This is a genomic window from Hippea jasoniae (assembly GCF_000744435.1).
In the GTDB taxonomy this organism is placed as follows: domain Bacteria; phylum Campylobacterota_A; class Desulfurellia; order Desulfurellales; family Hippeaceae; genus Hippea; species Hippea jasoniae.
On sequence record NZ_JQLX01000001.1, the window covers coordinates 1 to 55,102 of the forward strand.

The 55,102-nt window shown below is 36.5% G+C and carries 53 protein-coding genes and 1 other RNA gene; 25 read left to right on the forward strand and 29 right to left on the reverse strand.

Going from position 1 to position 55,102, the window contains the following annotated elements:
* The 3 genes from EK17_RS00005 to EK17_RS00015 form a co-directional block, all read left to right on the forward strand.
* Positions 1 to 496, forward strand: a 496-nt coding sequence (locus EK17_RS00005; RefSeq protein ID WP_035586287.1) for an acyl-CoA dehydrogenase family protein, incomplete at its 5' end; no start/stop codon positions are given.
* A 9-nt stretch (positions 497 to 505) separates the two neighbouring features.
* The gene (locus EK17_RS00010; protein WP_035586289.1) at positions 506 to 1,024 is read left to right on the forward strand and encodes a DUF6125 family protein; all 519 of its coding nucleotides are present in this window, start codon (positions 506 to 508) and stop codon (positions 1,022 to 1,024) included.
* Positions 1,025 to 1,034: 10 nt separating this feature from the next.
* On the forward strand, positions 1,035 to 4,409 hold the full coding sequence (locus tag EK17_RS00015) for a methylmalonyl-CoA mutase family protein (RefSeq protein WP_035586291.1): 3,375 nt from the start codon (positions 1,035 to 1,037) through the stop codon (positions 4,407 to 4,409).
* A gap of 1 nt (position 4,410) precedes the next feature.
* Here EK17_RS00015 and EK17_RS00020 read toward each other — a convergent pair whose 3' ends face one another.
* Both EK17_RS00020 and ssrA read right to left on the reverse strand, forming a co-directional pair.
* The gene (locus EK17_RS00020; RefSeq protein ID WP_035586293.1) at positions 4,411 to 5,310 is read right to left on the reverse strand and encodes a glucosaminidase domain-containing protein; all 900 of its coding nucleotides are present in this window, start codon (positions 5,308 to 5,310) and stop codon (positions 4,411 to 4,413) included.
* Between the two features lie 125 nt (positions 5,311 to 5,435).
* Positions 5,436 to 5,794, reverse strand: a transfer-messenger RNA (tmRNA) gene (gene ssrA / locus EK17_RS09195).
* 89 nt (positions 5,795 to 5,883) lie between these two features.
* Here ssrA and EK17_RS00025 point away from each other — a divergent pair.
* From EK17_RS00025 to EK17_RS00030, 3 genes are read left to right on the forward strand one after another with little or no spacing between them, the layout of a single operon-like run.
* Entirely contained in the window at positions 5,884 to 6,375 is a 492-nt protein-coding gene (locus EK17_RS00025; RefSeq protein ID WP_084675021.1) for a DUF2726 domain-containing protein, read from the forward strand.
* Positions 6,365 to 6,541 (forward strand): Trm112 family protein, encoded by a 177-nt coding sequence (locus EK17_RS09200; RefSeq protein ID WP_084675022.1) that lies wholly within the window; start codon positions 6,365 to 6,367, stop codon positions 6,539 to 6,541. The genes EK17_RS00025 and EK17_RS09200 overlap by 11 nt, the downstream gene beginning before the upstream one ends.
* On the forward strand, positions 6,534 to 7,400 hold the full coding sequence (locus EK17_RS00030) for a DMT family transporter (RefSeq protein ID WP_035586297.1): 867 nt from the start codon (positions 6,534 to 6,536) through the stop codon (positions 7,398 to 7,400). Before EK17_RS09200 ends, EK17_RS00030 begins: the two co-directional genes overlap by 8 nt.
* Here EK17_RS00030 and minE read toward each other — a convergent pair.
* Genes minE through EK17_RS08815 form a run of 3 tightly spaced genes read right to left on the reverse strand, consistent with a single transcriptional unit; the run spans position 7,393 to position 9,102 of the window.
* Positions 7,393 to 7,632, reverse strand: coding sequence for a cell division topological specificity factor MinE (gene minE / locus EK17_RS00035; RefSeq protein ID WP_035586298.1), 240 nt, complete (start codon positions 7,630 to 7,632; stop codon positions 7,393 to 7,395). The two genes, EK17_RS00030 and minE, sit on opposite strands and share 8 nt — an antisense overlap.
* 3 nt (positions 7,633 to 7,635) lie before the next feature.
* A complete protein-coding gene (gene minD, locus EK17_RS00040; RefSeq protein ID WP_035586300.1) occupies positions 7,636 to 8,433 on the reverse strand; it encodes a septum site-determining protein MinD in 798 nt (265 codons plus the stop codon).
* A gap of 3 nt (positions 8,434 to 8,436) precedes the next feature.
* Entirely contained in the window at positions 8,437 to 9,102 is a 666-nt protein-coding gene (locus tag EK17_RS08815; RefSeq protein ID WP_051904306.1) for a septum site-determining protein MinC, read from the reverse strand.
* A 91-nt stretch (positions 9,103 to 9,193) separates the two neighbouring features.
* Here EK17_RS08815 and EK17_RS00050 point away from each other — a divergent pair, with 91 nt between their 5' ends.
* From EK17_RS00050 to EK17_RS00060, 3 genes are read left to right on the forward strand one after another with little or no spacing between them, the layout of a single operon-like run.
* Positions 9,194 to 9,583 carry a secondary thiamine-phosphate synthase enzyme YjbQ gene (locus tag EK17_RS00050; protein WP_035586302.1) on the forward strand — a complete coding sequence of 130 codons (390 nt, stop codon included), beginning with the start codon at positions 9,194 to 9,196 and terminating at the stop codon, positions 9,581 to 9,583.
* 1 nt (position 9,584) lies between these two features.
* Positions 9,585 to 10,739, forward strand: coding sequence for a cofactor-independent phosphoglycerate mutase (locus tag EK17_RS00055; protein ID WP_035586303.1), 1,155 nt, complete (start codon positions 9,585 to 9,587; stop codon positions 10,737 to 10,739).
* Positions 10,740 to 10,741: 2 nt separating this feature from the next.
* Positions 10,742 to 10,993, forward strand: a complete 252-nt coding sequence (locus EK17_RS00060) for a hypothetical protein (protein ID WP_035586304.1) — start codon at positions 10,742 to 10,744, stop codon at positions 10,991 to 10,993.
* On the opposite strand, the gene EK17_RS00065 is transcribed toward EK17_RS00060, so the two are convergent.
* Positions 10,982 to 12,256: an ArnT family glycosyltransferase gene (locus EK17_RS00065; RefSeq protein WP_035586305.1), complete on the reverse strand. Its 1,275-nt coding sequence runs from the start codon at positions 12,254 to 12,256 to the stop codon at positions 10,982 to 10,984. The genes EK17_RS00060 and EK17_RS00065 overlap by 12 nt on opposite strands.
* Positions 12,257 to 12,341: 85 nt before the next feature.
* Between EK17_RS00065 and ruvX the strand changes: the two genes are divergently transcribed.
* Genes ruvX through cysE form a run of 10 tightly spaced genes read left to right on the forward strand, consistent with a single transcriptional unit; the run spans position 12,342 to position 22,677 of the window.
* Positions 12,342 to 12,746 carry a Holliday junction resolvase RuvX gene (gene ruvX / locus EK17_RS00070; RefSeq protein ID WP_035586306.1) on the forward strand — a complete coding sequence of 135 codons (405 nt, stop codon included), beginning with the start codon at positions 12,342 to 12,344 and terminating at the stop codon, positions 12,744 to 12,746.
* Entirely contained in the window at positions 12,743 to 13,702 is a 960-nt protein-coding gene (gene mltG / locus EK17_RS08820; protein WP_051904307.1) for an endolytic transglycosylase MltG, read from the forward strand. Before ruvX ends, mltG begins: the two co-directional genes overlap by 4 nt.
* Positions 13,699 to 14,973 carry a tRNA (N6-isopentenyl adenosine(37)-C2)-methylthiotransferase MiaB gene (miaB, locus tag EK17_RS00080; RefSeq protein WP_035586307.1) on the forward strand — a complete coding sequence of 425 codons (1,275 nt, stop codon included), beginning with the start codon at positions 13,699 to 13,701 and terminating at the stop codon, positions 14,971 to 14,973. Before mltG ends, miaB begins: the two co-directional genes overlap by 4 nt.
* 1 nt (position 14,974) lies before the next feature.
* Positions 14,975 to 15,403 (forward strand): DUF151 domain-containing protein, encoded by a 429-nt coding sequence (locus EK17_RS00085; protein WP_035586309.1) that lies wholly within the window; start codon positions 14,975 to 14,977, stop codon positions 15,401 to 15,403.
* Positions 15,397 to 16,428: a deoxyguanosinetriphosphate triphosphohydrolase gene (locus EK17_RS00090; protein WP_035586311.1), complete on the forward strand. Its 1,032-nt coding sequence runs from the start codon at positions 15,397 to 15,399 to the stop codon at positions 16,426 to 16,428. The genes EK17_RS00085 and EK17_RS00090 overlap by 7 nt, the downstream gene beginning before the upstream one ends.
* Positions 16,418 to 17,719, forward strand: a complete 1,302-nt coding sequence (locus EK17_RS00095; RefSeq protein ID WP_198018111.1) for a TldD/PmbA family protein — start codon at positions 16,418 to 16,420, stop codon at positions 17,717 to 17,719. Before EK17_RS00090 ends, EK17_RS00095 begins: the two co-directional genes overlap by 11 nt.
* A gap of 5 nt (positions 17,720 to 17,724) precedes the next feature.
* Complete coding sequence (gene guaA, locus EK17_RS00100; RefSeq protein WP_035586316.1) at positions 17,725 to 19,242, forward strand: glutamine-hydrolyzing GMP synthase; 1,518 nt, start codon at positions 17,725 to 17,727, stop codon at positions 19,240 to 19,242.
* Positions 19,243 to 21,465: an HD family phosphohydrolase gene (locus EK17_RS00105; protein WP_035586319.1), complete on the forward strand. Its 2,223-nt coding sequence runs from the start codon at positions 19,243 to 19,245 to the stop codon at positions 21,463 to 21,465.
* Positions 21,443 to 21,871, forward strand: a complete 429-nt coding sequence (gene ybeY, locus EK17_RS00110; RefSeq protein ID WP_051904308.1) for an rRNA maturation RNase YbeY — start codon at positions 21,443 to 21,445, stop codon at positions 21,869 to 21,871. Before EK17_RS00105 ends, ybeY begins: the two co-directional genes overlap by 23 nt.
* Positions 21,868 to 22,677, forward strand: a complete 810-nt coding sequence (gene cysE / locus EK17_RS00115) for a serine O-acetyltransferase (protein WP_084675024.1) — start codon at positions 21,868 to 21,870, stop codon at positions 22,675 to 22,677. The genes ybeY and cysE overlap by 4 nt, the downstream gene beginning before the upstream one ends.
* Here the strand turns inward: cysE and tsaD are convergent.
* From tsaD to dnaA, 18 genes are read right to left on the reverse strand one after another with little or no spacing between them, the layout of a single operon-like run.
* The gene (gene tsaD / locus EK17_RS00120; RefSeq protein WP_035586321.1) at positions 22,669 to 23,658 is read right to left on the reverse strand and encodes a tRNA (adenosine(37)-N6)-threonylcarbamoyltransferase complex transferase subunit TsaD; all 990 of its coding nucleotides are present in this window, start codon (positions 23,656 to 23,658) and stop codon (positions 22,669 to 22,671) included. The two genes, cysE and tsaD, sit on opposite strands and share 9 nt — an antisense overlap.
* Entirely contained in the window at positions 23,655 to 24,392 is a 738-nt protein-coding gene (locus EK17_RS00125) for a divergent polysaccharide deacetylase family protein (protein WP_035586324.1), read from the reverse strand. Before EK17_RS00125 ends, tsaD begins: the two co-directional genes overlap by 4 nt.
* Positions 24,371 to 25,618, reverse strand: coding sequence for a S41 family peptidase (locus EK17_RS00130; protein ID WP_035586327.1), 1,248 nt, complete (start codon positions 25,616 to 25,618; stop codon positions 24,371 to 24,373). The genes EK17_RS00125 and EK17_RS00130 overlap by 22 nt, the downstream gene beginning before the upstream one ends.
* The gene (locus EK17_RS00135) at positions 25,615 to 26,754 is read right to left on the reverse strand and encodes a murein hydrolase activator EnvC family protein (protein WP_035586330.1); all 1,140 of its coding nucleotides are present in this window, start codon (positions 26,752 to 26,754) and stop codon (positions 25,615 to 25,617) included. The genes EK17_RS00130 and EK17_RS00135 overlap by 4 nt, the downstream gene beginning before the upstream one ends.
* Positions 26,741 to 27,571: a cell division protein FtsX gene (locus EK17_RS00140; RefSeq protein WP_035586332.1), complete on the reverse strand. Its 831-nt coding sequence runs from the start codon at positions 27,569 to 27,571 to the stop codon at positions 26,741 to 26,743. Before EK17_RS00140 ends, EK17_RS00135 begins: the two co-directional genes overlap by 14 nt.
* Positions 27,561 to 28,184 (reverse strand): cell division ATP-binding protein FtsE, encoded by a 624-nt coding sequence (locus EK17_RS00145; protein ID WP_035586334.1) that lies wholly within the window; start codon positions 28,182 to 28,184, stop codon positions 27,561 to 27,563. The genes EK17_RS00140 and EK17_RS00145 overlap by 11 nt, the downstream gene beginning before the upstream one ends.
* Complete coding sequence (locus tag EK17_RS00150) at positions 28,177 to 29,106, reverse strand: transketolase family protein (protein WP_035586336.1); 930 nt, start codon at positions 29,104 to 29,106, stop codon at positions 28,177 to 28,179. The genes EK17_RS00145 and EK17_RS00150 overlap by 8 nt, the downstream gene beginning before the upstream one ends.
* Positions 29,096 to 29,920, reverse strand: a complete 825-nt coding sequence (locus EK17_RS00155; protein WP_035586340.1) for a transketolase — start codon at positions 29,918 to 29,920, stop codon at positions 29,096 to 29,098. The genes EK17_RS00150 and EK17_RS00155 overlap by 11 nt, the downstream gene beginning before the upstream one ends.
* A complete protein-coding gene (locus tag EK17_RS00160; protein ID WP_035586343.1) occupies positions 29,920 to 30,780 on the reverse strand; it encodes a uroporphyrinogen-III synthase in 861 nt (286 codons plus the stop codon). The genes EK17_RS00155 and EK17_RS00160 overlap by 1 nt, the downstream gene beginning before the upstream one ends.
* Complete coding sequence (gene hemC / locus EK17_RS00165; protein ID WP_051904309.1) at positions 30,777 to 31,664, reverse strand: hydroxymethylbilane synthase; 888 nt, start codon at positions 31,662 to 31,664, stop codon at positions 30,777 to 30,779. Before hemC ends, EK17_RS00160 begins: the two co-directional genes overlap by 4 nt.
* On the reverse strand, positions 31,640 to 32,914 hold the full coding sequence (hemA, locus tag EK17_RS00170; RefSeq protein ID WP_035586346.1) for a glutamyl-tRNA reductase: 1,275 nt from the start codon (positions 32,912 to 32,914) through the stop codon (positions 31,640 to 31,642). Before hemA ends, hemC begins: the two co-directional genes overlap by 25 nt.
* Positions 32,911 to 33,861 carry a polyprenyl synthetase family protein gene (locus EK17_RS00175; RefSeq protein WP_035586348.1) on the reverse strand — a complete coding sequence of 317 codons (951 nt, stop codon included), beginning with the start codon at positions 33,859 to 33,861 and terminating at the stop codon, positions 32,911 to 32,913. The genes hemA and EK17_RS00175 overlap by 4 nt, the downstream gene beginning before the upstream one ends.
* Positions 33,845 to 36,280, reverse strand: coding sequence for a DNA gyrase subunit A (gyrA, locus tag EK17_RS00180; RefSeq protein WP_035586350.1), 2,436 nt, complete (start codon positions 36,278 to 36,280; stop codon positions 33,845 to 33,847). The genes EK17_RS00175 and gyrA overlap by 17 nt, the downstream gene beginning before the upstream one ends.
* 11 nt (positions 36,281 to 36,291) lie before the next feature.
* On the reverse strand, positions 36,292 to 38,661 hold the full coding sequence (gene gyrB, locus EK17_RS00185; RefSeq protein ID WP_035586352.1) for a DNA topoisomerase (ATP-hydrolyzing) subunit B: 2,370 nt from the start codon (positions 38,659 to 38,661) through the stop codon (positions 36,292 to 36,294).
* A gap of 3 nt (positions 38,662 to 38,664) precedes the next feature.
* A complete protein-coding gene (locus EK17_RS00190) occupies positions 38,665 to 39,636 on the reverse strand; it encodes an AAA family ATPase (RefSeq protein ID WP_035586354.1) in 972 nt (323 codons plus the stop codon).
* Positions 39,637 to 40,725: a DNA polymerase III subunit beta gene (locus EK17_RS00195; protein WP_035586356.1), complete on the reverse strand. Its 1,089-nt coding sequence runs from the start codon at positions 40,723 to 40,725 to the stop codon at positions 39,637 to 39,639.
* A 12-nt stretch (positions 40,726 to 40,737) separates the two neighbouring features.
* Positions 40,738 to 40,944: a hypothetical protein gene (locus tag EK17_RS00200; protein WP_035586358.1), complete on the reverse strand. Its 207-nt coding sequence runs from the start codon at positions 40,942 to 40,944 to the stop codon at positions 40,738 to 40,740.
* Positions 40,937 to 42,190: a chromosomal replication initiator protein DnaA gene (dnaA, locus tag EK17_RS00205; protein WP_035586361.1), complete on the reverse strand. Its 1,254-nt coding sequence runs from the start codon at positions 42,188 to 42,190 to the stop codon at positions 40,937 to 40,939. Before dnaA ends, EK17_RS00200 begins: the two co-directional genes overlap by 8 nt.
* 81 nt (positions 42,191 to 42,271) lie before the next feature.
* On the opposite strand from dnaA, the gene EK17_RS00210 reads away from it, so the two are divergent.
* Genes EK17_RS00210 through cbiB form a run of 6 tightly spaced genes read left to right on the forward strand, consistent with a single transcriptional unit; the run spans position 42,272 to position 48,006 of the window.
* On the forward strand, positions 42,272 to 42,850 hold the full coding sequence (locus EK17_RS00210) for a hypothetical protein (protein WP_035586363.1): 579 nt from the start codon (positions 42,272 to 42,274) through the stop codon (positions 42,848 to 42,850).
* Positions 42,843 to 43,907: a nicotinate-nucleotide--dimethylbenzimidazole phosphoribosyltransferase gene (cobT, locus tag EK17_RS00215; RefSeq protein WP_232229294.1), complete on the forward strand. Its 1,065-nt coding sequence runs from the start codon at positions 42,843 to 42,845 to the stop codon at positions 43,905 to 43,907. The genes EK17_RS00210 and cobT overlap by 8 nt, the downstream gene beginning before the upstream one ends.
* The gene (locus EK17_RS00220) at positions 43,908 to 44,609 is read left to right on the forward strand and encodes an adenosylcobinamide-GDP ribazoletransferase (protein ID WP_035586368.1); all 702 of its coding nucleotides are present in this window, start codon (positions 43,908 to 43,910) and stop codon (positions 44,607 to 44,609) included.
* Complete coding sequence (locus tag EK17_RS00225; RefSeq protein ID WP_198018112.1) at positions 44,602 to 45,630, forward strand: pyridoxal phosphate-dependent aminotransferase; 1,029 nt, start codon at positions 44,602 to 44,604, stop codon at positions 45,628 to 45,630. The genes EK17_RS00220 and EK17_RS00225 overlap by 8 nt, the downstream gene beginning before the upstream one ends.
* Complete coding sequence (locus tag EK17_RS00230) at positions 45,627 to 47,015, forward strand: cobyric acid synthase (protein WP_035586372.1); 1,389 nt, start codon at positions 45,627 to 45,629, stop codon at positions 47,013 to 47,015. Before EK17_RS00225 ends, EK17_RS00230 begins: the two co-directional genes overlap by 4 nt.
* Positions 47,008 to 48,006, forward strand: coding sequence for an adenosylcobinamide-phosphate synthase CbiB (gene cbiB / locus EK17_RS00235; protein ID WP_051904311.1), 999 nt, complete (start codon positions 47,008 to 47,010; stop codon positions 48,004 to 48,006). The genes EK17_RS00230 and cbiB overlap by 8 nt, the downstream gene beginning before the upstream one ends.
* 784 nt (positions 48,007 to 48,790) lie before the next feature.
* Here the strand turns inward: cbiB and EK17_RS00240 are convergent.
* The 5 genes from EK17_RS00240 to EK17_RS00260 form a co-directional block, all read right to left on the reverse strand.
* Entirely contained in the window at positions 48,791 to 49,246 is a 456-nt protein-coding gene (locus tag EK17_RS00240) for a hypothetical protein (RefSeq protein WP_035586375.1), read from the reverse strand.
* A gap of 35 nt (positions 49,247 to 49,281) precedes the next feature.
* The gene (locus EK17_RS00245; RefSeq protein ID WP_035586378.1) at positions 49,282 to 50,142 is read right to left on the reverse strand and encodes a Card1-like endonuclease domain-containing protein; all 861 of its coding nucleotides are present in this window, start codon (positions 50,140 to 50,142) and stop codon (positions 49,282 to 49,284) included.
* A gap of 32 nt (positions 50,143 to 50,174) precedes the next feature.
* The gene (locus tag EK17_RS00250) at positions 50,175 to 50,357 is read right to left on the reverse strand and encodes a hypothetical protein (protein WP_035586380.1); all 183 of its coding nucleotides are present in this window, start codon (positions 50,355 to 50,357) and stop codon (positions 50,175 to 50,177) included.
* Between the two features lie 61 nt (positions 50,358 to 50,418).
* Positions 50,419 to 53,892: an Ig-like domain-containing protein gene (locus EK17_RS00255; RefSeq protein WP_035586382.1), complete on the reverse strand. Its 3,474-nt coding sequence runs from the start codon at positions 53,890 to 53,892 to the stop codon at positions 50,419 to 50,421.
* Between the two features lie 153 nt (positions 53,893 to 54,045).
* A complete protein-coding gene (locus EK17_RS00260; RefSeq protein ID WP_035586385.1) occupies positions 54,046 to 54,888 on the reverse strand; it encodes a methyl-accepting chemotaxis protein in 843 nt (280 codons plus the stop codon).
* Between the last annotated feature and the right edge of the window lie 214 nt (positions 54,889 to 55,102).

Here is a 55,102-nt window from a genome sequence, read left to right on the forward strand (position 1 = left end):
TAATGTAAAAATACCAAAGGAAAACCTACTTGGTAAAAAAGGAGAAGGCTTCAAGATTGCAATGGATACCTTGGATGGTGGCAGGGTTGGTATAGCTGCCCAGGCTTTAGGTATTGCAGAGGGAGCCTTTGAAAGAGCCATAGAATACTCTCAGGAGAGAAAACAGTTTGGTAAACCCATCTCTGCATTTCAGGCAATACAGTTAAAGCTTGCAGATATGAAGATGAGAATAGAACAGGCAAGATGGGTAACCTACTATGCAGGCTGGCTAAAAGATGCAAAGAGAAACTTTATCCTTGAATCCTCCATAGCAAAGGCAGCAGCATCAGAGGCTGCAACCTTTGTAACAAAGGAAGCCCTTCAGGTCTATGGAGGCTACGGCTACATTACAGAGTATGAGATGGAGCGCTACTACAGGGATGCAAAGATAACAGAGATCTATGAAGGAACAAATGAAATTCAGAGGATAGTAATAAGCAAGATGCTGATGAAGTAGGGAGGGGAGATGAAGTATCCTGAGTTAGAAAATCTATCAAAAGAAGAGCTCATAGCAATTATTGAGGATGAAGCAAAAAACTGGCTTGCACATGACGGGTTGTGGTTTCAGGCTGTTGAAAGACATTACGGAATAGACAAAGCAATAGAACTTGATATTGAGGCATGGAAAGATTTTACCGTCATCGAAGCAAAAAGGATTATGAAAAGGCTTAACTTACCTACCAACAGCGGTCTTGATGGATTAGAAAAAGCATTGAATTTCAGAATGTACAGACGCATCAATGAGCAAAAAATAGAAAGACCCGATGAAAACACACTAATTTTAAAAATGATTACATGCAGGGTGCAGGCTGCAAGGCAGAGGAAAAAACTTCCGTTTTTCCCATGCAAACCGGTGGGCATTGTAGAATACTCATATTTTGCAAAAACAATTGATGAAAGAATAAAAACAGAGGTTATAGCCTGTCCTCCTGATGAGTTAACAGGGGAATATCACTGTGCATGGAAATTTACTTTAGAAAAATAAGGAGGAAGGTATGTCTTATAAACCAAAAAATAAAATAAGAATTGTAACAGCAACGAGCCTGTTCGATGGTCATGACGCGGCAATAAATATTTTCAGGCGTATCATGCAGGATAAGGGCGCTGAAGTTATCCACCTTGGGCATAACAGAAGTGCCTATGAAATAGTTAACGCTGCTTTGGAAGAAGATGTTCAGGCAATTGCAATAACCTCCTACCAGGGCGGTCATATGGAGTTTTTTAAATACATTCATGATCTGCTTAAACAAAATAATGCCTCCCACATCAGAATCTTTGGCGGGGGTGGAGGCGTTATCATCCCTTCAGAAATAAAAGAGCTGGAGGCTTACGGTATAGAAAAAATATTCTCACCAGAAGATGGTATAAAGATGGGTCTTGAGGGAATGGTTGATTATCTGCTTGAAAAAAGCGATTTTATCACATACGAAGAGGATAAATTTGAATACTATCTTGAGAATATAGATAAATATCTGCCAAAAGCCATAAGTTTAATTGAAGATTTAATGTGGAAGGAAAAATGGAGCAACAAACACCAGGAAATCTTAGATAGCTATGCCAGAAATGCAACCAGGGATAATATTGTGATTGGATTTACAGGCTCAGGTGGTGCAGGCAAATCAACCCTCGTTGACGAAATACTTAGAAGAGCAGTTACAACAATTAAAGATAAAAAATTTGGAGTAATAGGCGTTGATCCAACAAGGAGAAGTGGAGGGGCTTTGCTTGCAGATAGAATCAGGTTAAACACTTTGCCGCATGAGAAACTTTATATGAGATCTATCGCAACACGCTCACCCAATACATCTATATCAAAAGCCGTCAAAAATATTGTTAAACTGTATAAAATCGCAGGATTTGATGCCACAATTATTGAAACAGCAGGAAGTGGTCAAAACGATATAGAAATTGTGGGAATTGCCGATATAGATGTTTATGTAACAACGCCAGAATATGGAGCAGCTCTCCAGCTTGAAAAGATCAATATGCTTGAATATGCAGATATGGTTGTATTAAACAAATTCGACAAAGATAAAGCAGAGGATGCGCTGTATGAAATCAGAAAACAGTACAGGAGAAATTTTAAGCTGTTTGATAAACCATTAGAAGAGATGCCCGTCTATGGCACTGTAGCCTCAAGATTCAATGATCAGGCAACAACCTATTTCTTTTACAAGCTATTCGAAAAAGCAAAACTTATTGACAAAATCCCTGAAGATTTATCCATCGATGTAACATCAAAAAGCCTCTCTATGATTCCTTTGAACAGGACAAATTATCTTGGTGATATAGCAAGAACAGTCAGAGAATATCACAGATTTGTAAAAGATCAGCAGCAAAAGGCAACCAAACTCTTTGCTTTAGAAAAAACAAAAGAGCAACTTCAGGGAAAAAAGGATACTGACAACATTCTAAAAACACTGGACAAAGAAATCGAAAAGACAAAAAACGAACTATCTCCTGAAACTATAAACCTTTTAAAAAGCTGGCCTGAGGTGAAAAAAATATACCAGCAGGATAAGCTTATTACAAAAATTAGAGACCACGAGATTGTTTATGAATTAACAACAAAAACCTTATCAGGTAACAAAATCCCAAAGGTTATCTTGCCCGATCATGAAGATTACGGTGAAATTGTTAAATTCAGACTAAAGGAAAATGTGCCAGGCGAATTTCCTTACACAGCAGGCATTTATCCTGTAAAAAGACAGGATGAGCTCCCCACAAGGATGTTTGCAGGAGAAGGAACGCCAGAAAGAACCAACAAAAGATTCCATTACCTATCAGAAGGTCAGCCATTTAGCAGGCTTTCAACTGCATTTGACTCCATCACCCTATACGGAGAAGATCCTGACAAAAGACCCGATATATACGGTAAAATTGGCAATGCCGGAGTATCAGTGCCAACAATCGATGATGCAAAAAAACTATACAGCGGGTTTGATTTATGCGACAAAAACACCTCTGTCTCTATGACAATAAACGGCCCTGCCCCCATGATGCTGGCAATGTTTTTCAATACCGCCATAGATCAACAGGTAGAAAAATACTTAAAAGAAAACGGCCAGCTTGGCAAAGCAATAGACAAAATAAATGACTACTATAAAAAATTAGGAATGGAAAAACCTTTTTATAACACAAGCTTTGGAGTTAAAGATGCTGATATTGAAAGCCACCTGGGCTTGGCATTACTGGGTGTACCTGGCGATTTTGTGGTGGAAAAGGATATATATGAAGAAATCAAAAAACACACACTTAATGTTGTAAGGGGAACCGTTCAGGCTGATATCTTAAAGGAGGATCAGGCTCAAAATACATGTCTATTCTCTACAGATTTCTCCCTGAAGCTTATGGGGGATATTCAGGAATATTTCATAGAGCATAATGTTAGAAATTACTATTCTGTCTCAATTTCTGGTTATCATATTGCAGAAGCAGGTGCAAACCCCATAACACAGCTGGCCTTTACACTGGCAAATGGCTTTACCTATGTTGAATACTATCTTGGAAGAGGCATGGAGTTCAATAAATTTGCACGTAATTTATCTTTCTTTTTCTCCAACGGAATGGACATAGAGTATGCCGTTATAGGCCGGGTTGCTCGTAGAATCTGGGCAATTGCAGCAAAAAAACTCTACAATGCAGACGAGAGAAGTCAGAAACTTAAATATCACATCCAGACTTCAGGCAGATCTCTACATGCAATGGAAATTCAGTTTAACGATATTAGAACAACGCTTCAGGCTTTAATGGCTATTTATGATAACTGTAACTCTCTCCATACAAACGCCTATGATGAAGCCATAACAACACCCACCGAGGAATCTGTAAGAAGGGCTTTAGCCATCCAGCTAATCATAAATAAAGAATTTGGAATGGCCAAAAATGAAAATCCTCTTCAGGGCTCTTATATAATCGAATGGCTCACAGATCTGGTCGAAGAGGAGGTTTTAAAGGAATTTGACAGTATTTCAAGAAGGGGTGGCGTACTTGGGGCAATGGAATCAAGGTATCAACGAAATAAGATCCAGGAGGAATCTTTATACTACGAGACCCTTAAAAACAGCGGAGAACTACCGATCATTGGAGTAAACACATTCCTAAAAGAGGGCGAAGAGATTCAAGAAGACAAACCATTACAGCTGAGCCGATCAACAGAAGAAGAAAAACAGCAGCAGATCAAGAATCTATACCAGTTTAAACTAAGAAATAAAGACAAAGCTCCTGTTTATTTAGAAAGACTAAAAGAGGCGGCAAGAAATAACAAGAACATCTTTGCAGAATTAATGGAGGCGGTCAAATACTGCACTTTAGGTCAAATCACTCATGCGTTATTTGAGGTTGGCGGTAAATACAGAAGAAACATGTAAACTAATCTAAATCACCAGCAACCTTGCCGCTCTCAGCCACTATGCTACCCAGAAAATAATCATCGTGAGCGGTGAGGTTGTTGGCAGTTATAACTCTTTGAATAAGCCTTACATATTGATAACGCTTGATGGAATAGAGGCTTAAATATTCTGCAAGCTTATATGGATTGGCTTTTAAACCCATGCGAGCCCTTGCCTCTCTAAAACGCCTGTAGGCGGGGCTTATGTTAAGGTTCATTATGTATGCCTCTGTCGCCTGATAGAGATTTTTATAAACCTGAACGATTGGCTTGCCCTTAACGATCTTTTTTCTATGAATACCATAAATATTGTTAAAATCTATAGCAAAACGAGAACTACCCCAGCCTGATTCTATACCAGCCTGAGCAATCAACAGGCTTATAGGAACACCGTTGCAGCGTTTAATAAGCTCTGAAATCGTATTGCATTTAAACTTTTCATAACCGTAATTAAGAAGTTTTATTTCGGTTTCCGTTAACTTCTCACCATCCAAAATCTTCTTTTCTATATTCACAAAAATACTATGAAGCCTGTAAAATTTAAGATTTGCAGCAGCAGCAATCGGTAGCATAACCTTTATGAAAAGCTCTTTTCTTGTTTTGGGTGGAAGTTTTTTAAAATCCTCAGGCAGGGACTTTAAAAGATGAGGCCTGAATGATAAAGTATAATCGTTAATTACACTGTAGATATAAAGTTTCTGCTTAAGTTGCTTAACATTTCCCGCGGTGTAGAATTCTATGTTGGGTTTTATTAACTCTTTAGCCAAAACCTGCTTTGCAAGCAACAATATACCGGCCAAAAAAGCCAGCGCAAATAAAATCAAAAGAACAACGCCGATCCTGTTTGAGGATGGCCTTACAACCAATCTCTTCTTACTCATACCGCCCTAAATATAAGCCTTTATTTCATAAAGTCAAGAAAAACCGCATAAAAAAGCCAAAAATAAAAAATCACTTAATTTTAACCAACTATATATTGAAAAATAGGTAAATAAGGTTGATTTTTTGGTGGAGACGGCGGGATTTGAACCCGCGTCCGGGCGTGCGTCACATTTAGAGGCTTTTACATGCTTAGCACCCCTTTTATTCTTTGGTTGATAGGGGAAAAGGATGCAAACCCCTTATCAACCGCAGCCGGCTAAATACCTCAAACAGACCCGGCAAACTGCTTGAGGACCTGCTTTGGTATAAAGGCTAATGGCGGGTTAAAGCAGGAAACACCCACCCAGCCTGCCGCCTTTAATTAGGCAGCTAAAGCGTAACTTTCGTCTGCGTTTCTTTTTTGGTAGCTGTTTTACGAGGAGCTACCACCTCGGCATGACCTCTAAATGCTAAAACACCCCGTCGAACCCAATATTCGTCCCCTTTAAAGATCCATTTAAATTATACACCCAAAAACCGTCTGGTCAACCTTGCTCATTGATTAAAAACGAAAACTACTGTATTATTCTGACATGTGGTTGCTAGTTGTGCTTCTATCTATCCTGCTTATAGTCATCTACTATCTTTATTTAAAAAATAAAAAAATTAAAGTGGATGAAAATGCCATTGAGTTTTACAAAAAAAAGGAGTTTTTTCTAAATAAAACCGAAAAAACAGCCTACGATTTTATGGTGAACTTTTTTAAAAACAGCCAGTTAAACCTAACGGTTTTTCCTAAAGTAAAGCTAACAGATTTTTTATGGGCACCAAAGCAAAATAGAAACGCCTATTTAAAAATTCAGAATCGCTTTGTTGACTTTTTGGTTGTGGATTATCCCATGCTGCATCCAGTTTGTGCAATATTCATAGTAAACAAAGAAAACAAGTCAAAAATGGACTCCCTGCCGATTATAGAAGATGCATTAAAAAAAGCTCAGATTAAACTTGTAAAAATCGATACGCACGAGATATTTAACGGTTCATTCCTGCAAAAAATAAAACAGGAGGTAAAAAATGGCGGTTGATGAAAGACTTTTGGAGATTCTTGCATGCCCCAAATGCAGGGGAGACCTTAAGCTTTCGGATGATAAAAACTGGCTGATCTGTGAAAGCTGCAAAGTTAAATACCCCATAGAGGATGACATACCAATATTGCTTATCGATAAAGCAGAAAAATTGGAGAATGATTAAAACCCTGATCTATGTTTTTCTATGCATTATACTGTGGGCATTGATCCCTGTTGCATCAAAACATGTATTAAAAGGTATGAACAACTTTGCCATGCTGTTTTTTTCAAATATTATATCTACAGCTGTGATGTTCATTTATTTAGCCTTCTCAAAAAAATTAAACGAACTTAAATCTCTAAACCTACACAGTCTTTTTTATCTTTCGTTCGTAGGTTTTTTGGGCGGTTTTATTTTTTACATATTTTTATACAAAGCCTTCAGTCTTTCAAGCGCTCAGGAGGTGTTTATTATAAACTATACCTGGCCTGTATTGATTGTTTTATTCAGCGTGCCTATTTTGCATGAAAAATTAACAGCAAAAGAGCTGTTTTCTCTTTTTTTAAGCTTTATAGGCATCATCATAATTGCCACCAAAGGCAATATCTTAAATCTAAAAATCACAAACTTAGCAGGTGATATACTGGCATTTTTTGCAGCTGTTAGTTTTGCCTTATTCAGCGTGCTTGGTAAAAAAACAGATGTGGATGAGTCTGTGGCTGTATTTGTATATTTTTTATCATCCACTATTTTTGACATTCTGACTTACAATTTTATCAAAATCAACTTTATAGATAAGTCTGTTTTGTTCTGGCTGATTTTAAACGGATTGTTTATAAACGGCATATCTTACATCTTCTGGTTTAAGGCCTTAAAGGGCGCAAAAGCTGCTCTAATCTCAAACCTTGTATATTTAACACCGTTTGTATCGTTAATTTTTATTAGTTTATTTTTACAAGAAAAGATAGAGATCTACAGCATTATTGCGCTTTTGTTTATATCAGTTGGCATCACCCTTGAGGTGTTAAAAAAACCTACTTAATAGGTATATTTATCTCCAAAACCTCAACAGAGTCGTTTCTTTGAAGACTAACCTCGATCTGCTTGGGGTCTATATCCACATATTTTGCAACAACCGCAATTAAGTCTTTTCTTAAATCCTCAAGAAACGGGGCTTTGTTGGATACCCTTTCGTGGGCTAAAATGATCTGAAGCCTCTCTTTTGCTTGTTGAGCAGAACTTTTTTTTCTTTTTTTAAAAATATCCAGCCACATAACCTATTCCTTAAAAAATCCAATTATTGCTTCTATTAAACCCTTTTTCTTTTCAACAATCTCCATAAACGGCACATCTTTGCCCAGAAGCCTCTGAGTGATATTTTTATACGCTTTTCCTGAAGGCGACTCCGTGTGCAGAATCGAAGGCTCACCAAGGTTTGTATAACTTACAATATTTTCATCTTCAGGCACAACGCCAATCAAAGGAATACTCAACACCTGAAGCACATCATCCTTGCTCATCATATCACCCTTTTTTACAAGGGTTGGGTTGATCCTGTTTATTATCAAACTCATCTCTTTTTTATCGTTTGCCTCCAGAATACCTATAACCCTATCGGCATCTCTAACAGCAGAAATCTCTGGCGTTGTAACTATAATAACCTCGTCAGCAGGCAACATGGCGTTTCTAAATCCACCCTCAATACCGGCTGGTGAATCCAGTATGATAAAATCGAATTGTTTCCTTAATTCGTTTGTCAGCTCAATAATCTGCTCTGGTTTTACGGCGGATTTATCACGTGTCTGGGCAGCCGCTATGAGAAACAGGTTTTCTGTTCTCTTATCCTTTATCAACGCCTGATTAACCTTACACACCTTCTCCACAACATTTACAACATCATACACAATCCTGTTTTCAAGACCTAAAATCATATCGAGATTTCTCAAACCGATATCCAGATCTATTGCCACAACCTTTTTGCCAGACAGTGCAAGACCCAATGCAAGGTTGGCTGTGGTGGTGGACTTTCCTACTCCACCCTTACCCGATGTTATTGTTAAAACTTTAGAACCCATAATCTACTCCCATTTTATTTTTCTCCACTCCTCATAAGGAGAAATAACAATAGCCCCTTCATCAACATAGGCAACCTCAGGCACAACATTTTTGCGTTTCATAAACAGGTTCTCCTCTGGCGAACGCGTGATAAAATCACCGATACGAATCTGAGGAGGATTTAAATCGAATGCAAAGATAATAGCCTCGTTGTTGCCTCCATATCCTGCATGTGGCACACCGTAGAGTTTGCCAAGCACAAAAATATTACCCGTTGCATAGATATATGAATTTGAATTGACATTGCCAACAACAACAAGATCGCCATTTGTTTTGATACTCTGACCACTCCTTAAATTGCCTCTAAAAGTAGAAACCTCTTTTTCTGCCTGCTGATTCAATAGTTGAAGGTCTTTGATCTCTATAATCGGCAGATCTATATTCAAATTCTCTTTTGATTCAACAACAACGGCATTAACCGCAACCTCTCTATCTTTTAAAAACGATACAATCCTTGGAGCTATGGATTTTGATTTATCATCCAGCCTTATCGTAACAATGGAATTCGAGATATAGTGCTTTGATACAGCTAACGCCTTTTCAAGCTCATTAAATACAGGCTCATCGTTCCCATAAACCTCTATCTCAAATCCCAAAAAATTTTTTCCCTTAATTGCTACTCTACCCATTGCCTTAGTTAAATAACATATAAGCTAAGTTTATGCAAGATGTTATTTGACTTTTGACTATTTTTACAATAAATTTTAGTGGGAGGTAGTTATGATAAGGATTTCGATAAAAACAAATCTAAGAAAAGAGGCTATTGATATTACAGGAATTGTTAAAAAACATGTCAAAAATATCAAAAACGGTATAGCTGTTGTTTATGTGCCACACACAACGGCCGGTATTGCAATCAATGAAGCATACGATCCATCCGTTGCAGAAGACATCATAGAAACACTTTCAAAATTGATTCCCTATTCAGGCAACTACAAACATTTAGAGGGCAACGCAGATGCCCACATACAGGCTACAATCACAGGCAATTCTATTCAGATTATTATTCAAAACGGCCAGCTTCAACTTGGCCGATGGCAGGGGATATTCTTTTTAGAGTTTGACGGACCAAGACACAGAGAAATCTATATCAAAACAATAGAGGGCTGATATGAAGTATTTAATCTTATTGGGCGATGGAATGGCAGATTGGCCTATTGAATCACTGGATAACAAAACACCCCTTGAATATGCAAACACACCTGCAATGGATATTATCGCATCAGGCATAAAAGGCATGGTAAAAACCGTGCCCGAAAGCATGCATCCAGGCAGCGATGTGGCAAATATGAGCGTTCTGGGCTACTCACCTAAAAAATACTACTCAGGTAGAGCACCACTTGAGGCAATAAGCAAGAATATAGCTATGAAAGATAACGATGTAGCGTATCGCTGCAACTTTGTATTTATAGAAAATGGCATTATGAAAGACTTTTCAGCATCACACATACCAACAGATAAGGCAGCTAAGCTTATAGAACTATTGAACAAAAATATAGATGATGATATAGAATTTTTCAGCGGCGTAAGCTACAGAAACATCATGATCTACAGAAACGGCAAAACCGACAAAACAACACCACCACACGACATATCGGATAAGGAGATAAAAGACTACTTACCATCAGGTGAAGCAAGCAACAAGCTCATATCAATTATGGAAAAGGCAAACAAGATTTTAAGCAACAATGCAATCTGGGAGAAGGCCAATGCAATCTGGTTATGGGGCGAGGGCAAAAAACCATCGATGCCTCTATTTGAAGATAAATTTAAAAAAAGCGGCTGTATGATCAGTGCTGTGGATTTAATGGTGGGATTGGGCAAACTAACAGGTTTATATATTCCCGAAATCAAAGGTTTAACAGGTTTTCTTGACACAAACTTTGAGGGTAAAATAAATGCAGCATTTGAGTTTTTAAATAATGGTGGTGATTTTGTATATCTGCATGTTGAGGCTACCGATGAGACAGGACATATGGGTGATGTAGAGAAAAAAATCGAGGCAATAGAGCTATTTGATAAAAAAATCGTATCAGAAGCCATAAAAATGGCTGATTCCCTAAAGGAGCCGTTAAAAATAGCCGTGCTACCCGATCATCCAACGCCAATAAAGATCAAAACACATACATCAGAACCTGTGCCGTTTGCCGTATGGAGTTCAGATATGGCAAAAAGATCCGATATATATAGTGAAAACAGCTGCAAAAACGGAATCTATGTAGAAGAGGGGCATAGATTCTTAGAAAGTGTATTTTTTAAGGAGTAGGGATGGTTGGACCTATCGAGATCCAGAATGTGATACTGAATGCAACCGCTCAGGCTCAGCTTAATCAAAGCCCCATAGCCCAAGCTCAGGCAGCAGAGGCTTTTAAAGGGCTTGTTGAGAAAAAAGAAAAAGAGGAAAAATCCAAAAAGGTAGAAGAATCACAAAACACACCCCACAATACGATCGACAAAGACAAACATTCTCAGAAAAAGAAAGCTGCTCACAAAGAGGGTCATATCGACCTAAGGGCTTAAAAATTTAAGCCTCAGCGAGCGGTTGGTTTTAAAAATAACACATCGCTTGGATGCATAGGGGTTTTTTAGGCAGAAAAAGAGAAAGTAGTGTTTTTCCTCTGCTGATATTCCTTTAAAAAAACAGCTACCACTGAAATGTGAAAGCCTATCGCAGATTTTTGCATAGACATCATGCTTTATGGAATCATAATGAAACGGTTTGTGAAACCAGCCTTTATAAAATATTGCAACAATCAGAAACGCAAATGAGATAAAAATAAAAAACTGATGAGCAATTCTTTGTAATTTCAGGTTTCTAACCCCCTCTGATGCAAACAGAACAAACGATGGATAGCAATAGTAAAGATATCGTGTAAACTTTTCTTTAGGTATATTGATTACTATAAAGGTTAGAACGGCATAAATAGCAAACAACTGCCACACTCTGTCCCTGTATAGCTTTTCTTTAAAAAAGCTATACAAACCAATTACAAAAAATAACAACCCCGGCCAGAAACGAGACAGAAGTCTTTTAAAATAAAAGAGGTAATTTCTATGACTTCCCTCATTTAACTCCCCGTTGATTCTGTCGATTATCTGTCTTTTAAAAAACTCATCAAAAAAACCCGTATGATGAACATACTGATAAACATACCACCAGCCACCAACAACTGCTGCAATAAACAAACCACCGATAAATCTAAAATCAAAAAGCTCTTTAGCCCCACCTGTTATAATTTTCCATATAGCAAAAGTGGCTACACCCAAAAACGCAACCGGGCCTTTCGTTAAAATACCAAACCCCAAGGCAACGCCTGCAAGCAGGTATCGCCTCTTTAAAAGCAAAAACAGATTCAATAAAATAAAAAAGGTGATAATGCTTTCCATTCTTACAATACTCGTAAGCCTGATAACATGAAAGTTTACAATAAAAAACATTGCAGCAATAAAACTATCAAGAGAATTTTTAAACAACTCCTTGGCAAGCAGGTAAATCAAAACACCATCCAGGATACCAAATAAAACAACAGGAATCCTTGCCGAAAGCGCACTTATGCCAAAAACCTTAAACGAAAAAGCTATCAGCCAGAAATAAAGGGGTGGTTTTTTAAGGTATGGATGGTCATAAAGGTATAGATTAAGCCAATCTCCCCTTAAAACCATGCTTTTAGCAACAAGCGCATGCTTTAGGGAATCACCAGACAGTGTCGGTTCATAAATTCTTGCAGCAAAAAATATTAAACCTGCAACAACTATAAGAAAAATGTAGCGGCTTTCCTTCATGCTTTTTCTTTAACAATAAAAACAACCCCTGTCAACTTGCAATTTTATCAAAAAACCGTAGAATATTTTATTTGCAGGAGGATGCATGAGGATTCTTGGGATTGATTACGGAACAAAGCAGATAGGTCTTGCAATAAGTGACGAAACAAACACAATAGCCATGCCGCTTAAGGTTATAAACGCCCAAAACAATCCGATAGCAGCAATTAAAGATATTATCGAGGCCAACGATATCAAAAAGGTTGTTGTGGGCATCCCCATCACATTAAGTGGCCAAAAAGGCAAAAAAGCTATAGAGACAGAGCAGTTCATAGAAAAGCTAAAAAACGCCATTGACATCGAAGTGGTGGAGTGGGATGAAAGACTATCCACAAGGTTTTCTGAAAGAATCCTCAATAATGCAAAAGTAAAGGGTAGAAAAAACAAAAAGAGGGTGATAGACAAAATCGCCGCCACATTTATCCTTCAGGGGTATCTTGACTGGTTATGAGCAAGCTAAAAACACTCCTTATTGCAAATTTAATTTTATCTTTCATAGTTTTTGCATTTATTATATTTACAATCTTTAAATTCAACAGTTTTTTAAACTCAAAAGCGTCAAATGTACACAAACGCATCGTTATAAGAATCAAAAAAAACCAGTCACCAAGAAGCATTATCAAAACATTAAAAGAAAAAGGCGTAATCTCAAGAAGTGATTGGTTTTATTACTATCTCAAATTTACGGGACTTGCACCAAAAATCAAAGCAGGATTGCACATGTTCTACACCGATCTTACACCCAAAGAGGTTGCTAAAGAACTTATAAGCAGTAATGTATATGCAACAAAAATCACCATTATTCCGGGTCTTACAGCAAAAAAGATAGCCTTGATTTTAAAGAAAAAAGGTTTCAACAGCGATGCCTTTTTAGATATTGTAGACAACAAAACAATTGCAAAAAAACTCACAGGCCTGAATATAACATCGCTTGAGGGTTTTTTATTCCCCGATACATACCTTATAGCAAAGGATGAAAAGATGGAGCAGGTTGTGTGTATTCTCTTTTCAAATTATTTAAAACACCTAACAAAAATAAAAAACTCTCAAAAAATTACAAAAGATGATTACAAAAAACTCATCATTGCCTCCATTATACAAAAAGAGGCAACAGATAAAAACGATATGGCTGTCGTGGCAAGCGTTATATACAATAGACTCAAAAAAAACATGCCGCTTCAGATGGATTCAACAAAAATCTATCCGGATAACTCCTCTTTTAACACATATACACACAAAGGCCTGCCCCCTCAGCCTATATGCAATCCCGGCTTTGATGCAATTTTTGCAGCATACAACCCAAAAAAAACAAACTATCTTTATTTTATCTCCAAAAAGGACGGCTCCATGGTGTTCAGTAAAACATTCAGACAACACAACATAAACATAAGGAAGTATCTAAAATGAGGTTTTATATAAAAACATTCGGCTGCCAGATGAACGAAAGGGATTCAGAAAAGGTTGAAGCCATTTTGTTTGAAAATAACTGGCAACAGGTAGAAAACCCAGAGGATGCCGATTTAATCATAGTAAATTCCTGTGCTGTTAGAGAAAAAGCAGAAAATAAGCTATACAGCGAGCTTGGCAGGCTAAAGTTTATAAACCCAAAAGCAAAAATCGTTGCAATGGGCTGTGTTGCACAGATAAATTACGAAAAGCTCAAGCATATTGCCGATATTGTTATAGGCACAAACACGATAGATAGATTCTATGATATCGCCAGAGATAAAAGCAAAAACGGTGTTTTTATACTGGATAAAATGACAGACCCGGATCATATTTTTCCTCATACCTCAAGGATTTCCGCCTTTGTGGATATTATGTATGGCTGCAACAATTTCTGCAGCTACTGTATCGTTCCTTACACAAGGGGGCGTGAGATTTCAAGAAACAAAGATGCGATTATAGAGGAGATAAAACAACTTATCGATAAAGGCACAAAAGAGGTAATGCTGCTTGGTCAGAATGTAAACTCTTTTGAAAACAGCAAAAATTACAGATTCGTTGATTTGCTTTATGATATAAACAAACTTGATGGTTTAAAGCGGATTCGTTTTACCACCTCTCACCCAAAGGATTTTTCCAAAGAGTTAGCTTTAGCTATAAGGGATTTAGATAAACTATGTGAGCATCTACATCTGCCGTTTCAGTCTGGATCGGATAGAATTCTAAAGCTGATGAAAAGGGGATATACAAAAGAGCAGTATTTATCAAAAGCCCTGATGTATAGAGAAATTGTCAAAGAGGGCTCCATTACAACAGACATTATCGTGGGTTTCCCTTCTGAAACACAACAGGATTTTTTGCAAACCGTTGAAGTGCTTAAAACAGTAGAGTTTGAAACATCATTTTCTTTCAAATATTCAAAAAGACCCCTCACCAGGGCAGCCAATATGGATAATCAGGTAGATGAGGAGGAAAAACTCAAAAGACTTAACTATCTGCAAAAACTACAGGCAGATATTACGCAAAAAAAATTAAAGGCGTATGAAGGTAAAACCATTGAGGTGCTCGTTGAGGGTCAATCAAAGAAACACAACGGCTTTAGCGGTAGATGTAGACAAAATATAGTTGTCAATTTAGAGTTTAGGGATAATATTACAGAAGGCAAAATTGCCAATGTTGTAATTACAAAAGCCCTAAAGCATTCGCTTGTGGGTAAAGTTCAGGGGCAGTAAAATGGTAAAATTAGAAATTGTTGATGTTGATGTGGGCGACGACTACACAGAAATACTCTGCAGAGACGAAGCAGGCTACTACTATAAATTCTCAACAGACCCATCAAAAGGCAAACTGCTATCGTTACTTGTTAACGATGTTTATCTGCCTTCAAACACGATCTATGAGCTATTTATCAATCTGGTTGGGGCGTTTAATGCCTATATCCATTCGATAATAATAATTGATGGATATAAAGACCAGGCTGTGGTGAATATAGCTACAGGCAATGAAATTCAATCTATTCCTATCTCAATCAGCGACGCCTTGATTCTGGCACTTTTATCTAACACCGATATATACATAAAAAAACAGGCCTGCCTGCTTGAGTTTGAAAATTTAGAGCAGTATGTCTGGTATAGGCTTTTAAAAGAACTGGATCTATGCTAATTAGAGAAATCCTTGAAAAAATCGAAGAAGATACCCTCTCTCCTTTTGCCTTTTTAAGCAAAAACTCAACCCGCCCAAAAGGCGATGAAAAGGATGATGTAAGAACAGATTTTATGAGAGACAGGGATAGAATCATCCACAGCAAGGCATTTAGAAGGCTAAAACACAAAACACAGGTGTTTTTTTCGCCAAACGGAGACCATTACAGAACACGCCTTACACATACACTTGAAGTTTCTCAGATTGCCCGCACGATAGCAAAAGCCCTGCTTCTAAACGAAACACTAACAGAGGCAATTGCGCTTGGTCATGATTTAGGCCATACACCATTTGGTCATGCAGGCGAAAGAGTGTTAAATAAAAAATCCTCCAGGGGTTTTAAGCACTGGGTGCAAAGTTTAAGGGTTGTTGATATAATAGAAAAGGATGGTGAGGGTTTAAACCTCACAGACCAGGTTAGAGACGGCATTGTTAAACATTCAAAGGGCAGGGGGGATATTATTCCTGAAGATAAAAATACCCTATCCAGAACACTTGAGGGGCAAATCGTAAGGATTGCAGATATCATAGCCTATGTAAACCACGATATTGATGATGCCATCAGGGCGGGCATTATCACGCAAAACGATCTACCAGAAGATATTATCGATACATTAGGCAAAACGCATGCAAAACGGATTGCAACAATGGTCAAAAGCGTTATAAAAGCCACGCAGGATAGAAACTACGAATTTATATCCATGGAAAAAGACAAACTTGAGGCGCTTAATAGTTTAAGGGACTATCTGTTTGAGAATGTTTATTTAAGCGAAAGGGTATCAAAAGAGGTGGCAAAAGCAGAAAAGGTTTTAAGTGATCTATTTGATTATTTCTTGGAGCATGTGGATTTAATTGAGAAAAAGTTTTCAAACGATAAAGAAACCGTTGTCGTTGACTATATATCCGGCATGACGGATAGATATGCATTGAATCTATATAATAAAATATTTATGCCTAAACCGTGGGAGGGTGATGGTGTTAGCTGAAGAAATTCTTAATAAAATTACAGGATTCGACCAATGCGAGGTTTATGTTGAAAAAACAACATCTCAGAGTTTTGAGCTAAAAAATGCAACAGAATATTCAAAAGGCTTTGAGGAAAGCTACGGTTGCTCGGTCAGACTTCAAAAAGACAACAAGCTTGCCTTTGTATATTTCGATATATCATCAAAAGACAAAATTGACGATATAATGTTAAAAATAAAAGATGCAATCGGTTATACAAAAACAAACAGCGGCGATATTATTCCAGAACACTCTTTCAAATACACAGAGGATGAAAAAATTCTTAAGGTAGATGAAGAATCAACAAAAGAGTTGCTGATGCAGACAGCATTAACAGCTGAAAAAACCGACAGGCGTATCAAACAAACAAAAGAGGTTGCAATAGATTTTTTTTCAAAAACCATTCAGATTGCAAACAGCAACGGTTTAGGTGTGCAATACTCAAGGCAATCTGTCTCGGCAGCCATTGAGGTGCTTGCTGAGGATAAAATATCAGATTTAGCATACTACGCCCTTGATGGTGAAAAGATAGAGGATATAGATTTAAATTTTATGGCAAACAAGGCTGCAAATCTTGCCGTCAACAAACTCTATCCCAATCCCATCCAGACAAAAAAATACAGCGTGATCATAGCAAACAATACTTTCAGGGATATACTTGCCCATTTTCTGCCCATTTTTAACGGATATTCCGTTGTTAACCATACAACACAACTTGAAGGCAAAATAGGCAAAAAAGTCTTCTCTGATGCAATTACAATAATAGATGCAAAACAGATGCCAAACAGACCAAACAACATACCCTTCGATGAAGAGGGCAGTCCTGCTAAGGATACAGTCGTCGTAGAAAACGGTTATCTAAAAAGCTTTCTGCATAATACATACACCGCATCGCTACTGAAAATGGAAAACACCTCAAACGCAAAAAGAGGCAATTACAAAAATCAACCCAAAGTTGGACCATTCAATCTATATGTAAAACCCAATGAAGATGTTAACAGAGACAAGCTTTTGAATATGATCGACGGCATCTATATAATAGATGTTATGGGGCTTCATATGGCAAATGTTGTAAGCGGCGATTTTTCATTTGGTATAAACGGATTTTTAATCCACAATGGAGAACCTGTAAGCTACTTTAAAGCAGCCACATTTGCAGGTAATTTTTTTGATATAGCAAAAAAGGTTATTGCCGTATCAAACAACCTCTATTTTTTAGGCAGCGTTGGTAGCCCCGATGTAGCAGTTGCAGACTGCATCATAGGAGGATAGGCTTAATGGATAAAATTGTTATTCTTGATTTTGGTTCTCAATACACACAGCTTATATCAAGGAAAATAAGGGAATTGGGCGTTTATACTGAAATTCTACCATACAATAAACCGGTTTTTGATGAAAATACAAAAGGCTTAATCTTATCTGGCTCACCCTACAGTGTTTACGAAAACGATGCCCCAATAGTGGATCAATCGATTTTTTCTAAGGGATTGCCTGTTCTTGGCATCTGCTACGGTATGCAGTTGATAGCCCATTTCTTTGGTGGAAAGGTATCAAAAGCACATAAATCTGAATACGGATTTGCCACCCTTGAGGTTGTAAAACCAAGTAAACTTTTAGAGGGTATGGATAAAACAGTTGTATGGATGAGCCACGGTGATAGATTAGAAAAACTGCCCGAAGGATTTGAGGCTATAGCCAGAACATCAAATTCACCTTTTGCAGCCATTGAAAATCTATCAAAAAAAATCTGGGCGGTGCAGTTTCACCCTGAGGTTTACCATACACAGAAAGGCAAGCAGCTTTTATCAAACTTCGTGCTTGACATCTGCAAAGCTAAAGCCAACTGGAATATGGAAAACTTCCTTGCCCAGCAGATAGAAACAATAAGAAAAACCGTGAAGGATAAAAGGGTTATTGGTGCAATAAGCGGCGGGGTGGATTCAACCGTTACAGCAGCAATACTTTCAAAAGCTATTGGTGATCAATTTGTAGGTGTTTTTGTAAATAACGGCCTGTTGAGAAAAAATGAAATAGAATATGTATTAAATGCCCTGAATAAACTCAAAATCAATGTAAGATACGAAGATGCTGAAAATCTGTTTTTAGACAGGCTCAAAGGCGTTATTGATCCCGAGCAAAAAAGAAAAATCATAGGTCATACCTTTATCGATGTATTTAAAAGGATCGCAGAGGATTATAAAGATGCTGAGTTTTTAGCTCAGGGTACACTGTATCCCGATGTGATTGAAAGTACCTCTGTCAAAGGTCCATCGGCTACAATCAAAAGCCATCACAATGTGGGAGGACTACCCAAAGACCTTAAGTTTAAACTCATAGAACCCTTAAGGTTTCTTTTTAAAGACGAAGTCAGAAAATTGGGCAAAACTCTTGGCATCGACGATGAGTTTATCAACAGACACCCGTTTCCAGGTCCCGGGCTTGCCATTCGCATCATAGGCGAAATCACAAAAGAAAAGCTCGATATCTTAAGAGAGGCTGATGCAATTGTTGTTGAAGAGATCAAAAAAGCCAATCTATACAACGATCTATGGCAGGCATTTGCAGTACTTCTGCCTGTCAGTAGCGTGGGTGTAATGGGAGATAAAAGAACCTACGAAAATGTGGTGGCAATAAGAATTATTGAAAGTGTCGATGGTATGACTGCGGATTGGGCAAAAATACCCTACGAAGTATTAAACAACATCTCAACCCGTATTATAAACGAGGTTAAATCGATCAACAGGGTGGTTTATGATATATCCTCAAAGCCACCATCAACAATAGAGTGGGAGTAGATGGAGAAAATTAAAAAAACAAAAGAAAAAATAGCCACACAAACAACATCTATACTGCAAAAGATTTTTAATGAATATACAATAACACTGATATTCTTTGCCATTATTATATTCATAAACTTCCCTAAATCATCCTCAACCTTTTACAACCTTGAGGTGGGCAGCATCGCACCAAAAACGATACGCTCAACGGTTTCTTTGCTTGTTGAAGATAAAGAAGCAACCAAAAAGAAAATGGAAGAGGCGATGAACAATACACCGCCTGTGTATGATTTCAACCCCGATGTAATATCAAATACTGTAAACAACTTAAAAAAGGCGTTGAGTATTCTAAAGGACAAAAATCAAAAAAACGCCATGGAACAATTTTTCAAAATCCTTAAAATTAAACCGAGTAAAACACTGTTTTCAAGGGTTAGTAGATACGATCCAAATGATATTTTAGCTTTTTCAACACAGGCTCTCAATGAGCTTAAAAATATGTATATCGTTATATCCCTAAGACAGTTATATAAATTCAACCCGGATAAAATAATAATAAGAAACATCAAAAATCCCAAAAAGGAGATTTTAATAAGCAAAGATAGCGTCGTAGATATTACAAAGGCAAAGATTATCGTATACAACAAACTGAGATTGCTGGTGGATGATGCTGCATTGCGCAATACAATCTGGGATTTAATCTCAAATCTCATAGCACCAAACCTTACTTTCAACTCACTTGCTACACAGCAGAAAAAACAGGAAGCTGCAAAAAAGGTAAATAAGGTGTTTTTCAAAATATCCAAAGGGGAGATTATCGTAAGGAGTGGTGATGTAATAACAAAAGCAGATTATGTTAAGCTGATGGCTCTTAATTCTTTAAAACAGAAGCAAAACGCCTACCTAAAATTCATAGCTTCAATGTTAATATTTATCATCATAGCCATAGTTCTTTTCAGAGTTTATTACATCACCAAAGCCAAGAAAAACAAATGGCTGAGCAGGGTAAAAATGCTCGCCATCACAGAAACCCTGATCGTTATACAGGTATTGATTTTCAAGCTTTTTGCATACCTTGGCGGTGTTGTAAGTTTTTCGGCTGCAGATTTTCCGCAGTCGGCAATCCTGATGGGCATGCCCTATACGATAGCATCGATGATGCTTGCCATTATGGTGGACTTTGAGCTTGCCTTTCTTGTCTCGATATTGCTTGGCATAACATCCTCATTTATTGCTTCAGCAGAGATCACACCGATGATAGGCATATATGTATTTTTAGGCAACATCATAGCGGCCTTTGGTATTATCAGAGAAAAAACCCGCACAGGCATTATAAAATCCGGCCTGCTTGTGTCTTTAGCGAGCATATTTATGATTTTACTGTTTTATTTGTTTAGAAACAACGAACTGGGCAAATCCACGCTGATCGAGGTAGGATTTGCCTTCTCTGGCGGCATCCTTTCGGCAATAATTGTAAGCGGCCTTCTGCCCGTATTTGAGTTTTTATTCAACATGACAACAGATATAAAACTGCTTGAGTTAGGAAACCTTAACAATCCTCTCTTAAAGGAGCTTGCAATCAAAGCCCCAGGTACATACCATCACAGCATCGTTGTATCATCACTTGCTGAGGCTGCTGCAAGTCAGATCGGAGCAAACCCATTGATAGCAAAAGTAGGTTCTTATTATCATGATATAGGCAAAATCAAAAAACCGATATACTTTGTAGAAAATCAAACAGATGGCTACAATCCTCACGATAACCTAAAACCCTCAATCAGCGCCCTTATAATAAAAAACCATGTCAAATACGGTGTTGAAATAGCAAAGAAACACAGATTGGGCAATTACATCATTGATATAATCCAGCAACATCACGGCACAAGCCTGATAAAGTACTTCTACAATAAGGCAAAAGAGAATGGACTAAATCCAAAAGAGGAGGATTTTAGATATCCCGGCCCAAAACCACAGACAAAAGAGGCGGGTATAGTAATGATAGCCGATGAGGTTGAGGCTGCAAGCAAAACACTATCAAACCCCACCGTTGCTCATTTAAACGAATTTGTAAGGGAAATTACAAACAATATCTTTTTAGATGGGCAGTTAGATGAGTGTGAGCTGACGCTTAAGGATTTAAACACAATTGTAGAAAGCTTTGTCAAGGTGCTTGTGGGTATCTTTCATCATAGAATAGAATATCCTGAAGAGCAAAAGAATGAACCTAACAGTAATCAGTAGATTTGATAATTTTGAGTATACCCGATTGGTTGAGCAGTTTGGGAATTTTTTATACAAAAAACTGGATATACCTATAGAAAAAGAGGTTAATATTGTTTTGTGTGATGATAAAGAGATAGAAAAACTCAACAGGGAGTTTAAAAACAGGCAGGGTCCAACCGATGTGCTGAGTTTTTACGGCTATGATGAGCCAATCCTTGGTGATATTGTAATTTCTATTGAAACGGTTGAAAAAGATGCTAAGGAAAACAATAAAGACTTTTTAAAACATCTATTGTTTATAATAGCCCATGGTTTTTTACATTTACTTGGCTATACGCACGAAACAACAGAGAAGTTCAATGATATGATAAAAATCCAGAATCAATTGATAGAAGAATACTTTAATTTGGAGGAAAAACGATGAAAAATATTAAAAAGTTAGCCGTTGTAGCAACAATAGGCACAACAGCTTATGTTTTATCAAAAAAAACAGGGGTTTTTGATACGATTAAAGAAGATATAGAGGTTGTCTTTGAAAGAGACCCTGCCGCAAGAAGCATCCCTGAGGTGATATTCTGTTATCCCGGTCTTCATGCGCTATGGTTTCACAGGGTTGCACATTTTCTTTGGGAGCACAATTTCAAATTCGCAGGCAGATTTCTATCCCATATAAGCCGCTTTCTTACGGGCATTGAAATCCATCCCGGTGCAAAAATCGGCAGAAGATTCTTTATAGATCACGGCATGGGTGTTGTTATAGGGGAAACAGCAGAAATAGACGACGATGTTACGCTATATCAGGGCGTCACACTGGGCGGCACAAGCCTTAAAAAGGTAAAAAGGCATCCAACGGTGGGTAAAAATGTCGTTGTTGGTAGCGGTGCAAAAGTTTTGGGAGCCTTAAAAATAGGTGATAATTCAAAAATCGGTTCAGGAAGCGTTGTCATTAGGGATGTTCCAGAAAACTCAACCGTGGTGGGTATTCCTGCAAAGGTTGTTCAAAAGGAAAAAACCCAGAAAAAGATTGACCTTGAACACACAAAACTACCCGATGTCGAAGGAAAGGTTATCAGATATCTTTTACATAGAATAGAGGAGCTTGAAAAAGAGATCACGGCTTTAAAAGAGGGTAAAACAGAAGAAATAGAAAAGGAGCGTAAAAAGGAAGCAGAAGAGCTCAAAAAGATAGAAAAGTATATAAAGAGCTACGAAATAGAGGGTTTAGACTAACTTCAACGAAGGATATGCCTCAACGGACGAATAATCATGGGTAGCTCTACCTAAATCAAGCGATGCAGCATAGGCTATCATCAGTGCATTATCGGTTGTCATTGAAAGTTGAGGTAAAACGAGTTTAATGTTGTTTTTTTGGGCTGTTTCTTCAAATACCGCCCTCAAATAGGAGTTTGCAGAAACACCGCCAGAAATTGACAGGATTTTGACACCAAAGGTTCTGGAAGCCTCTATACAGCGCTTAAGCAAAATTTCAATAGATGCCCTTTGAAACGAGGCTGCTATGTTGTTTATATCAGTTTTTGACAGCTTATCCATCTTTTTGACAAGATTTTTAACATGTGTCTTAACCCCGCTAAAGCTGAAATTAAAGGTTTTTTTGTCTTTCAACCCCTGAGGAATATTGAAACGATAAGGATCTGCTGTTTTTGACAACCTGTCTATAACAGGTCCACCAGGATACGACAAACCCAGAATTCTTGCCACTTTATCAAACGCCTCACCCACAGCATCATCCAATGTTTTACCTAAAAGCTTGTATTTTCCAAAACCCTCAACCAAAAACAGATGTGTGTGACCTCCAGAGATAATCAAGGACAGAAAAGGATATTCGATCTTTCTACCAAAAAACGGAGCAAACATATGCCCCTCGATGTGATTTACGGGTATAATGGGTTTTTTTATGCTGTAGGCTAAAGCCTTTGCAAAACTAACACCAACAAGCAAAGAGGGTGCAAGACCGGGTCCTATTGTGACGGCTATGTAGTCTATATCATCCAAAGTTGCATCAATATCCTTCAAGGCTTTTTTTGTTAAATGCCCTATAACCTCTGCATGTTTTCTTGCTGCAATCTCTGGTATTACACCGCCAAATTCAGCATGGATGTCTATTTGTGATGAGATAAGATTGGAAAATTTATCTCCTTTTAAACAGGCAACAGATGTATCGTCGCAGGATGTATCAAAAGCTAATATCATTGTAGAACAAACAATACATTAACAAGGTATTTTTTTAGTTGCGGTTTCATTTCGTTTAACGCCTCAAGTGTTTTAACATTGCAATGCCCGATAGCAACGACATTGTTGTATTTATCAAGCAACTTAATCGCCCTTTCTATCTCTTTTTTTATATACCCAACCTGCTTTATATCATCCAAAAAAACCCTTCTTCTCTGACAGGGCACACCAAATCGATCAGCCTCAATACAACCCAAAGAACCCACAATAGTAGCAGAGTCTATAAAAAACATTTTGTTTTCTTTCAAAAAATCCATAATATAGTCAAGGTGTCTTCTATCCTTTAAAATTTTAGAGCCCATATGGTTGTTTAAACCTACAGCATCAGGGATCCTTTTTTTTGCTCTGTTTAATAAATAAAATGTTTGACTCCTCGTTGTCCAGGTGTAGATAGCATCTTTGCCTGGATTTTCTTTTGGATAACTCATAGGCTGACTGGGCATATGAATCATAACTACAAATCCGTTTTTTGCAAATTCACTGGACAGAGCAGTGCTGTAAGGTGCATCGGGTAAAAAAGAAAACGCAAGGGGTAAATTCAGCCTCTCAAAACCCCTTGCAAGGTTTACATCATAACCCATATCGTCAATCACGATGGCAAGTCTTTTCTTTTTTAGGAAAAACAGAGAACTTGCCGCAAATGAAGATATAGAAAACAGCAAAACAATAACAATTAATGCGATCTTCTTGAGCAAACTATATCCTCCGCTTTCAATAGCTCAACAGCCCTTAACAGCTGATAATCGTTCTTTAGCTCTTTTGTCAAGTTATCTTTACCCTTTACATTTTTATTGCTGTTATTGGCATTTGGATTGTTTAGATGATGAATCAGATTGCTTTCTCTCAATGTGTATTGAGGATTGATCGGCACAATCTTTGCCTGTCTTACAACAATATCCGGCTCAATACCCACAGCCTGAATACTTCTGCCAGATGGTGTATAATACCGTGCTGTTGTAAGCCTTAAAGCGGAACCATCACTTAAAGGAATAATCGATTGAACAGAACCCTTACCAAAACTTTTTGTACCCATAATAATCGCCCTTTTGTGATCTTTAAGGCATCCTGAAACAATCTCTGCTGCACTGGCTGTTCCTGAATTTATCAAAACAACTATTGGATATGCAGGCTCTGTGCCGTCGTTATGGGCATAGAAATATTGAACATCACTTTTTCTCCTGCCCCTGATAGAAACTATAACGCCTTTTTTTATAAAAATATCACTTACAGCAACAGCTTCTCTTAACAATCCACCCGGATCGTTTCTTAAATCTATAACAAGACCATCGATATTACCCAGCTTTTTTAAAGCCTTTTTAAGTTCCTTTGCCGTTCCATCCTGAAATTGTGCAATCTTTACATATCCGATGTTGCCGTATTTTTTATACTTAACACTTTTTACATGGATAATGGCCCTTGTTATAGTAACATCAAACGGCTTGTTTTTGCCTTCCCTTAGAATTGTGATTGTAACCTTCGTGCCGGGTTTGCCTCTTAGAAGCTTAACAGCCTGATTCAGCGTCATACCGAAAGTGCTTTCACCGTTGATCTTGATAATCTTATCGCCTGCTTTAATACCCGCTTTATATGCAGGCGTATCATCGATAGGTGAAACAACGGTTACAATCCCATCCTTCATCGTTACAACCATACCAAGGCCGCCAAACTTTCCGGTCGTTTGAATTTTAAGCTCCTTATACTCATCTTTGGTCATATAGGAAGAGTGTGGATCAAGCGAGCTTACCATTCCCTTTATGGCATCGTTTATTAGCTGAACCTCACTAACATTATCCACATAGTTTTGCTGTATAATGGCCATTACCTTGGCAAAAATCATCAGTTTTTGATATTTGTCAACAGCAAAAGCCTGACAGTAGGATAACAATATAAAGGCTACTGCAACAAAAAAAGCCTTCTTCATCTTAAAAACCTCCTATCAAGAAATGTTAAAGGATCAATCGGCTGCGAATGCCTTCTTATCTCAAAATGCAATACATTCTTAGAAAGCCTGCCTATACAGCTATATCGCCTGACCACCTCGCCTTTTTTAACAATAGGATTCAATCCTCCATATACGGTATAATAGCCATTTAGATGATTAACTATAACAACACCCCCATATCCTGGCAAAACACCAACAAAATCCACTCTACCGTATGCGATCACCCTGACGCAGCTGTGTTGCTTTGATTTTATATCAATTCCATCGTTTCTTGTATAGACTTTAAATAAAGGATCGTATTTTCTCCCAAATCGGCTTATAACCCTGCCTTCAACAGGAGGCTTTATTTTACTTCTTAGCAGGCTAAACTCCCTTTCAATCAACGCCTTATTAATTTTTTTGCCTGCTATGGCCTTTTGTTTTCTTTTCTTTTCTTCCTCTATAATTCTTTTAAGCAAAGCTTTTAGATTTTGCTGTTTTTTTGTAAGCTCTTTGATCTGAGCAAGGTATAGCTGTTTTTGTTTTTCTGCTTTTTTGGCAAGCAGGGCCAAAGCCTGCTTTTGAAGATTAAGGTTATTCTGCTGTGTTTTAATACCCGCAATAAGGTTCTGTTTCTTTTTAAGTAAACTATTTAAAGCTACAATCCTCTTTTTTAGGTATTCCCTTTTGTCGATATAGTTGTTAATCCTTTTTTGCATGTAATCTGTAACATAGCCGTTCATATAACCATACCACACGCCTTTTGAATAGTATGGTCCCACTTTTGAATACATATAATACTCTTTTAGCTCATCAAACAACTGCTCTTTCTTCTGATTCAAATCAACACTCACAGTAGCAATCTCTTTTTTTAGTTTTGATATTCTTCTGTTTAGCAAAATCAGGTCCTTCTGCATCGTTTCTATCTTTTTCTTTAAGTAGGATATCCTTCTATCTGTTGATTTTATCTGGTTCAGAATCGATGCATATCTGTTTCTTATCTTTTCGTAGTCTACCTTTTTTCTGTTAAGTTCTGCATTAATATTTTGAAGTTTTTTCTGGATGGAGATCTTTTTAAAGGCAAAAGATGGAAAGGCAATCAAAAGGATAAGCAAAGCTATACTAAATTTTTTCATCGCTGAAAACAAACACGATTAGACAGGAAAGAAATGTAAAAAACATACCAATCAGGGCATTCAACACAAACATATTGTTGCGATTTAGCTCAAACAGCTTTGTGCCTAAATAGGGCAGGTATCCATATTTTGTATACAACACATAAAACACAACCACAGAAAATATTAGAAAAACAACACCGCTTAAAACCGGTTTAAAAACATCCTTTAAAAACAATTTAAAGATCACAAATCGCTTTATACCAAAAAACTTCAATGTATCGTAATCGTTTTTTCTGCTTGAGTAAAAAATAGTCATTATTGAAACAAATACGATAAACTCCACGCTGTAGAGCACGCTTAAAACGACCCTTGAAAAGTAGATAAACCTGTTATGCAGGGTCTCTATCTCTTTTAGGACATCGACAGGGTATTTAATAGCGATAATTGAAGCGTTGTTTAGTTTGTCTTTAAACACCTTAAACTGCTTTAGTGTTGTAAAAGACGGCTCAAAGAAAATCTCTATAGAGTAGGGAAAGGGATTATAGCCAAACAGCTTTTTGTCTATTGAAAACTTTTTAAGCATGGCATCCATCGCCTCTTTCTTATCTATAAGCTTTACCTTTCTTACGCCTTTGTACTGCAGAATATTATTTGCGATTGTCTGGGCTAAAGATTTTGAGACATTATCGGATAGAAAAACATACATCGGCGTGGAGCTTTTTTTCTTCTGTAAAAAATCGTTGAATGCAAAAAAAATACTCATCAATATGCTCATAGTAAAAACAAACGATATAAACACAAAAAACAGGGCAACTTTTACATTATCACGCCTCAATATTCAACTCCACATCAAAAAACTCATCATCGATGCTATTTATGGATGTCAAAAGGAATGTAATGCCTTTTTCTTTATTCAAATGCTTAAACAGTTCAATTACCTTTCTTTTATATTCCTCAGACAGATACCTGAATGGCTCATCAGCCACCACAAGAGGAAAATTGTAGATAATGCCACGCACGATATTAACAAGAGATTGCTCGCTAATAGAAAGCTCGCAGGGGTATTTATCCAGTAGATATCCTATATTCAACATCTCAAATATCTCATCGGATAGGTAAAGATTTCTCTTTGTAAGCCTTGTAATAGCCGATAGATTCTCTTTTATTGTCATCGTTGAAATAAGCCTGATATCCTCAAAGATGATACCTAAATATCGACGCAGAAGAAGAATGCCAGAATAGTTCAAATCCGATACATTAAAATCAAACACCCTCACAAAACCACTGTCGGGCTTTTGTGCACCGTATATCATTTTAACAATCGTGCTTTTGCCTCTTGATTGGGGCAGAATAATCTGATTTATGCGATTTGGCACCACTCTGAAGTTCAAAGATCTAAACAGGACTTTACCGCTATAGCTTTTTGATACATCTATAAACTCAACCATTCAAACCCTTTAGAATCCTCTCAGCTATAGCCTCTTTTGTAAATCCGTAGCTGCAGAATAGATCCTCCTTTGTTCCAGATTGTCCAAACACATCGTTTAAACCGATACGCTCAACCCTAACGGGGTAGTTGCCTGCTAAAAACTCACAAATAGCACCCCCCAATCCACCTATCACGGAATGCTCCTCAACTGTAAATACCCTGCCTGTTTGTTTTGCAAGCCTTAGCGTCAGCTCCTCATCAATAGGCTTAATGGATGATGCATTTACAACAGCTATATGTTTTCCATCTTTTTCTAACAATTCAGAAACCTCAAGGGCAATATAGCTCATCATACCGCAAGCAAAGATCACTGCGTCATTGCCATTTTTAAGCAGGTCAAACCTTCCCAATTCAAACTTACTTTTCTCAATAAACACAGGGGATTTAGCACGAGAGGTTCTGATATATACAGGTCCATCCATATTCAAAGTGGCTTTAACAGCAAGCACTGTTTCGTTGTAGTCTGCAGGCACTATAACCTTCATATTGGGAAGAGCCCTCATAACTGCAATATCTGCAATCGCCTGATGCGAGCCACCATCCTCACCCACACTAATTCCTGAGTGTGAACCGCATAAAACAACATGCAAGTTTTGATAACCGATCGATTGCCTTACAATTTCAAAAGCCCTGCCTGTAATAAACACAGCAAAGCTTGATGCATACGGTTTTAGGCCACATAAAGCCATACCGGCTGCAACACCAGCCATATTTGCCTCAGCTATACCCATATTGAAGAATCTATTGCTAAAAGATTTATTAAATTTTGCAGATTTTGTTGAGCCGCTTAAGTCAGCATCAAGCACAACAACCTTTTCATCTATTTTGCCAAGCTCAACCAAAGCATCACCGTATCCATCCCTTGTGGCTTTATACTCCATTGTCTAACTCCTTTAGTGCTTTTTCCAGCTCATCATCCGTTGGTGGTATACCGTGATATTCAACCCTGTTTGCCATAAAGGAAACACCGTATCCCTTAACGGTTCTTGCAATGATCGCCGTAGGCGAGATCACATTTCTCTTTGCTGTTATTAGAGTGTCTATAAGATTTTTATAAACATGCCCACCGATTTCATGGGTTTTAAAACCAAATGCTTCAAGCTTATCCTTCAAAGGATTTATATTCATAACATTTGTCACTGCACCGTCTATCTGAAGGCCATTGTAGTCAACTATAACTATGAGATTTGATAGTTTATAATGAGCAGCTGCCATAAATGCTTCCCATACAACACCCTCCTGCAGCTCACCATCTCCCATAATACAAAACACCTTGTATCGTTTCTTTAAAACCTTGGCAGCAAGAGCCATACCTACAGCCTGGGTAATGCCATTGCCCAGAGAACCTGTTGATGCATCTATTCCGTTGAGCTTATTTGCATCGGGATGACCCTGTAGGGGAGAACCAAGCCTGCGTAAACTCCACAGAAGCTTTCTTTCAAAAAACCCTGCCCTTGCAAGTGTTGCATACAAAGCAGGGCATGCATGACCCTTTGATAACACAAGTCTATCCCTATCCTCCCATGAAGGATTCTTTGGGTCATAATTCATAATACCGCCAAAATATAGGGCAACAAGAATATCAACGATACTTAAAGAGCCTCCCGAATGACCACTCTTTGCCTTATTAAGCATAATCAAAATATCTTTTCTTATATCCTTTGCAATCCTTTCAAGTTCTTTAAAATCCCCCATCATACCCCCTTTAAAATTAACTCAAACATCGCTTCAATCGATGTATCTTCAGCCATTAAAGCTTCAAAACCGCATGATTCTATATATCTCTTAGTTGTTTTACCTATAGCAACAATCGTTTTTATCCTTTTTGCAAACTCATAACTACTACAAGCCTCTTTTATGTGCCAGAATGCAGAAGGTGAACTAAACAATCCAAAATCAAATGTTTTATCTGGATATGTGAAATACTGTATCTCATCCGGTATGTAGTTTTCATATGCAGCAACAACCGAGACATTATCAAGCTCATCATAAATAGGATTGTGCTTTTTAGCCGTCACAACAAGCACATTGGATTTATCTTTCAAAAATTCTATCAGATTATCAGAGTAATGCTCCTTGGGCACATAATCCAGTCTAAAACCCTTGCTCATCAGGGCAAATGCTGTTGAATCACCAATTGCTGCAAGTCTTTTGTTGCAAAAAAACCTTACAGAAACCCTCTTAAAGAAAAACTCAACAGCCCTTTTGCTTGTAAACACAACCCATTCATAGTTACTATCAAGCATAAAATCAACGCTTCTGAAGGCTAAAGAATACACAGGATAGATATCAAAAACCTCGTCGAATTTTTCTGTATATTTTATCAAATCTTCTTTGTTTGCACTAAAAAGCACACTGCCTTTTTTGGATGGTTTTTTATGATAACCAAAAACGATATCTCCGTCATTTGCATGTTTTAAAAGATACTTGCTATTTTTCTCAATCTTTTCACACTTAAGCAAAAAACGCCTATCAAAATTATCCTCAAACCAGATAGGCTCATTAATAAAGGGAAAAAATTTCAACGGTAGATTTCTATCAACAGCAATAATCATTGTTTTATCCTCTTTAAAACCTCATCAACAACTTTTGAGAGCACAAATATCGGGCTTCTGTCACACAGACTGAACCTGATGAGTCGTTTTAGGTTATCTACAAACCCATAACTTACCCGCATACAAAACTCACCGTCTTTATTAAAATACGCATAAGCCCCAATAGGATAGTTGCACGATGCGTTTAGCTGGACAACAAAGGAGCGTTCCGCCTCAATACAGACCCGCGTTTCTTCATCCTCTAATTTTTTTAAATCATCTTTAAATGGACTATCCCTTAAAAACTCCACAGCTATCACACCCTGACCTGCTGCAGGCACAACAACATCAAGGTCGTACATATAATATTCATCGTACAACCCTAACCTCATAAGGCCGCTTTTTGATACAACTATGCCATCAACCACGCCGCTTTTTAGCTTTTTTAGCCTTGTGTCAAGATTACCCCTTAAAGGCATAAATTCTATATCATCCCTGAGCCTTAAAAGCTCTGCCTGCCTTCTTAAAGATGATGTGCCGATTTTGGCATGTTTCTCAAGCTCAAAGATATTACCCTTAAAACTAACAAATGTATCTACATGATAATCCCTTTTAAGCACAACAAACTCAAAGGTTTTATCTTCAAATACACTCATATCCTTTAAGCTATGAACGGCTATATCTATCTGCCCATCTATTAAAGCTTTTTCAAGTTCTTTAATAAACAAACCTTTGCCACCGAATTCATAGAGCGGTTTATCGATTTTATCACCCTGCGTTTTAATAGGAACAATCGTTGAGTCAATACCCAGACTTTTTAGTTGTTTTGCAACAAACTCAGCCTGCCAGAGGGCAAGTTTGGATGAGCGTGAGCCAATCTTTAGTTGTTGGCTGAAAAGAAACATTTTACATCCTCTTTTGACTTACTGATATTAAAAATCCTGCGCAACAGCTCAATATACATATCCCCTTCTGGGTGGTTGATAAAATCCTTAATTCTAACAGTGGGCTCATGCAAAACCTTATTCAAAATAGAGCGGGTGAGTTTATCCACTCCATCAAGCAGTTCATCATCCAATTTTCCGTTATACATCTTTTTAAATTTGTAAATCTCCAAACTCCTGATTCTTTCTGCATCCATTCTTATCTTTTTTATAACATCATCGTAGTTGAGCGATTCTACATATTTCACATACTCCTGCAGCTCATCCTTTATGATCTTTTTGGCTCTCTCTGCCTGATTTTTTCTGTAATTTAAAGACTGCTCAACAATATCCTTTAAATCATCTATAAAAATAACCTTCACATTGTTCATATTACTAATCGACTTTTCCGTATCAGGCGGTATGGCCATATCAATGATGATTAGATTTTTATGTGGTAATAAATCCTTTGTAATAATCGGCTGCATCGATGATGTAGCAGAGATTATGATATCTGCATCTTTTAAAGCCTCTTTTAGCCCATTAAGAGAAAACACTCTGGCATTGTAAGTTTTGGCTATTTCCTCAACTTTTTCAGGGGTTCTGTTAACCATGGCTGTGATTTTTGCCCCTGCTTTTGCAAAATACTCAACTGTTAAAACGTTCATCTCTGATGAGCCTATACTTACAACATTTTTATTCTCAATATCTACAATTTCGCGTGTTTTTAGAAAAGCGGCATACGGTAGGCTGATAGCCCCTTTTGCGATATCCGTTTTTGTTTTAACAACCTTTGCTGCATGGAATGCCCTTCGCATGATTCTGTTTATCGTTGCACCGCTTGTATAAAACTCAACAGACCACTTATAAGCCTCCTTTAGCTGGCCTAAAATCTGCGGCTCACCTATAACCATCGAATCCAAAGATGAGGCAACCTCAAAAATATGCTCAACAGCATCAAGATCATGTTTTATGTAAAGATATTTTTTCAACTCATCTATCTGAATACTTGAATGTCTTGATAGGTATTCTATCGCACTATCATCTTTATCTTCTTTAGCGACAAACAACACCTCAACCCTGTTACATGTAGAAAGGATCATAACCTCATCAAGTAACAATCTATTCTTCAGTTCAAGTAGATACCTATCCAAATGGTTATTATCAAATGCGAGTTTTTCTCTAACAAAAGATGGGGAATTTTTATGGTTTGTTCCTATCAAACTTATCATTTTTCCCTTTCAACGGCATAATCAGCAATAGCAAGAAGATAATCTTTATACTTAGAATCCTTTAGATGCTCTATTGCCTTTTTTGCCCTCTGAGAATAATAAACGGCATCTTCAATAGCCCTATCAAGCCCGTTTTGTTTAACGCTTTCTATAATTTTGTCAAGCAGTTTTTCATCCATTTTATCAAAGAACTCTTTAACCATACCCTTTAAACTGCCATCCCTCTCAAACGCATAAAAAACTGGTAGTGTTATCTTGCCCTCTTTTAGATCTATACCTAAATCCTTACCAACCTTTTTGACATCCCCCATATAATCCAGACAATCGTCCTTTATCTGGAAAGCAAAGCCAAGATTTTTGCCGTAATCTTTAAAGGCATCGGTAGAATCTTTATCTGCAAGTATTGCACCACAGCCTGCACTTACCTCTATCAAAACAGCCGTTTTTTTATAGATTATATCTAAATACTCATCAGTAGTAGTATCTACATTAAAGGCCTTTTCGATCTCCAATACCTCACCCTCTGTTAAAGTATATGCAGCCAGAGAAATATCTTTTGCTATCTTAATATCAAAATCCAACACCATATTAAACGCAAGTGAATACAGATAATCTCCGCCCAAAACAGCGGGTTTTATACCAAAAACGGTATTGGCTGAGGGTTTTCCCCGTCTAAAAAGCGCCTCATCTATAATATCATCGTGAAGCAGACTTGCCGTATGTATCATCTCAATAATAGCACCAACCCCAACAGCATCCTCTTTTCTTTTGCCACCCAAGGCAAGATAGCTATAATAGACAATAAGAGGCCTTAAGCGTTTTCCTCCCCATATCACCTGATTACATACATCACCAACCAATGCAGAGTAGGGTTTTAGATACTCCTTTAACTTTTTATCAACTGTATCGATATCTCTTTTTATCGCCGCTTTAATTAGAGTATTCATTTCCCTCCTCTGCCACAACAACACCCATCACGATATCATCATCGTCAAGTTGGATAATCTTTACACCTCTTGCATATCTACTAAACACACTTATTGAGGATGCTTCAATCTTTATCACCTTACCATTTTTTGTAATTACTATTATATCATCGTTATCGTGTAATGCCAGTGAAGATGCAACGCTATCACCGTTAAGTAATTTTATACACTTAACACCCCTGCCGCCCCTGTTTATCTTTCTTATATCCTCTATTCTTATTAGTTTACCGATACCTTTCTGCGTTATAACGATAATCTTTGTATGGTTTTTGGATAAACCATCAGCACTAACAACCTCATCATTATCATCCAATCTAATACCCCTTACACCTGCAGCAGTCCTACCCATATCCCTGACTTGAGATACATCGAATCTAACACACATACCGTTCTTTGTAACAATCACAACCTCATCATCATTGGATACACTAAAGACCCTTACCAGGGTATCCTGAGAGGCCAATTTTATAGCGTATTTGCCGTTTGATGGTATATTTTCAAAATTCTCAAAAGATGAGCGCTTTACAATACCGCTTGATGTTACAAAAAATAAGCTATCGCCATCTTTAGCTGGCAATACAGTCTTAACATACTCCTGAGGCTGCAGTTTAATAAAATTAACAATAGGCCTACCCCTTGAGGATGGTGCCTGCTTGGGTATATAATAAGCTCTAATCGCATAAACCCTGCCCATATTGGTAAAACACAGCAAAGTATTAAGGCTGTTTGTTAAAAATATATCAACAATATAATCATTATCTGCAAATGTTGCAGCGATTCTTCCTTTTCCACCTCTATTTTGAGTTGAATAAACACTCACAGGCACAGCCTTTACATAGCCTTTCTTAGAAAATGTTATTATCAAATCCTCATCCTTAACAACATCCTCAACAGATATATCAGATACTCTATCAAGGATCTGAGTGCGCCTTTTATCGCTGTAGCTGTTTTTTATATATAAAAACTCATCTTTGATAAGTTTCTTTAAAACATCTTTCTGTTTTAAAACACTCTCATAATACTCGATATCCTTAATTAAACCATTCTTTTCATCGACAAGCTTCTGCCACTCCAAAGCTGTAAGTCGTGAAAGTTTCATATCAAGAATCGCCTGTGTTTGTTTATCACTTAACCTAAAACGCTCTTTTAATTTAACCCTCGCCTGTGATGTTGATTGAGATGATTTAATAATCGCAACAACCTCATCAATATTATCAAGTGTTATCAACAAGCCCTCAACAATATGAAGTCTTTCTTTTGCCTTTGCAAGCAGGTAGGCTGTTCTTCTTTTTACAACATCAATCCTGTGTTTAACAAAAACGGCAACGGCATCCTTAATATTCAGAAGCGTGGGTGTGTTGTCCACAAGCGCCATCATATTGACACCAAAGGTAATCTGTAGATTTGTTAATTTAAAAAGCTTATTGAGTATAACCTGCGGCTGCTCATCCTTCTTTAATTCAATAACAATCCTTACACCCTCTTTGTTGGATTCATCCCTTAAATCGGCTATACCATCTATTTTCTTATCTTTTACAAGTTGTGCAATGCTCTGCAAAAGCAAAGCCTTATTCACCTGATACGGGATTTCATAAACAATTAAAGCTATTCTATTTTTAATCTTTTCTTCCTTTACCCTCGCTCTAATCTTTATCTTACCTATACCTTTTTTGTATGCTTCAGCAATAGAGGCTTTATCGAAACATATACCACCGGTTGGAAAATCTGGACCCTTTATATATTTCAAAATCTCATCAATGTCTATTTCACCATCATTTTCAAGATAGGCAATACAGGCATCTATAACCTCTGAGAGATTATGCGGTGGAATCTTTGTTGCAAAACCAACAGCTATACCATCTGTTCCATTCATCAATAGATTCGGTATAAAAGTAGGCAAAACAGCTGGCTCAAGCAGTGAATCATCGTAGTTTGGAATAAAATCCACTGTATTTTTATCAAGGTCTTTGAGCATCTCCTCAGCTATTTTTGATAATCTAACCTCTGTATATCTCATCGCAGCAGCAGAATCACCATCCAAAGAACCAAAATTACCCTGTCCATCGATTAAAGGATAGCGCATAGAAAAATCCTGACTCATTCTAACCAGTGCATCATAAACAGCCATATCACCATGCGGATGGTATTTACCTATAACATCACCAACAACCCTTGCACTCTTTTTGTATGGTTTATTGTGATCTAAATTAAGCTCTTTCATTGCATAGAGTATTCTTCTGTGAACAGGTTTCAAACCATCCCTTGCATCAGGAATTGCCCTACCAACAATAACACTCATCGAGTAATCAAGGTAGGACTGCTGCATCGTATCTTTTATATCTATAGGTAATATATTTTTATCATCAAACAGATCTTTCATCGATCACTCCGCTAAATATCAAGGTTTTTGACAAATTTTGCATTTTTTACAATAAATTCTTTTCTTAGATTGGGGTTATTACCCATAAGCATATTAAAAACCTCATCGGCTTTTTTGGCATCATCAATAGTAACCTTCAGTAATCTTCTCTTTTTGGGATCCATTGTTGTCTCCCACAACTGCTGCGGATTCATCTCACCAAGACCCTTATACCTCTGTATCTCCACACCCTTTTTTGCTCGCTCCTCTATAAATTCAAGCATCTCTTTAATTGTTTTAAACTCTTTTATTTCATCTTTAACCATCACCTTAAATGGCGGTTTTCCAAGGAGGTTATTGGATGGTGTATATTTTTTTATCAGTTCAAACTCATGCGAATTAAAGAATGAGGCGGGTATAAAAATCTCTTTCTCCTCGTTATCTATTTCGTAGGCAAATATTATATTATCGCCCTCAGGTTTTATTTCTTTAAGTTTAATTAAGGAATTCTCACTAAGACAATCTTTGAGTTTATCAAAAAATCCTTTATCCAACACTTCATCAGCCGACGGACCTAAAATAGACAAACATCTGATAATCTCTTCGCTTGTATATTTCTTTGAAAGCCTATCAACTAAATCCTCATAAACCAATAGCTTGGATAAAATCTTTTTAAACTCATTAGTCTCAATAACCCTATCATCAACCACAGGCTTAAAATCCTCTATACCCCTATTAATTAAGAACTCTTTAAGCTGTTTTTCATCCCTTATATAGGTTTCTTTCTTGCCAACCTTAACCCTGTAGAGTGGAGGCTGGGCTATATAAACATATCCATTTTCAATCAATTCTTGAAAGTATCTAAAAAACAATGTTAAAATTAATGTCTGGATATGACTTCCATCAACATCGGCATCTGTCATAATAATAATCTTGTGATACCTCACATCATCAATCTTAAATGAATCACCTATTCCACTACCAATTGCTGTTATAATATTCCTAATCTCCTCACTATCCAAAACCTTTTTCATGTTGGTTTTTTCTGTATTTAGAATCTTTCCTTTAAGTGGCAAAATAGCCTGAAAAACCCTGTCTCTTGCCTGTTTTGCAGAGCCACCCGCAGAATCACCCTCAACCAAAAAAAGCTCTGTTTTTGCAGGGTCTTTTTCCTGACAGTCTGCTAATTTTCCCGGCAGCCCCTTTGATTCAAAAACGGTTTTTCTTCTTACAAGCTCCCTTGCCTTCCTTGCTGCCTCTCTTGCAGTAAACGCTTTATAAACCTTCTCAATTATTGCTTTTGCTACGGCTGGATGCTCATCAAAATACTCATTAAACCTTTCATAAAGCTTTGTTTGGATAATATTCTTTATAGTGGTATTTACCAACTTTGTTTTGGTTTGCCCTTCAAATTGAGGATTGGGTAGTCTTACAGATAAAACGGCATACAACCCTTCTCTTACATCATCACCACTAAAAACAACATTTCCTTTTATTAGATTGTTATTTTTTGCGTATCTATTGATTGTTTTTGTTAAAACAGATTTAAATGCAGATAGATGCACGCCACCTTCAACTGTGTTTATCGAGTTTGCAAATGTTTGAATAACACTTGAGTATATATTTGTATAAACAAATGCAAGTTCGACTAAAATCTTATCATCTTCAATATTGAAATATACAGGCTCATCAAACAATCGTGGCTTAGATGAGCTTAAATAATCTACAAAAGAGATAAGGCCGTTTTCATATCTAAAGGTTTCTGATTTGCCACTTCTTCTATCAAACAGTGATATCTTAACCCCCTTGTTGAGGAATGCAAGCTCTCTTAGCCGTTTCAGTAGGATTTCGTAATTAAACTCTATGGTTTCAAAGATTTCACTATCCGGTAGAAATGTTATTGTTGTTCCTGTTTTATCTGTTTCCCCGATAATTTCTAAATCTGTTTTAGGAATCCCTCTTTCAAACTGCTGGCGATATACCTTACCGCCCCTTTTTATCTCAACGGTTAGATTCTCCGATAAAGCGTTTACAACACTAATTCCAACACCATGCAAACCACCTGAGACTTTATAGTTTTTATTATCAAACTTTCCACCGGCATGTAGTGTTGTCAACACCAGTGTCACAGCGGGCACTTTTTCTGTTGGATGGATATCTACAGGTATACCTCTGCCGTTATCCTCGACGGTTATAGAGTTATCCTCATTAATAAAAACATTTATAGTATCACAAAAACCCGCCATAGCCTCATCTATTGAGTTATCCACCACTTCATAAACAAGGTGGTGAAGTCCCTCTGTTGAGGTTCCTCCAATATACATTGCGGGCCTTTTTCTAACGGCTTCTAAACCCTTTAAAACCTTAATACTTTCAGCTGTATACTCTGCCAACTCAAACACCTCTTATAACTGTATTGTATTAAAACCCCTGTACGCACCAAGTGTGGTTATAAATAATTGATTTGGAAGTTTAAGAATACTACTAAACACCCTCCCCTGTGTTTGAAAATCAAGATCACCCTCTAAATCGTCAATCAGTAAAACAGGGTGCACGCCTTTGCTATTATACATTTTTGCTATACTTAAAACAATACATAACAGTGCGATTTTTTTCTCACCAACTGAGGAAAATTCAAATAAATCCAAACCATTTAGATATAGAATTAATCTATCTTTTTTTAATGATGATAAAATTCTTCCCTTCTTTTTTTCTATTTGAAGTATCTTTTCATCTATTTTGCTGATAGAGTAAAAAACATCCAATTTTTTATTATAAAAACTACCAAAGCACTCACACACTGCTTCTTTTATATCTTTGATTAATTTTTCCCTTAGGTTTGAGATAGACTCTACTAATTCCAAAAATCTGCCATTTATTGTATCAACGACATCAAATTGCTGCTGTTTTAGGGCATTTCTCTTAATTTTTAGCAGTTTTTTATATTCCATGATTTTTTCTATTATTGTTTTATCAAAGGCAAAAACACCTCTATCTAACAGGCTAAATATATAATCTTTGTTTTTGAAATTTATAAATGAGTTGATTGAGTATTCTATTGTGGGAAAGAGTTTTTTTAGTTCAATCGAGGTTGTGGTTTTTGAGTTGAGTTTTATGGTTTTCTGGTTATTTGAAATTTTTATAATTACATTGCTGTTATCTATAGTAGCCGAAGCAATCGTATCTTTTGATTTATCTTTGGGAATATTTTTAATAACTTTTCTAAAGGGGTGGCCATTTAATGCAGTAAAAATTCCATCTAAAAGATTTGTTTTTCCTGCACCATTTGGTCCTGTAATTACATTTACCCTGTTGAAGTTGGCTTTAAAGAAGTCAAAATTTTTGAAGTTTACTAAAAATATGTTTTTTATAAGCATCTATTCTATAATTGGCGTCATTATGTAATTATAGCTGTAGTGATCTTCGTCTGTTTTAAACATAATGGGTTCTTCTGAGCTTCTGTATAGGAATAATAAATTCTGTGATGTGATTTGGGGTAGAAAGTCTAAGACAAATTTAGAATCTACCTTTATGATAAGATTTTCCTCTGCTTTTATGTTTTTTAGTTCTACAATATCCTCTGCTTCTTCACCTTCGTTATTATTACTTTTTATTATTGTTTTGCTATCGTTTAACTGTATATCTATTATAATTTCTCTGTTTTGAGATAGTGTTGAAACCCTTTTTATGGTGTCTTTTAATTGAACGGTATCGAACTCTACAACATTTGATGTATCCTCTTTTAATAGAATCTGGTTATAGTCTGGAAAGTTGCCGCTTATTGTTTTTGATATAACCTTTGTCGTGTCGGTTTTAAATACAACCATATTCTGGGATTTAAGAAGTTTTATTTTGGAATTTAGGTTTATCCTGTTGAGAATCTGTGCGCCGTTGTTTTCTAATATAAATGTTATCTCTGTTTGGTTTTGGTTAGGTGTTGAGACATTGATGAGCCTGTAGTGGTCTGTGGCTGTTGCTTTTATTTTATCTTTTTCTAACTCAAAGAATATACCTGTGTACTCCCTTGATATGTCGTTTTTGTCGGGGCAATAGATTGTTTCCTTGATGAGCTTTTTGAGTTTTTCGGGTTCAATCTGGGTGATTTCCTCACTGTTTTCGTCGTTTAGGACCTCAAATGCCTCTGTTTGCTGTACTTTTATCTTCGTTTTAAAATTACCAGCTTTAATTGATAATATCTTCCCATCTGTTTCTATTTCTATGTTTTCATCTTTTATCTCTTTTAGAATATTTAGAAGTTTATTTGGGTCTATAAGTATAGAGACCTCTTGTGTTGATGGTATTTCTCTTGTTTCGATTATTGTGGCTGTTTGATTTGAGCCTATAGCCTCTATTGTGTTTTCTTTAAAGTTTATAAGTATGTTGCTGTTTGGTAGGTCTTTTTGTTTTAATGTGGCTAAAGAGCAGTTTGTTGTAATCTCTTTGAGTATTTTTGTGCTTATTAACATTATTGCCTCCTTTTATATTATTTCTTTGTTTTTGAAGATAGTAATAGGCTTAGAGTGTGTCTGTATGTTAAAACCTGGATGTTTTGTTGTTGTTTTGAGGTTTTTTATTTTCTTTTTGTTGTCAATTTCTTTTGATTTTGTGTTTAAAATTTTTTTACTATTCGTGTTTTTGACAATTATGTTTTTGGTTTTTATACTTGTTGACATTTTTTTAAACATCTGTGATCTCTTTTTCTATTCTTTCAATTTTTTCTCTTAATTCAAAGTTATCCTGAAGTTCTTTTTCTATCTTTTTGCAGGCATTTATTATGGTTGCGTGGCTTTTTACGCCAAATTTTGCCCTTATTTCGGGTAATGAATTTTTTGTGATTTTTCTTGTCAGATACATTGCGACTTCCCTTGGAATAAGAATCTCTTTTTTTCTCTTTGGCGATGTTAACTCCTCAACTGTGATACCAAAGTGGCGTGCAACTGTTTTTTGTATATTTTCAACGGTGAGCATTTTTTCCTTTCTGATAACAATATCCTGAAGCGTGCTTTTTACTAAATTGAGCGTAATCGGTCTTCTCATTATCGATTTATAGGCGGATATTTTTATTAAGGCGCCTTCTATTTCTCTAACATTTGAGCTTATATTCTGGGCTATGAACTCGATTATCTCTGGTGTAAGGTTTAGGTTAAACAGCTCTGCCTTTTTTTGTATTATTGCTATACGGGTTTCAAACTCAGGTGGTTGTATATCAACAATTAACCCCCAGCTGAAACGGGATTTTAGCCTGTTTTCTATGTCGGGTATATCATTTGGTGGCTTGTCGCTTGTTATGACTATCTGTTTCTGATTTTCAAAGAGTGAGTTAAATGTGTGAAAAAACTCCTCCTCTGTTCTTTCCTTTTTTGAGATAAACTGAATGTCGTCTATTAAAAGACAGTCTAAATTTCTGTATTTGTTTCTAAATTGAGACATTTTTTTGTATTGAATGGAGTTTATCAGCTCGTTTGTAAACTCCTCACTTGAGATATACAACACCTTTGCTTTGTGATTGTTCTTTTTTATTGCGTTTCCTATGGCATGCAAGAGATGAGTTTTACCCAAACCGACACCGCCGTAGATAAAAAGCGGATTGTATGCTTTGGCTGGATTTTCACTCACAGCAACACTTGCTGCATAGGCAAGCTGATTGCTTGGGCCTACCACAAAATTTGAAAAGCTGTAGCGTGGATTTAGGTTGTTTTTCTCCTCCTGTTTTAATATCAGCTCAATCTTTGGTAGCCTGCCGAAAACCTTTTTTAAGCTTTCTTTAAGCTGGGATTTGTATTTTTCTGTAAGCAGGAGTTTAACATCATCATTTGGTATTGTTAGTGTGATTTTTTGAGGTGATATAAAAACAGGCTCAATTAAGAGGATCTTTTCTAAATCCTGTGTTTCTATTTTGTCTTTAAAGTCATTTATTACCTCTTTCCACATAGCACTTCATTATAATAAACCCAAAGAGGATTTTCAATTGCCTAATTTGACTATGGTTTAAATTTTTGATATGGATTTAATATGAGCCCGCTTGTTAGTGTATCGATATTTACCTTCTACATTGCACTTGTTGGCTGTCTGTTTTTTAATCACCTTTATAAATCAAAACCTTTGAGGATTTTCGACTGTGGCGGTGCTGTTATTTTAGCTTTTATTATCGGTCAACTTTTACTTCTAAATAACACGGGTATTAAGGTTTTTTTCTCATCGTTGCCGCTTGCATTTTATTCATACATAAAAAAAGGCGATATCGATACACTTAAAAGGGTTGCGGTTTCTGTTGTTTGTTCTCTGCCAGCTTTTTTTATGTTTAAATTAAATCCTGTTTTTCTAATTGCCATACCGTCTTTTTTTGCTTTTGATCTGCTTGATGATAAAAAAAAGAAGGCGGTTAATGTAATTTTGATTTCGTTTTTTGTTGCCGTTATTTCTCAAAAGCCTTTATTTAAAATCTTTCTTGTGTTGTGTGATAGTTATATGGCTGTATTGATAGGCTCTTTATTTGTAGAATTAAAAACACAAAAACAGGCGATGGAGTATTTTGCATACAGTGTTAGTTTGTTTGCTATTCTTATTTTAGCAGGAGGTTATTATGCTTAACAGGATTTTGGATAGTATTACACCTTATAGCGATGAGTATTTAAAAAAGGCGATTCAGAGGACATCTGAGTTGATTATGCCGCCGAGAGCTGTTGGAATGCTTAACGATATCTCTGAAAAACTCTGTGCAATCCAGTCAACACTTAAACCTGAGGTTGATAAGAGGGCTGTTTTTGTGTTTGCAGGTGATCACGGTGTTGTGGAGGAAGGCGTTAGTGCATTTCCTGCTGTTGTTACCTGTGAGATGATAAGGGCTTTTGTAAACGATATTGCGACAATAACGGTGCTTGCACGCCAGAATAATGCAAAGGTTGTTGTTGCAGATGTGGGTAGCAGATGTGATTTTAAAGAAAAAATTATTGGTAAAAATGAATTTATAATCAAAAAGGTTAAAAACGGTACGGAAAACTTTACAAAACAACCAGCAATGAGCAGACAGGAGGCAGAAAAATCGATTGAGACAGGTTTTGAAATAGCCTTAAAATATATCGAATCCCACAATCTTAATATTGTTGCAACAGGTGATATGGGAATTGGCAACACAACACCGTCAGCTGCCATAGCAAGCGTGATTTTAGACAAAGACCCCACCTTAATTGCTGGAAAAGGCACAGGTATTGATGAAAAGAGATGGCAAAATAAGGTGAATGTAATAAAACGGGGAATTGAATTAAACAAACCCGACAAAAACGACCCTATAGATGTGTTAAGTAAAGTTGGTGGCATAGAAATAGGAGCTATCGCAGGCGTTATTTTAGCTGCTGCTTATAAAAAGATTCCTGTAGTTGTTGATGGTTTTATCTCAACTGCCGCTGCATTGATCGCATATGGTTTGTCTAAAAATACGCACTACTATATGTTTGCAGGCCATCTATCAGAAGAAAACGGCCATAAATTGATGCTTGAATATTTAAATCTCAAGCCCATTTTGAAGCTTAATATGAGACTTGGTGAGGGTACAGGGGCAACCCTTGCCATGCATATTATCGATGCTGCAGCCAAAGTAATTAGTGAGGTTGCAACATTCAGTCAGGCTGGTGTATCAAAGGGTGAATAGATGAGGGGCTTTTTTTCGGCCCTTTCCTTTTTAACAATAGTAAGGATAAATACAGCGTTTGATGCAAAATCAGCTGTTAGATATTTTCCCCTTGTTGGTTTGCTAATAGGGCTGGGTGTATATGCCTTGAGTTTTATACACGGCCTTTTTGCCTATCTTGCTGCTGTTTATTGTGTGTTCATTACAAGGGGTCTGCACCTTGATGGGCTTGCAGACACAAGTGATGCGTTTTTCTCCTTAAGGGATAAAGTTAAGATGCTTGAGATTATGAAGGATAGCCGACTGGGAAGCTTTGGTGTGCTGGCAATTGTTGTTGTGCTTTTGGGAAGATACGCAGCCTTTTTGCATATAAAAGATTATTTGATGCTTATATTTATTCCATCCTACAGCAGGTTTGGCTGCATTTATTTAATGAAAAAACTCCCATACGGCAGAAAAACAGGCACTGCCGCACCTTTTTTTAAACAGTTTAACATCACAGATTTTTTAATAGGCTATGCTATTATTCTATCGAGTTTTTTTGTGATTAAAGGGGTTTTGCCTTTTGTTGTGGCGGGTGTTTTTTTTGTTTACACATTTTTACTGTTTGAGTATTTTAAATCTAAAATCGGTGTTATAACAGGCGATATGTTGGGTTTTGCAATAGAAACCACACAGCTTTTACTGCTTTTGGTTGTGGCGATTTATGACCTGTATGTTTAAACATGGCGGTAATATTTTCTATTGGGCGGATAAGCTTAATAAAGACGCCAAAGAAATTATTGATTTAAGCAGTAATGTATTTGACGGCGATATTGTTATACCTGATAGCGATGACTTAAAATTTTATACTCAACATCTGCCCACTGAGGATGGTTTTTTGTTAAAGAAGCGCTTATCCAGCCTTTGCGGTATAGATGAGAAATTTATCTTTGTAGATAGCGGCACATCGCCTATTATCAAGTCGATCTGTGAAATGTTTGCATATAAGAAGGCTTTGATTTTTGATCCTACCTATATAGAGTATGCAAGGTTTTGTGAGCTTTATGGCTTGGATATAAAGCATTTTGTGGCAGAAGAGGAGAATGGTTTTGAGTTTGAAATAGACAAGGCAAGGCTTGATGGTGTAGATCTGTGTTTCATCTGCAACCCAAACAATCCCACAGGAGGAGTTATAAAAAAAGAGGAGATACTGAAACTTGCTGGTAGTTTCAAAAAAACCACTTTTGTTGTAGATGAAGCGTATATTGATTTTTACAGCAATAGAGAAACGCTGCTTGGCAGTGATATGGATAATATCGTCGTTTTGCGCTCTTTATCCAAGTTTTACTCACTTGCAGGCATTAGGGTGGGCTGGGCATATACTAAAAACAAAGTTATTTTAGAAAAACTCAACAGAATTGCTCTGCCATGGAGAATCTCATCTATTTCATGTATAATTGCTTTGAAGAATTTAGATGTAAACAGAAAGGCTATTGTTGATGAGGTAGACAAAAACCGCGCATATTTAATGGAAGGCTTGAAGCGGTTTGGTTTTATCAAGGTTTTTAGCAGCAATGTCAATTTTTTGCTTATAAAATTAAACAGTTTAGATGGCAAAATGCTTGAGTCGTTTCTTATAAAAAAGGGTATTTTAATCAGGGTTTGTGATAATTTTTATTCGTTAAGCAAAGATTTTATCAGAATTTCGATAAAAAAAAGGCATAAGCTTGATAGATTACTTGAGGCTTTGGAAGAGTTATGAAAAAGGAGATAATGTTTTGTGGAACTGCAAGCGGTGTTGGAAAAACGCTTTTGGCTGCAGGTTTTTGCAGGCTTTTAGCCAGAAGAGGATTAAAAGTTGCGCCGTTTAAGGCTCAAAATATGTCTTTAAATAGCATTGTAACAAAAAACGGTGAGGAGATAAGTATAGCCCAGGCGCTTCAGGCTTTTGCAGCTTTTGTTGAGCCTGATGTTAGAATGAATCCAATTTTGATAAAACCGGATAGCGGCAAATCCTACATTATTCGCATGGGTAGATTTTTTAAGACCGTATCTTATAAGGAGTATTACACCTACTTCGATGAACATTTTAAGATAGCAAAGCAGGCTTTTGATTCTTTGAAAGAGGAGTTTGATTATGTTGTTTTAGAGGGTGCTGGCTCACCTGCTGAGATAAACCTACAGCAGTTTGATTTTGTCAATATGAAAATGGCCGATTATGCAGGCGCCAATGTTTTTGTTGTTGGTGATATAGACAGAGGCGGCGTATTTGCTCACTTAAAAGGCACATACGATTTGATTGAGGATAGATATAAACATCTCGTTAAAGGTTTTATTATCAACAAATTTAGAGGCGATATTGAGCTTTTGAAGCCTGCTTTTGATAGGTTTAAAGAGTTTGTGGATGTTAAAATAATCGGTGTTGTTCCTTATCTTGATATAACACTTGAGGATGAGGATTCCCTATCGCTCAATCAAAAATCATCAGGCAAAATTAAGCTGTGCATTATCAGGCTTCCTCACATGTCAAATTTTAGCGATTTTTTGGCGTTTAACTACCTTAAAGATGTGTCTGTTTGTTATATAAATAGCCCTCAACAGTTAGAAGATTGTGATGCTGTTATTATACCGGGTAGCAAAAATCCTCTGTTTGACCTTGAGTTTTTAAAAAAGCAAAAGTTAGTCGATGCAATAGTGAAGCTAAAAGGACACCTGCCTATTGTGGGTATCTGCGGCGGTTTTCAGCTGCTTGGAAAAACCATTTCTAATAAAAGGGCATTGGGTTTGCTTGAGATGGATACGCAGTTTTTAGACAGTAAGGTGCTTGTGAGAAAACGGTATGAAACACTTGAGGATTTTGGATGCAAGGTTGTTGAGGGATATGAGATTCATCATGGGGTTTCTTATCTAAGCGGGGCAAAAAATCTGCTTAAAGACGATGGTGTGTGTGTATTTGATGAAAAGAATAAGATTATTGGCACATATCTGCATGGATTTTTCTCAAACAGCTGTGTTTTAAAGTGGTTTTTTTCATTAATAGGAAAAGAAGTGGAAGATTTAGATCTGTTTGAGCAAAAAAATAAACAGCTTGATATGCTTGCAGAAACAATCGAACAATGCATGGATGTTGAGGCTATAATTGGTTGATTCAGCCTGCAGAGTGGTTTATTTAAATTCAATAGCCTTTTTTGTTGGTTTTGTGCTTGACTGGGTGTTTGGTGAACCGCCTTCTAAATTTCACCCCGTTGTTATTGTAGGCAAAACTATATCAAAACTTGAGCCCTTATTTTATGCTAAAAACGGTGGTTTTTTGAGTGGCATGTTTTTTGTTTTGTTTGTGCTTTTACTGTTTTGTTTGCCTGTTTTTGCTATAGAAATTGCGGTTTTAAAAACAAACGACCTTTTTGTGGATCTATTTTACGAGATTGTCTCTGTTTATCTGTTTTTTTCAAGTATATCTGTAAAAAGCCTAAAAAAGCATGCAATGGATGTGTATTTATATTTAAAAAAAGGCGATCTGGATAAGTCAAAAGTTTTGTTGAGTTTTATGGTAAGCAGAGACACAGAAACAATGGATGAAAAAAAGGTTATTACTTCAACAGTAGAATCGATTTCTGAAAACTTTGTTGATGGCATTTTATCGCCTGCGTTGTATTTTATTTTCTTTGGACCTGTGGGTGCGATATTTTTTAAAATTATAAGCACATTCGATTCGATGATAGGTTATAAAAATGAAAGATACATGCAGTTTGGCAGATTTGCAGCCATTTTTGATGATGTTTTAAATTTTATTCCTGCCCGCTTAAGTATAGTGTTTATACTTCCTGCTGTTATCATAAAGGGCTATCCTGTTGTATCAACACTTGAGTCTTTCAGTAGGTTTAGAAAATCTCACTCAAGCCCTAACTCAGCTCATCCAATGTCTGCGTTTGCTGGAGCTTTAAGAATCAATCTTGGCGGGAATACAATATACGGCGGTATTCTTGTAAAAAAAACCATAATTGGCAATTTTAACAAAAGGGCTACTGTTGAGGATATAAGAAGGGCTGTAGATTTAATGCAGGCTTCCTCTTTTGTTGTTTTTTTGTTTGGTCTGGCAGTGTTTTTCAGGCTTTCGTTGAGCTGCGGCTGGGTTTAAAGGAAAATTTTTTCTGTAGAACTTGCCTTTTTTTGAATATCACCCCTTGACATTAAAGAAATTATATGATATAAAGGCAATGTCTGTAATTGAGGCAGGTTTGGGAATTGAGAAATTCCTGTTAAAAAGCCTGTTAAAAACTGTTCTTTTACAATGAAATATGGCTGTTTTCTCGTACAGCGGGAAATGTTGTCGTAAAGCCAATTACAGAAACTTGATAGTAATATTATCAAGGTTGGTTGTTGTCGTGACAGGCTTTTTAGAAGGCCTGTTGCACTATTCCCGCTCCTGAAGGGAATTATCCGAATACAAATCATTTGAAATCATAGCAATTATAATAGAAATAGTTGCACTATTCCCGCTCCTGAAGGGAATTATCCGACCACCATCTGTCTTGGGTTTTCCCATTGTAGCTGGTGGTCGGACACTATTCCCGCTTGTCTGACTATCATGAGTTCTTCAAGGAGATTCTTAAATTGATGCTCAGACTCTTTTATCGAGTCCTTTCTTTTTTATTTATTCATGAGATACAAATATTCATCTGGCTTGATTGAGCTTAATTTATGTTTTAATAAGTGTTTTTTAGTAGAGGATAGATTTTTTAATTGAGTTTAAACAAAAGATTGGTGCTATCTTTCAAAAGAAAATAAGGATAAGAGGTCGATTTTATTAATTGAAGTAAATGTCTAATGTGTTCTGTAATAAATATTTGATTTGAATGGTTGGGGAATGAAAAACAGGGGGTTTTTAACTATTTAACTTTTAGATTATCAACAAAAGAAGGCTACCAGCAGCCGTTTTCTTCCATTTTTCTTTTTAATTCGATAAAAACATGTACTACATCATCTATTTCTAACAGATCAAAGTGGCTACCATCGTTAAAACCGATTACAAGTTTTTCCGTCATAAATAAACGACACAATAAGCATTCTTTGTATATATCTATAAACTCTATTTCGCTAAATTTGCGTTCCATGGTTTTTATTGCTGTCTTTATAACGATTGATTTATCTTTTATAATCAATCGAGTGAAACAGTTGACAGCGCACCAGATAACAAATAATAGAGCTATTACCAAGTAGCCAATAATTTTTGCTCTGCCAGACAAAACACCAGGTGGTATAAGTGAAAGAGTCATTATCCAGGCGAGGGCTACACTCATTTGTGACTGCTTTATGCTAAATGTCTTTGGTTTAACTGTTATCCAGCCTGTTTTGCTATCCTTGGTTATACAAGCCATTATAATGTCCACCTCGTTTTACTTTGTATTAACGATTAATAGTTGAATGCTGTATCGCGCCATTTTGATACTACCGCCTGGGGGTTTTCTAACAAATCAATTAGCTGTGAAGGATTTATAAAATTAACACCCAAATCTTTTGCTTTTTTCTTCAATACTGGAGAATGATGGCAGCTAACAAGCACAGGCACAGAAAACCTTCCACCTATAATTTTAGATAGAGAAGAAACCCTGCGGATGTGCTCGTCGTTGTTTAGTTTTTTTGATGTTTTTTTGCAGGAGAAATAGTAGAGTATGTTGTTTTTAACAGCAGCAACATCTATTTCATTTTTTAAATTTTTATCTAAATCCTCTATATTAATATTCACCTTTACCTCGTCAAAGAATCTGGATCGCTTCAGTGTTTCAAAGGTAAAGAACTCAAGGGCATATCCGCTTAATGAAAAATTCAAGGTTTCATGTCCATAAAATGTCTTTAGATGTTTGTCGAGAATTTTTTGCTCCTTTTTTATATAAAGATTAAGTTTGTTGAGATTTTTAGAGGATAGTTGTTTATCTGTGATGACCTTGCAGAAAAAGTTTTCTTTTATAAGTTTTTTATAGAATTCAAATAGTAAATCAATTTTATTACCCAGTTTTTCTTTGTAGTTGTTTGTCGATGTTATGGTATAGCCTGCAGTTTCAAAAAAGTCCGAAATTGTTAATATATTTTCTTTAATGCTTGATACAACTAATCCACTGTCCATGTCAAGAATGTTGCCTTCTGGCGTGTAATAGTAAACTTTCCCTCCGTTTTCAATAACCCATATAGATATAATGAAGGATGTAAATTTTGTTGAGGCATTTGATAGGTACACAACATCTTTGATGTTGGAGTTTGTTTTTGCTTTGTTCAAGACTGATATAATGTTTGTTTTGTTGTAGGTTTCTATAGGGATAATTTGAGTGGATATGCCTCTATTTTGAAAAAACTTTTCTGTATTTTTGCTTTTTTAATCGATACAGACCAATCTGTATAAAAGACAGTTATTCTATCTATTTTATTTTTAAAACCTAAGGCAAAAATTATATTGGGTAGAATCTCTTTTGCCGATGTTATCCATAACTCCATTTTGGGCTATTTATATAGATTTTTTCTTTTAAAGTCAAATGTATGAAATAGAGGGAATCTTTTATCTAATTTTCTTGCCGTTCCATTCACCGTTCCATGGTTTTGACTTAAACCCATACCTCCAGTGTCCTTTGAATGATTTACCGTTTTTAGAGAAGCTAAACTCAAATACACCGGCATCTTTGTTTGGCTTGTAAGTTGGAGCCTCTCTCCAGACTCCAGAAAGGATATTCCCTTTTAATGTTCCTTCTATTTTCCCGTTGTCATGGGTATAAGTGCCGATTATTTTATTGTTGTTTTGCTTTATAGTCATTAAACCAAAGTTAGTTTTCCATCTGCCTGAAATCTGCTGGATGTTTATATTATTTGAATCGGATGCATAATGTAATTTTATGTTGCCGATATTGTCTATTTCTATTATTTGTTGCCATTTTTTATGCGGATAGGAATAGTGTGTAATCCTGTCTTTTGTTATAACGGTTATCTTGCCAGCTTTTGAGTTTCCTTTTAAATTCAAAATAATGCTTTCTGTGTTATTGGCTGATAAAACTATATTGTTTTTTCCTTCATAAATCCTCTGGTTTATTTTGCCGTTTTTATATATTTTTGCGACTGCTTTTTGCATTACCAAACCTTTGTCGTTTTTGATTTTATAATCGGATAATCCTGATCGATTTAATATGATTATGTAATGGTTTTTAGATGCTTTTAAGGATAGCTGTATAACCTTATAAATCTCAGATTTTTTATATCTTTTGGTTGGTTTTTTTATTTGTGAGGCATATGCAGGTTGTATCAGGTTAAACCTGAAAAATTGATATGTCGTTTTTTTATTTGGTTTTAAGTTAGAGATTAAAGTTTCAACGAGCGTGTGTGCATACAGTGCAAGCGTATTATCCTTAACAAGCTGTTTTGCTGTGTCGCTGAGTTTTGATTCATCAAGCGAGGTTAGATACATAGAAAAGACATCTATAAAAACCTTTTTCCATTGCTTGCTTCTGACATCCTTAATAGTGCTGTCTGCTGTTAAACCGAGGTTTGTTGCGGTTATAACGGTTTTGGCTTTACCCACTACCTTGGCAAAAGGGATGTCTGTTAGACTGAGCAGAAGAAATTGTATGCTGGGCAGAAGGACAGTGTGCATAATTTCCTGACCCTCTGAGGCAAAGCCCTTAACTTTAAGCATATCGGTTAGGGCGTGATTGTTTGTTGGATTTGCATCAAATTTACTTGAATTTATTGCAATGTTAAACTGATAAGAGCCTCTTTCAAATACATCTATGCCGGGATATTGAACAAACGATTTAGTGTTTGATTTGCCATTGAAGGCAACGATAAACCTGTTGTCTTTTGTTTTTCTTAAGTCCCACAAAACTCCATCAAAAATGATAGGCTGTGTTTTTGGGTAGCTGTTTGAACCTTCCCATGCCGTAAATAGGGCACTCAACAATGCTTCTTGATCGGGATCTGGAGGAGCTGGAATAAAAGCAGTCTGTGAAATTTTTAGATCAACAGTCAAATCAAAATCCTTAAATATTTTTACAAGGTCTGCCTGCGGGTGAAATCTATCCACCACAAAAATTTTAAAAGGGTTGAATATTGCAGCATACAATGAGTTTGACTGAAATCCTGTTTCAACAGACTCAATGGCTAAATCGATGCCCACAGAGAAGTGTATTTGCTTTTTTAGTTTTAATTCTGGAATCTGGATGGTAATTGTTTCATCGTAGGCTTTTTGCATCGTTGGCAAACCTACCCAGTGGTAGTAAAGGGTATATTTATCTTGTGGTTGAACTTCTATTGTTATGTTTTTTAAACCACCCCTATCACCATAATTTTTTACAAGAGCACCACCTGAGTTTGAATCTATTGTAATAATTGCTCTGTATGGTTTTTTATCTGGTTTGTTGATAGCTTTGAAGCTGAAACTTATTTTGTTGTAGTAGGAAGGATAGGCGGGTAGTATTTGGTATTTTGCATAAGCGGCTATCTTTTTAATTTTGCTGTTTATATGGATTGTGATACTTGCAGATTGGGCTGTATTTGTATCAATTGCCATTATGAATACACTTGTTTGCACTTTCTTTGAGTTTTGTAATTCTCTGTCTGTTGGAGCTGTGTAGACAACCTCTGCCTCTCCCGATGAGTTGGTTGTAGCCTTGAGAGTAGATAGTTTGCCAAATTTTGGTTGAGTAAATTTTATGTATCTATTCTTAACAGGTTTTCCTTTTGTATCCTTTACAATTACCTTCAACATACATCTGCTATTTTTGTTAGGTGTTGTGTTTAATGGTAGAGGGGTTTGTGATTTTAATTCAATTGTTTCGGTTTTGTTATTATTTGTATAAAAGTTGTCATAGTGATTAAATGCATCAAGGAGAGTAAAGGCAACATCGTGGGTTATCTGTTTTACGGAGTTAAAATTCCCACCACAGCCGTAGTTTACATTGTGTAAAATAACATCTATGCTTACTGCAACAGGTGTGTCGCCTATGAATTTGATCAATAAAATTCCTCCTGAGGCGATAGAGAACTCTTCTTTTGATGTATTTTTAGGGGCTGATATACCATACAGCAGCAAAAAGTCTTTTCCGTTTTCTAAAAAGACATGCCCAAATTGGTGAGGATTGCTTAAAAAACGGTTGTAAAAGTTGTTGATTGTACTTACAACCGTGTTGCAGTCAAGCTCGTTGAAAAAACTGTAATTTATTTTTAAAGCAAGGAGATATGTTAAGGTGTTTCTGTTTATATGCGATGGATTAACCGCATCTGCAATCCAGTAGAGTTTAGTATTCGGGATGGTTTTGAAATATACGGTATTTTTTTCAAATGCAGGAAGTGAGGGTAGATATGGTTGTTTGTTTGGAAAGTGAAGCTTAAAAGTAGGGTAGAGTTGCCTGGCTGTTTTGCCAAGCTCAAATTTGGTTAACCTGTTTAGCTCATTCCAGCTGTTTTCTTTAAACCTTTTATTTATTTTTTCCCTGCTTTTTTGGTCAAGCGAATTTAATTTATTAAGTTCCTTTATCAATCGCTTTTTTAAGGAGGCATTGGATGTTTCTTTAATTGAAGCATCTAAATAATCCTTTAATGTGGGAAAATAGGGTATAGAGGCAGGATTCCATTTTATCTGCCAGCTTTTCTTTGATAAATTGACAAAAAACAGGTTCAGTTTCTTTTGCAGTATAGATATGTAGCGGGATTTGTATTTATTAAAAAGAAAAGTTTTTTCTCTATTGAACTCTTCAAGGGTGCTTTTGTTTAAATAATCAAACTCATATACTTCTGCTGCCTTGAAGTTAAACGCCTTAAGCGATTCTTCTATTCTTCCTAAAGCTGCTTGTAATATGTGGCTTAGTTGTTGCGATGAATTTTCTTTATCATCCTTAATATGATAGATTTTCTGTTTGAGTTTTTCTGCGTATATACTTTCCGATTTGGCTTTTTTTAAACTGATTTTGCATCTATGCTTAAATTGGTCGCCTAAGGAGAAGGCGCTTTGTGCAAAAGCAGAAGTGGTTATAAAAAAAGAAATCAAACATATAATAGCTAACTTATATATTTTTAATATAGCAAAACCGTTGTCTACTGAATTAGTTAGCCTGTAAAATTTACACTCCTCGAATTACCATCTCACCTTCTTCAATTTAAAGTATCTTTATAAATATAGCAAGCTTTTTTAAAGCTTATATCAAATTTGAAACTTTCCTATTTCTTTAGCAACATTATCCGCAATCTCTTTTAACTCTACAGATGCCCTTGAAACATTTTCAGAAACCTTTGCATTCTCTCTGGCTGCTTCGACAGCTTCTTTGATCTGCATATCTATTTCTGTTATTGTTGCTGAAATCTCCTCGATTGCAGATGATGTTGTGTTTATATCTTCTATTGATTTGTCGGTTTTTTTGACGATATCATCTATCCTTTTTTTATTACTGTTTATTGAGATTGTTTCGGACGAAATACTCTCCTGCGTTTTTTTGGTTTTCTCGATAGCCTTTTCGACATCGTTTTGCATCTTTATAATCATATTTCTTATTTCCTCGGTAGAACTCTGGGTTTTTTCTGCTAACTTCCTAACCTCGTCAGCAACAACCGCAAAACCCCTTCCTACATCTCCTGCCCTTGCTGCCTCAATCGCTGCATTTAGAGCCAAAAGATTTGTTTGGTCGGCTATTTCGCTGATGACATTAACGATTTTTCCTATCTCTTTTGATGATTCTCCAACTATGTTTATCTGGCTTAGCGTTTCTTCAGCCAACTGAAGATTTTTATTCATGTTTGTAACTCTCTGTTCAACATCGTTTAGCATGGCGGTATTTGTTTGACTGATTGAACTTGCAATAAAACTTATATCTTCTGCTTTTTTTGCTATATCTTCTGTGGCTTTTGATGCATCCTGTATAGCAGTGAAAATTTCATCCATGCTTTTGGTTACCTCTTCACTTGCTGATGACATCTCTATGGCAGCAGACGATAGATTTGTTGATCTATCTATCATTATATCTGAGGCGTTTTTTATATCTTTTATCATTTTTTGTAACTCTTGAGCCATTTCATGATATTGTATAAAAACCTTCGCAATTTTGTTGAATCTCCAAAAGAAAAGGATAGACTTCTCGGTAAGCTAAAAAAGGAAAGGAGAAGCCTATCCCATGAGGAAAGATAGCAGAATTTTTAAAGAATTACTAACAAAATTTGTGGCAGAAGAAGACCCTATACTGAGTATGTTGAAGTGGGTAATGGAT

Bases quoted from the DNA above. Each gene is read 5' to 3' on its own strand.
- EK17_RS00010 (WP_035586289.1), top strand. From the start codon at position 506: ATGAAGTATCCTGAGTTAGAAAATCTATCAAAAGAAGAGCTCATAGCA.
- EK17_RS00015 (WP_035586291.1), top strand. From the start codon at position 1,035: ATGTCTTATAAACCAAAAAATAAAATAAGAATTGTAACAGCAACGAGC.
- EK17_RS00020 (WP_035586293.1), bottom strand. From the start codon at position 5,310: ATGAGTAAGAAGAGATTGGTTGTAAGGCCATCCTCAAACAGGATCGGC.
- EK17_RS00025 (WP_084675021.1), top strand. From the start codon at position 5,884: ATGTGGTTGCTAGTTGTGCTTCTATCTATCCTGCTTATAGTCATCTAC.
- EK17_RS09200 (WP_084675022.1), top strand. From the start codon at position 6,365: ATGGCGGTTGATGAAAGACTTTTGGAGATTCTTGCATGCCCCAAATGC.
- EK17_RS00030 (WP_035586297.1), top strand. From the start codon at position 6,534: ATGATTAAAACCCTGATCTATGTTTTTCTATGCATTATACTGTGGGCA.
- minE (WP_035586298.1), bottom strand. From the start codon at position 7,632: ATGTGGCTGGATATTTTTAAAAAAAGAAAAAAAAGTTCTGCTCAACAA.
- minD (WP_035586300.1), bottom strand. From the start codon at position 8,433: ATGGGTTCTAAAGTTTTAACAATAACATCGGGTAAGGGTGGAGTAGGA.
- EK17_RS08815 (WP_051904306.1), bottom strand. From the start codon at position 9,102: ATGGGTAGAGTAGCAATTAAGGGAAAAAATTTTTTGGGATTTGAGATA.
- EK17_RS00050 (WP_035586302.1), top strand. From the start codon at position 9,194: ATGATAAGGATTTCGATAAAAACAAATCTAAGAAAAGAGGCTATTGAT.
- EK17_RS00055 (WP_035586303.1), top strand. From the start codon at position 9,585: ATGAAGTATTTAATCTTATTGGGCGATGGAATGGCAGATTGGCCTATT.
- EK17_RS00060 (WP_035586304.1), top strand. From the start codon at position 10,742: ATGGTTGGACCTATCGAGATCCAGAATGTGATACTGAATGCAACCGCT.
- EK17_RS00065 (WP_035586305.1), bottom strand. From the start codon at position 12,256: ATGAAGGAAAGCCGCTACATTTTTCTTATAGTTGTTGCAGGTTTAATA.
- ruvX (WP_035586306.1), top strand. From the start codon at position 12,342: ATGAGGATTCTTGGGATTGATTACGGAACAAAGCAGATAGGTCTTGCA.
- mltG (WP_051904307.1), top strand. From the start codon at position 12,743: ATGAGCAAGCTAAAAACACTCCTTATTGCAAATTTAATTTTATCTTTC.
- miaB (WP_035586307.1), top strand. From the start codon at position 13,699: ATGAGGTTTTATATAAAAACATTCGGCTGCCAGATGAACGAAAGGGAT.
- EK17_RS00085 (WP_035586309.1), top strand. From the start codon at position 14,975: ATGGTAAAATTAGAAATTGTTGATGTTGATGTGGGCGACGACTACACA.
- EK17_RS00090 (WP_035586311.1), top strand. From the start codon at position 15,397: ATGCTAATTAGAGAAATCCTTGAAAAAATCGAAGAAGATACCCTCTCT.
- guaA (WP_035586316.1), top strand. From the start codon at position 17,725: ATGGATAAAATTGTTATTCTTGATTTTGGTTCTCAATACACACAGCTT.
- EK17_RS00105 (WP_035586319.1), top strand. From the start codon at position 19,243: ATGGAGAAAATTAAAAAAACAAAAGAAAAAATAGCCACACAAACAACA.
- ybeY (WP_051904308.1), top strand. From the start codon at position 21,443: ATGAACCTAACAGTAATCAGTAGATTTGATAATTTTGAGTATACCCGA.
- cysE (WP_084675024.1), top strand. From the start codon at position 21,868: ATGAAAAATATTAAAAAGTTAGCCGTTGTAGCAACAATAGGCACAACA.
- tsaD (WP_035586321.1), bottom strand. From the start codon at position 23,658: ATGATATTAGCTTTTGATACATCCTGCGACGATACATCTGTTGCCTGT.
- EK17_RS00130 (WP_035586327.1), bottom strand. From the start codon at position 25,618: ATGAAGAAGGCTTTTTTTGTTGCAGTAGCCTTTATATTGTTATCCTAC.
- EK17_RS00135 (WP_035586330.1), bottom strand. From the start codon at position 26,754: ATGAAAAAATTTAGTATAGCTTTGCTTATCCTTTTGATTGCCTTTCCA.
- EK17_RS00145 (WP_035586334.1), bottom strand. From the start codon at position 28,184: ATGGTTGAGTTTATAGATGTATCAAAAAGCTATAGCGGTAAAGTCCTG.
- EK17_RS00150 (WP_035586336.1), bottom strand. From the start codon at position 29,106: ATGGAGTATAAAGCCACAAGGGATGGATACGGTGATGCTTTGGTTGAG.
- EK17_RS00155 (WP_035586340.1), bottom strand. From the start codon at position 29,920: ATGGGGGATTTTAAAGAACTTGAAAGGATTGCAAAGGATATAAGAAAA.
- EK17_RS00160 (WP_035586343.1), bottom strand. From the start codon at position 30,780: ATGATTATTGCTGTTGATAGAAATCTACCGTTGAAATTTTTTCCCTTT.
- hemC (WP_051904309.1), bottom strand. From the start codon at position 31,664: ATGTTTCTTTTCAGCCAACAACTAAAGATTGGCTCACGCTCATCCAAA.
- hemA (WP_035586346.1), bottom strand. From the start codon at position 32,914: ATGATAAGTTTGATAGGAACAAACCATAAAAATTCCCCATCTTTTGTT.
- EK17_RS00175 (WP_035586348.1), bottom strand. From the start codon at position 33,861: ATGAATACTCTAATTAAAGCGGCGATAAAAAGAGATATCGATACAGTT.
- gyrA (WP_035586350.1), bottom strand. From the start codon at position 36,280: ATGAAAGATCTGTTTGATGATAAAAATATATTACCTATAGATATAAAA.
- EK17_RS00190 (WP_035586354.1), bottom strand. From the start codon at position 39,636: ATGCTTATAAAAAACATATTTTTAGTAAACTTCAAAAATTTTGACTTC.
- EK17_RS00195 (WP_035586356.1), bottom strand. From the start codon at position 40,725: ATGTTAATAAGCACAAAAATACTCAAAGAGATTACAACAAACTGCTCT.
- EK17_RS00200 (WP_035586358.1), bottom strand. From the start codon at position 40,944: ATGTTTAAAAAAATGTCAACAAGTATAAAAACCAAAAACATAATTGTC.
- dnaA (WP_035586361.1), bottom strand. From the start codon at position 42,190: ATGTGGAAAGAGGTAATAAATGACTTTAAAGACAAAATAGAAACACAG.
- EK17_RS00210 (WP_035586363.1), top strand. From the start codon at position 42,272: ATGAGCCCGCTTGTTAGTGTATCGATATTTACCTTCTACATTGCACTT.
- cobT (WP_232229294.1), top strand. From the start codon at position 42,843: ATGCTTAACAGGATTTTGGATAGTATTACACCTTATAGCGATGAGTAT.
- EK17_RS00220 (WP_035586368.1), top strand. From the start codon at position 43,908: ATGAGGGGCTTTTTTTCGGCCCTTTCCTTTTTAACAATAGTAAGGATA.
- EK17_RS00225 (WP_198018112.1), top strand. From the start codon at position 44,602: ATGTTTAAACATGGCGGTAATATTTTCTATTGGGCGGATAAGCTTAAT.
- EK17_RS00230 (WP_035586372.1), top strand. From the start codon at position 45,627: ATGAAAAAGGAGATAATGTTTTGTGGAACTGCAAGCGGTGTTGGAAAA.
- EK17_RS00240 (WP_035586375.1), bottom strand. From the start codon at position 49,246: ATGGCTTGTATAACCAAGGATAGCAAAACAGGCTGGATAACAGTTAAA.
- EK17_RS00250 (WP_035586380.1), bottom strand. From the start codon at position 50,357: ATGGAGTTATGGATAACATCGGCAAAAGAGATTCTACCCAATATAATT.
- EK17_RS00260 (WP_035586385.1), bottom strand. From the start codon at position 54,888: ATGATAAAAGATATAAAAAACGCCTCAGATATAATGATAGATAGATCA.